The 56020-nt window shown below is 69.2% G+C and carries 53 protein-coding genes and 1 tRNA gene (1 of these 54 cut by a window edge); 15 read left to right on the top strand and 39 right to left on the bottom strand.

Going from position 1 to position 56020, the window contains the following annotated elements; genetic code table 11:
- Nucleotides 1-271: the 5' portion of a DUF3040 domain-containing protein gene (locus ACI2JZ_RS00270; protein WP_247631943.1), read on the bottom strand. The gene continues 107 nt to the left of window position 1, outside the view; only the first 271 of its 378 coding nucleotides appear in the window; its start codon is at nt 269-271; the stop codon falls past the left edge of the window.
- Nucleotides 272-356: 85 nt separating this feature from the next.
- Here ACI2JZ_RS00270 and ACI2JZ_RS00265 point away from each other — a divergent pair, with 85 nt between their 5' ends.
- A complete protein-coding gene (locus ACI2JZ_RS00265; RefSeq protein WP_404596176.1) occupies nt 357-1457 on the top strand; it encodes a polyprenyl synthetase family protein in 1101 nt (366 codons plus the stop codon).
- A gap of 17 nt (nt 1458-1474) precedes the next feature.
- On the opposite strand, the gene ACI2JZ_RS00260 is transcribed toward ACI2JZ_RS00265, so the two are convergent.
- On the bottom strand, nt 1475-1825 hold the full coding sequence (locus tag ACI2JZ_RS00260; RefSeq protein ID WP_247622076.1) for an Rv2175c family DNA-binding protein: 351 nt from the start codon (nt 1823-1825) through the stop codon (nt 1475-1477).
- Nucleotides 1826-1958: 133 nt separating this feature from the next.
- Here ACI2JZ_RS00260 and ACI2JZ_RS00255 point away from each other — a divergent pair, with 133 nt between their 5' ends.
- The gene (locus ACI2JZ_RS00255; protein WP_404596175.1) at nt 1959-2993 is read left to right on the top strand and encodes a LysM peptidoglycan-binding domain-containing protein; all 1035 of its coding nucleotides are present in this window, start codon (nt 1959-1961) and stop codon (nt 2991-2993) included.
- A gap of 79 nt (nt 2994-3072) precedes the next feature.
- Nucleotides 3073-5016: a Stk1 family PASTA domain-containing Ser/Thr kinase gene (gene pknB / locus ACI2JZ_RS00250; protein ID WP_404596174.1), complete on the top strand. Its 1944-nt coding sequence runs from the start codon at nt 3073-3075 to the stop codon at nt 5014-5016.
- A 104-nt stretch (nt 5017-5120) separates the two neighbouring features.
- Here the strand turns inward: pknB and ACI2JZ_RS00245 are convergent, their stop codons facing one another.
- Together ACI2JZ_RS00245 and ACI2JZ_RS00240 are read right to left on the bottom strand one after the other, a co-directional pair.
- Complete coding sequence (locus tag ACI2JZ_RS00245) at nt 5121-6461, bottom strand: class II 3-deoxy-7-phosphoheptulonate synthase (protein ID WP_247622073.1); 1341 nt, start codon at nt 6459-6461, stop codon at nt 5121-5123.
- Nucleotides 6462-6498: 37 nt separating this feature from the next.
- The gene (locus ACI2JZ_RS00240; RefSeq protein ID WP_247622072.1) at nt 6499-7197 is read right to left on the bottom strand and encodes a 1-acyl-sn-glycerol-3-phosphate acyltransferase; all 699 of its coding nucleotides are present in this window, start codon (nt 7195-7197) and stop codon (nt 6499-6501) included.
- Nucleotides 7198-7347: 150 nt separating this feature from the next.
- Here ACI2JZ_RS00240 and ACI2JZ_RS00235 point away from each other — a divergent pair, with 150 nt between their 5' ends.
- The gene (locus tag ACI2JZ_RS00235) at nt 7348-9180 is read left to right on the top strand and encodes a long-chain fatty acid--CoA ligase (protein ID WP_247622071.1); all 1833 of its coding nucleotides are present in this window, start codon (nt 7348-7350) and stop codon (nt 9178-9180) included.
- Between the two features lie 90 nt (nt 9181-9270).
- Here the strand turns inward: ACI2JZ_RS00235 and def are convergent, their stop codons facing one another.
- The 3 genes from def to ACI2JZ_RS00220 form a co-directional block, all read right to left on the bottom strand.
- A complete protein-coding gene (gene def / locus ACI2JZ_RS00230; RefSeq protein ID WP_247631937.1) occupies nt 9271-9762 on the bottom strand; it encodes a peptide deformylase in 492 nt (163 codons plus the stop codon).
- Complete coding sequence (locus ACI2JZ_RS00225) at nt 9759-11174, bottom strand: MinD/ParA family protein (protein ID WP_404596173.1); 1416 nt, start codon at nt 11172-11174, stop codon at nt 9759-9761. The genes def and ACI2JZ_RS00225 overlap by 4 nt, the downstream gene beginning before the upstream one ends.
- A gap of 66 nt (nt 11175-11240) precedes the next feature.
- Nucleotides 11241-14648 carry a pyruvate carboxylase gene (locus ACI2JZ_RS00220; protein WP_404596172.1) on the bottom strand — a complete coding sequence of 1136 codons (3408 nt, stop codon included), beginning with the start codon at nt 14646-14648 and terminating at the stop codon, nt 11241-11243.
- Between the two features lie 93 nt (nt 14649-14741).
- Here ACI2JZ_RS00220 and ACI2JZ_RS00215 point away from each other — a divergent pair, with 93 nt between their 5' ends.
- Nucleotides 14742-15554 carry a ParA family protein gene (locus ACI2JZ_RS00215; protein WP_247622067.1) on the top strand — a complete coding sequence of 271 codons (813 nt, stop codon included), beginning with the start codon at nt 14742-14744 and terminating at the stop codon, nt 15552-15554.
- Nucleotides 15555-15624: 70 nt separating this feature from the next.
- Here the strand turns inward: ACI2JZ_RS00215 and ACI2JZ_RS00210 are convergent, their stop codons facing one another.
- The 3 genes from ACI2JZ_RS00210 to ACI2JZ_RS00200 all read right to left on the bottom strand — a co-directional run bounded on the left by ACI2JZ_RS00210 (nt 15625) and on the right by ACI2JZ_RS00200 (nt 17435).
- Nucleotides 15625-16170, bottom strand: a complete 546-nt coding sequence (locus ACI2JZ_RS00210; protein ID WP_247622066.1) for a MerR family transcriptional regulator — start codon at nt 16168-16170, stop codon at nt 15625-15627.
- Between the two features lie 99 nt (nt 16171-16269).
- Entirely contained in the window at nt 16270-16950 is a 681-nt protein-coding gene (locus ACI2JZ_RS00205; RefSeq protein WP_247622065.1) for a MerR family transcriptional regulator, read from the bottom strand.
- On the bottom strand, nt 16950-17435 hold the full coding sequence (locus ACI2JZ_RS00200) for an FHA domain-containing protein (RefSeq protein ID WP_247622064.1): 486 nt from the start codon (nt 17433-17435) through the stop codon (nt 16950-16952). Before ACI2JZ_RS00200 ends, ACI2JZ_RS00205 begins: the two co-directional genes overlap by 1 nt.
- A 112-nt stretch (nt 17436-17547) precedes the next feature.
- Here ACI2JZ_RS00200 and ACI2JZ_RS00195 point away from each other — a divergent pair, with 112 nt between their 5' ends.
- Together ACI2JZ_RS00195 and lpdA are read left to right on the top strand one after the other, a co-directional pair.
- Nucleotides 17548-18213: a copper resistance protein CopC gene (locus tag ACI2JZ_RS00195; RefSeq protein WP_404596171.1), complete on the top strand. Its 666-nt coding sequence runs from the start codon at nt 17548-17550 to the stop codon at nt 18211-18213.
- A gap of 9 nt (nt 18214-18222) precedes the next feature.
- Nucleotides 18223-19620 carry a dihydrolipoyl dehydrogenase gene (gene lpdA, locus ACI2JZ_RS00190; RefSeq protein ID WP_404596170.1) on the top strand — a complete coding sequence of 466 codons (1398 nt, stop codon included), beginning with the start codon at nt 18223-18225 and terminating at the stop codon, nt 19618-19620.
- A gap of 87 nt (nt 19621-19707) precedes the next feature.
- On the opposite strand, the gene ACI2JZ_RS00185 is transcribed toward lpdA, so the two are convergent.
- The 5 genes from ACI2JZ_RS00185 to ACI2JZ_RS00165 all read right to left on the bottom strand — a co-directional run bounded on the left by ACI2JZ_RS00185 (nt 19708) and on the right by ACI2JZ_RS00165 (nt 22996).
- The gene (locus ACI2JZ_RS00185) at nt 19708-20424 is read right to left on the bottom strand and encodes a methyltransferase domain-containing protein (protein WP_404596169.1); all 717 of its coding nucleotides are present in this window, start codon (nt 20422-20424) and stop codon (nt 19708-19710) included.
- Entirely contained in the window at nt 20414-21580 is a 1167-nt protein-coding gene (locus ACI2JZ_RS00180) for a type III polyketide synthase (protein WP_404596168.1), read from the bottom strand. Before ACI2JZ_RS00180 ends, ACI2JZ_RS00185 begins: the two co-directional genes overlap by 11 nt.
- Before the next feature lie 70 nt (nt 21581-21650).
- Complete coding sequence (locus tag ACI2JZ_RS00175) at nt 21651-22265, bottom strand: CYTH domain-containing protein (RefSeq protein ID WP_404596167.1); 615 nt, start codon at nt 22263-22265, stop codon at nt 21651-21653.
- Nucleotides 22258-22470, bottom strand: coding sequence for a response regulator (locus ACI2JZ_RS00170; RefSeq protein WP_247622058.1), 213 nt, complete (start codon nt 22468-22470; stop codon nt 22258-22260). The genes ACI2JZ_RS00175 and ACI2JZ_RS00170 overlap by 8 nt, the downstream gene beginning before the upstream one ends.
- A 55-nt stretch (nt 22471-22525) precedes the next feature.
- Entirely contained in the window at nt 22526-22996 is a 471-nt protein-coding gene (locus ACI2JZ_RS00165; protein WP_404596166.1) for a prepilin peptidase, read from the bottom strand.
- A 154-nt stretch (nt 22997-23150) separates the two neighbouring features.
- Here ACI2JZ_RS00165 and ACI2JZ_RS00160 point away from each other — a divergent pair, with 154 nt between their 5' ends.
- From ACI2JZ_RS00160 to ACI2JZ_RS00150, 3 genes are read left to right on the top strand one after another with little or no spacing between them, the layout of a single operon-like run.
- Nucleotides 23151-23915: a hypothetical protein gene (locus ACI2JZ_RS00160; protein WP_247622056.1), complete on the top strand. Its 765-nt coding sequence runs from the start codon at nt 23151-23153 to the stop codon at nt 23913-23915.
- A complete protein-coding gene (locus ACI2JZ_RS00155) occupies nt 23912-25450 on the top strand; it encodes a DNA polymerase Y family protein (protein ID WP_404596165.1) in 1539 nt (512 codons plus the stop codon). The genes ACI2JZ_RS00160 and ACI2JZ_RS00155 overlap by 4 nt, the downstream gene beginning before the upstream one ends.
- On the top strand, nt 25450-28905 hold the full coding sequence (locus ACI2JZ_RS00150; RefSeq protein WP_404596164.1) for an error-prone DNA polymerase: 3456 nt from the start codon (nt 25450-25452) through the stop codon (nt 28903-28905). Before ACI2JZ_RS00155 ends, ACI2JZ_RS00150 begins: the two co-directional genes overlap by 1 nt.
- 27 nt (nt 28906-28932) lie before the next feature.
- Here the strand turns inward: ACI2JZ_RS00150 and ACI2JZ_RS00145 are convergent, their stop codons facing one another.
- Together ACI2JZ_RS00145 and ACI2JZ_RS00140 are read right to left on the bottom strand one after the other, a co-directional pair.
- Nucleotides 28933-29322: a hypothetical protein gene (locus tag ACI2JZ_RS00145; RefSeq protein ID WP_404596163.1), complete on the bottom strand. Its 390-nt coding sequence runs from the start codon at nt 29320-29322 to the stop codon at nt 28933-28935.
- Nucleotides 29323-29595: 273 nt separating this feature from the next.
- Nucleotides 29596-31305, bottom strand: a complete 1710-nt coding sequence (locus ACI2JZ_RS00140; protein WP_404596162.1) for a long-chain-fatty-acid--CoA ligase — start codon at nt 31303-31305, stop codon at nt 29596-29598.
- Between the two features lie 51 nt (nt 31306-31356).
- Here ACI2JZ_RS00140 and ACI2JZ_RS00135 point away from each other — a divergent pair, with 51 nt between their 5' ends.
- Complete coding sequence (locus tag ACI2JZ_RS00135) at nt 31357-31689, top strand: hypothetical protein (RefSeq protein ID WP_404596160.1); 333 nt, start codon at nt 31357-31359, stop codon at nt 31687-31689.
- Here ACI2JZ_RS00135 and ACI2JZ_RS00130 read toward each other — a convergent pair.
- Nucleotides 31668-31744: transfer RNA gene (locus ACI2JZ_RS00130), tRNA-Pro, on the bottom strand. The genes ACI2JZ_RS00135 and ACI2JZ_RS00130 overlap by 22 nt on opposite strands.
- A gap of 107 nt (nt 31745-31851) precedes the next feature.
- Between ACI2JZ_RS00130 and ACI2JZ_RS00125 the strand changes: the two genes are divergently transcribed.
- The 4 genes from ACI2JZ_RS00125 (at nt 31852) to ACI2JZ_RS00110 (ending at nt 34051) form a co-directional block, all read left to right on the top strand.
- Nucleotides 31852-32436, top strand: coding sequence for a GNAT family N-acetyltransferase (locus ACI2JZ_RS00125; protein WP_404596159.1), 585 nt, complete (start codon nt 31852-31854; stop codon nt 32434-32436).
- A 37-nt stretch (nt 32437-32473) separates the two neighbouring features.
- Nucleotides 32474-32929: a hypothetical protein gene (locus ACI2JZ_RS00120; protein ID WP_404596157.1), complete on the top strand. Its 456-nt coding sequence runs from the start codon at nt 32474-32476 to the stop codon at nt 32927-32929.
- Between the two features lie 67 nt (nt 32930-32996).
- A complete protein-coding gene (locus ACI2JZ_RS00115) occupies nt 32997-33668 on the top strand; it encodes a lysoplasmalogenase family protein (RefSeq protein ID WP_404596156.1) in 672 nt (223 codons plus the stop codon).
- The gene (locus ACI2JZ_RS00110; protein WP_247622045.1) at nt 33665-34051 is read left to right on the top strand and encodes an RNA-binding S4 domain-containing protein; all 387 of its coding nucleotides are present in this window, start codon (nt 33665-33667) and stop codon (nt 34049-34051) included. Before ACI2JZ_RS00115 ends, ACI2JZ_RS00110 begins: the two co-directional genes overlap by 4 nt.
- 35 nt (nt 34052-34086) lie before the next feature.
- On the opposite strand, the gene ACI2JZ_RS00105 is transcribed toward ACI2JZ_RS00110, so the two are convergent.
- The 21 genes from ACI2JZ_RS00105 to ACI2JZ_RS00005 all read right to left on the bottom strand — a co-directional run.
- Nucleotides 34087-34980 (bottom strand): NUDIX hydrolase, encoded by an 894-nt coding sequence (locus ACI2JZ_RS00105; RefSeq protein ID WP_247622044.1) that lies wholly within the window; start codon nt 34978-34980, stop codon nt 34087-34089.
- 151 nt (nt 34981-35131) lie between these two features.
- Complete coding sequence (gene der / locus ACI2JZ_RS00100; protein WP_247624674.1) at nt 35132-36604, bottom strand: ribosome biogenesis GTPase Der; 1473 nt, start codon at nt 36602-36604, stop codon at nt 35132-35134.
- A gap of 40 nt (nt 36605-36644) precedes the next feature.
- A complete protein-coding gene (gene cmk, locus ACI2JZ_RS00095; protein WP_247622043.1) occupies nt 36645-37361 on the bottom strand; it encodes a (d)CMP kinase in 717 nt (238 codons plus the stop codon).
- Complete coding sequence (locus tag ACI2JZ_RS00090) at nt 37354-38499, bottom strand: prephenate dehydrogenase (RefSeq protein WP_372491576.1); 1146 nt, start codon at nt 38497-38499, stop codon at nt 37354-37356. Before ACI2JZ_RS00090 ends, cmk begins: the two co-directional genes overlap by 8 nt.
- 23 nt (nt 38500-38522) lie before the next feature.
- Complete coding sequence (locus ACI2JZ_RS00085) at nt 38523-39311, bottom strand: pseudouridine synthase (protein WP_247622042.1); 789 nt, start codon at nt 39309-39311, stop codon at nt 38523-38525.
- Nucleotides 39308-39943 carry an SMC-Scp complex subunit ScpB gene (gene scpB / locus ACI2JZ_RS00080; RefSeq protein ID WP_404596155.1) on the bottom strand — a complete coding sequence of 212 codons (636 nt, stop codon included), beginning with the start codon at nt 39941-39943 and terminating at the stop codon, nt 39308-39310. The genes ACI2JZ_RS00085 and scpB overlap by 4 nt, the downstream gene beginning before the upstream one ends.
- Nucleotides 39933-40841 carry a segregation and condensation protein A gene (locus tag ACI2JZ_RS00075; protein WP_404596154.1) on the bottom strand — a complete coding sequence of 303 codons (909 nt, stop codon included), beginning with the start codon at nt 40839-40841 and terminating at the stop codon, nt 39933-39935. The genes scpB and ACI2JZ_RS00075 overlap by 11 nt, the downstream gene beginning before the upstream one ends.
- Nucleotides 40825-41658, bottom strand: a complete 834-nt coding sequence (locus tag ACI2JZ_RS00070) for a ParA family protein (RefSeq protein WP_247624672.1) — start codon at nt 41656-41658, stop codon at nt 40825-40827. The genes ACI2JZ_RS00075 and ACI2JZ_RS00070 overlap by 17 nt, the downstream gene beginning before the upstream one ends.
- 108 nt (nt 41659-41766) lie before the next feature.
- Nucleotides 41767-43143 carry an ABC transporter permease gene (locus tag ACI2JZ_RS00065; RefSeq protein WP_372491545.1) on the bottom strand — a complete coding sequence of 459 codons (1377 nt, stop codon included), beginning with the start codon at nt 43141-43143 and terminating at the stop codon, nt 41767-41769.
- The gene (locus ACI2JZ_RS00060) at nt 43140-43820 is read right to left on the bottom strand and encodes an ABC transporter ATP-binding protein (RefSeq protein WP_336640070.1); all 681 of its coding nucleotides are present in this window, start codon (nt 43818-43820) and stop codon (nt 43140-43142) included. Before ACI2JZ_RS00060 ends, ACI2JZ_RS00065 begins: the two co-directional genes overlap by 4 nt.
- Nucleotides 43817-45472, bottom strand: a complete 1656-nt coding sequence (locus tag ACI2JZ_RS00055; RefSeq protein WP_404596153.1) for a hypothetical protein — start codon at nt 45470-45472, stop codon at nt 43817-43819. Before ACI2JZ_RS00055 ends, ACI2JZ_RS00060 begins: the two co-directional genes overlap by 4 nt.
- Entirely contained in the window at nt 45472-46488 is a 1017-nt protein-coding gene (locus ACI2JZ_RS00050) for a hypothetical protein (protein ID WP_247631913.1), read from the bottom strand. Before ACI2JZ_RS00050 ends, ACI2JZ_RS00055 begins: the two co-directional genes overlap by 1 nt.
- Before the next feature lie 161 nt (nt 46489-46649).
- Complete coding sequence (xerD, locus tag ACI2JZ_RS00045; RefSeq protein ID WP_404596152.1) at nt 46650-47552, bottom strand: site-specific tyrosine recombinase XerD; 903 nt, start codon at nt 47550-47552, stop codon at nt 46650-46652.
- A gap of 2 nt (nt 47553-47554) precedes the next feature.
- Complete coding sequence (locus tag ACI2JZ_RS00040; protein ID WP_404596151.1) at nt 47555-48145, bottom strand: NUDIX domain-containing protein; 591 nt, start codon at nt 48143-48145, stop codon at nt 47555-47557.
- Nucleotides 48138-49838 (bottom strand): CTP synthase, encoded by a 1701-nt coding sequence (locus tag ACI2JZ_RS00035; RefSeq protein WP_247622034.1) that lies wholly within the window; start codon nt 49836-49838, stop codon nt 48138-48140. Before ACI2JZ_RS00035 ends, ACI2JZ_RS00040 begins: the two co-directional genes overlap by 8 nt.
- A gap of 26 nt (nt 49839-49864) precedes the next feature.
- Nucleotides 49865-51547 carry a DNA repair protein RecN gene (gene recN / locus ACI2JZ_RS00030; RefSeq protein ID WP_404596150.1) on the bottom strand — a complete coding sequence of 561 codons (1683 nt, stop codon included), beginning with the start codon at nt 51545-51547 and terminating at the stop codon, nt 49865-49867.
- Nucleotides 51544-52458 (bottom strand): NAD kinase, encoded by a 915-nt coding sequence (locus tag ACI2JZ_RS00025; protein ID WP_247622032.1) that lies wholly within the window; start codon nt 52456-52458, stop codon nt 51544-51546. Before ACI2JZ_RS00025 ends, recN begins: the two co-directional genes overlap by 4 nt.
- Nucleotides 52455-53252 (bottom strand): TlyA family RNA methyltransferase, encoded by a 798-nt coding sequence (locus ACI2JZ_RS00020; protein WP_247622031.1) that lies wholly within the window; start codon nt 53250-53252, stop codon nt 52455-52457. Before ACI2JZ_RS00020 ends, ACI2JZ_RS00025 begins: the two co-directional genes overlap by 4 nt.
- Nucleotides 53249-53422: a hypothetical protein gene (locus ACI2JZ_RS00015; RefSeq protein ID WP_247622030.1), complete on the bottom strand. Its 174-nt coding sequence runs from the start codon at nt 53420-53422 to the stop codon at nt 53249-53251. Before ACI2JZ_RS00015 ends, ACI2JZ_RS00020 begins: the two co-directional genes overlap by 4 nt.
- Before the next feature lie 75 nt (nt 53423-53497).
- Nucleotides 53498-54535: an HAD-IIA family hydrolase gene (locus ACI2JZ_RS00010; protein WP_404596149.1), complete on the bottom strand. Its 1038-nt coding sequence runs from the start codon at nt 54533-54535 to the stop codon at nt 53498-53500.
- On the bottom strand, nt 54536-56020 hold a 1485-nt coding region (locus ACI2JZ_RS00005; protein WP_404596148.1), incomplete at its 5' end, for a primosomal protein.

The following is a 56020-nucleotide window of genomic DNA, read 5'->3' as shown; positions in this document are numbered from 1 at the left end:
CGGAGCGGCGCACGGGGGTGACGGCCAGCATGACGCCGGCGAGCATGGCGGCGAACCCGACCACGCCGATGACGATTCCCCAGACGTCGCCCACGATCACGCCGGCGACCAGACCGCCGACGCCCGCGAGCACCAGGAGAGCCCCGTAGACGAGGTTCCGATAGCTCAGTGCGCGATCGCCCGAAGGCGCGCTCACGACGTCGGCGTCGTTGTGGAGGAGATGGCGTTCCATCTCGTCGAGCAGACGCTGCTCCTGTTCGGAGAGTGGCATTTCGTCCCCCTCGGGTATCGTGCGTTCCATTCTACGCGCGCCCGACGCTCGGAGGCTAGCCGTTCGCCCCCTCATTGCTTTACGTATGCTGGGAGTCGTGTCCTCCCCCGCCCAGATCGTCGAAGCCGTCGCCTCCCGCCTGGAGCAGTTCGTCGAGAGGATGCGCACCGAGTCGACCGAGTACGGCCCCGATGCCGTCGCTCTCATCGACGCTGCGGCCGACACGCTCGTGGGCGGAAAGCGGTTGCGCGCCCGGTTCTGCCACGCGGGATGGCAGGCGGTCGCGCGTGCGGCCGATCGTCACGCGACCGAAGGCGAAGCGCTCTGGAACACGTGCGCGGCGCTCGAGATCTTCCAGTCGGCAGCGCTCGTGCACGACGACATCATCGACAACTCCGACACGCGTCGGGGCCGACCGGCCGCGCATCGTGCCCTGGAGAGCGCGCATCGCTCGGCCGGGTGGAGCGGAGACGCCGAGGCGTTCGGGCGCGCGAGCGCGGTGCTGCTCGGCGACCTGCTCGTGGCGTGGAGCGACGACCTCGTCGAGTCCGCCATCACCGATCACGCTCACGCCGCAGACGTGCGGCGCGAGTACGCCCGCATGCGCAGGGACGTGACGGTCGGGCAGTATCTCGACATCGCCGAGGAATCCGCGTGGAGGGTGAACGACGACGCGGAGCACGCGCACCGCGCACTCCGCGTGGCCTCCCTGAAGTCGGCCAGATACAGCATCGAGCAGCCGCTCGTCCTCGGCGCATCGCTCGCTGGAGCGGATGCATCACAGCTGACGGCCCTGCGGAGCTTCGGCCACCCCGTCGGCATGGCCTTCCAGTTGCGCGACGACGTGCTCGGCGTCTTCGGCGACGAATCGGTCACCGGCAAGCCCGCGGGAGACGATCTGCGCGAGGGCAAGCGCACCGTGCTGATCGCCCTCACCCGCGAAGCCCTCGACCGCCCCGCCCGCGGGGTCGTCGACGAGATGCTCGGCGACCCGGAGCTCGAGCCTCGGCAGGTCGAGTACCTCCAGGCGACCATCCGAGACACCGGCGCGCTCGATCGTGTCGAAGCCATGATCGCGGACTACGCCCGCGAGGCCGACCGCGCTCTGGTCGGGGCGCGCCTCGACAACGCCGCCGTCAGCGGCCTCCGCGATCTCGCTCGGGCAGCCACCGTTCGTACCGCCTGAGCGGTTGCGCAGAGCCCTCAGGCGAGGGTGCGGGCGATTCGGCGGACTTCGCTCTTGTGGCCGGCGAGCAGCGCCGCGATCGGCGAGCGCCCCATCGATTCCTCCTCGGCGAGGAGCCAGTCGATCAGCTCGTCATCGGTGAACCCGGCATCCTGCAGCACGATGATCGTTCCACGCAGTGAACTGAGCGGACGCCCGTCGACGATGAAGAGCGACGGAACGGCGAACACGCCCGTGCGACGCGAACCGACGAGGTGGTGTTCGTCGATGAGGCGACGCACCTTGCCGAGCGGCTCGTCGAGCACCTCGACGAGATCGGGCAGCGTCAGCCACTCCAGGGCGGGGGTTCCATCAACGTTCTCAGACACCCAGCAACTATCTCATCTCAAAGCCGCACGTGCATTCCGAGATGCCTTCTTTCACAGATGTCACTTCTTTCACTCCTGTTGACTTCCGTTTACTTCCGTGTCAGCGTGGCAGGGTTCGAAAAGGGGGCCCCTCGTGACACCGAACACCTCTTCCCGTCGCCAGCGGTACGCGACGCTCGGCCTACCGGCCGCCGTCCTGGGCGCACTCGCCGGCGTGCTGGTCGCCGCCCCCGCCGGAGCCGATGTGGCCGTCGACGCCTCGTCCACCGCTCGCCTCAACGGTGTTCCGCACCGCATCGCACCGACGGAAGCCCCGCCGACCGACTACGTCGTCGCCCCCGGCGATACGATCTTCGCCATCGCTCAGCGCTTCGGCCTGCGCACCGCGGACGTGCTCGCGTGGAACGGGCTCGACGCGAGCTCCGTGATCCTCCCCGGACAGGAGTTGCGGCTCGATGCCCCACAGGCAGCTGCGAGCACACCCGCGCCCACTGCTCCTCCCGCATCCGCTCCCGCGACGTACACGGTCGCCGCCGGAGACACCCTCTTCGCCATCGCCCAGCGCCACGGCATCCCGCTCGACGCTCTTCTCACCGCGAACGGGCTCGACAGATCCTCGATCATCTACCCCGGTCAGAGCCTCTCCGCATCCGTCCCGGCAGCGGCCCCTGCACCTGCTGCGGCTCCCGCACCTGCTGCGGCTCCCGCACCTGCTGCGGCCCCCGCGCCCGTCGACGCCGCACCCGCGCAGAAGTCCGCTGACCTCTCCCCCGAGCAGGCGGCGAACGCCGCACTGATCATCCGCATCGGGCGCGAACTCGGCGTCTCCGATCACGGCATCGCGATCGCACTGGCGACGGGGATGGTCGAGTCCGACCTGCGCAACCTCGACTGGGGAGACCGCGATTCGCTCGGGATCTTCCAGCAGCGACCGAGCACCGGCTGGGGCACGCCCGAGCAGATCCGGGATGCGGAGCGCAGCACGCGCGTCTTCTACGGCGGTCCGAGCGATCCGAACGGTCGGACGACCCGAGGGCTTCTCGACGTTCCCGGCTGGGAGTCGATGGCGTTCACGGACGCCGCCCAGGCCGTGCAGATCTCGGCCTTCCCGCTCCGCTACGGACAGTGGGAGACAGCGGCCCACCGTTGGCTCGCCCTGTATCAGTGACCGCGCGTTCTGAAATCGGGTTGCCCTCAGGGGTGAGGCGCTCCCCGGCCTTTCAGGCAGTTCTCCATAGAATTCTGACGTGACGTCCAACCAGCAAGCCGACCCCCTCATCGGGCGGCTTGTCGACGGCCGATACCGCGTGCGTGCGCGCATCGCCCGCGGCGGCATGGCCACCGTCTACGTCGCGACCGATCTGCGCCTCGAGCGCCGCATCGCTCTCAAGGTGATGCACGCGCACCTCAGCGACGATTCGGCGTTCCAGAGCCGGTTCATCCAGGAAGCCCGGTCCGCCGCTCGGTTGGCCGATCCGCACGTCGTGAACGTGTTCGATCAGGGGCAGGACGGCGAGCTCGCCTACCTCGTGATGGAGTACCTTCCGGGCATCACGCTGCGCGAACTCCTCCGCGAGCAGAAGCGTCTGACGATCACGCAGACGATCACGATCATGGATGCCGTGCTGTCCGGGCTGTCCGCCGCGCACCGGGCGAACATCGTCCACCGCGACGTGAAGCCCGAGAACGTGCTCCTCGCCGAGGACGGTCGTATCAAGATCGGCGACTTCGGTCTCGCCCGTGCGACCACCGCCAACACGGCGACGGGTCAGCAACTGCTGGGCACGATCGCGTATCTCGCTCCCGAACTCGTCACCCGAGGCACCGCCGACGCGCGAAGCGACATCTACGCCCTCGGCATCATGCTGTACGAGATGCTGGTCGGTGAGCAGCCGTACAAGGGCGAGCAGCCGATGCAGATCGCCTTCCAGCATGCGACCGAGTCGGTTCCGCGCCCCAGCGCCCGCAACCCCGGCGTGCCCGAGCAACTCGACGAACTGGTGCTGTGGGCGACCGAGAAGTCCCCCGACGAACGCCCCGACGACGCGAAGCAGATGCTCGACCGCCTGCGCGAGATCGAGCGCGAGCTCGGCGTCTCCCCCGCCGCGGCGACCACCTCGCCTCCGGTGCGATCCGCGAGCGACTCCGGGGATCTCACCAAGGTCATGCCCGCGACGGTGGCCGTCACCGATCCCGTCGCCCCCGTGCCGCAGACCGTCGACAACGCCACGCTCCTGCGGCGGCGCGCATCGCGACGGCGCGCACGCGGCGCGTTCCTCCTCACTCTCGTCCTGCTGCTCGCGGTGCTCGCCGGCGGCGTCGGCTGGTGGTTCGGCTCCGGACCCGGCTCGCTCGTGGCTGTTCCCGGCGTCGCGGGTATGACGTACGACGAGGCGGCGGACGCACTCACCGCCGACGGCTTCTCCCCTCGACAGGAGGACCGCTTCTCGCTCGACGTCGAGCCGGGTACGGTGATCGAGACAGATCCCGGTGAGGGTCAGCGCCTCGACAAGGGAGCGGTCGTGTCGGTGATCGTGTCCGCCGGACCGACTCCGCACACGGTCGAGACTCTCAACGGGCGGGCGGAGGAGGATGCGCGCGATTATCTCGCGAGCATCAACGTGAACGTCGCGGAGACGACCGTCGTGCTCTTCTCCGACGCCGCCGAGGGCACCGTCATCAACGCTTTCGCCACACCGCGTGCCGGCGGCGAGGCCTACGCCTGCGCTGAGGGCTGCGACCTCTTCGAGGCCGACACGATCGAGCTCTACATCTCGGCGGGCGCCTTCCCCGATGTCTCGGGGATGTCCGTCAGCGAAGCGAGTTCGACCCTGACCGAGCGTGGCCTGATCGTGGGCGAGTCGTCGTACGTCTTCAGCTCGGACGTCGACAAGGACATCGTGATCGGCGTCTCGGACCGCGCCGAAGAGGGCAACTGGCGCCCCGGTGACGCCGTCCAGCTGATCGTCTCGAAGGGGCCGGAGCTGTTCCCGGTTCCCGATGTGACGGGGATGACCCGTGATGAGGCCGCGCAGACCCTTCGGAATGCTGGGTTCGAACCCACATGGAACGTCATCTGGAATGCGTTCCCGAATGACTTCACGGAGGTGTCGGGGACGGACCCCGCACCCGAGTCCGAACGCCGGAAGGGTGCTCAGGTCACTCTGCAGATCAAGAGCAGCGGTTTCTAGATCCCCGGCCTCGGCATCCGCCGTTCCCTGGACCAAGGCACACGACGACGAAGGCCGCACCACCGGAATCCGGGGTGCGGCCTTCGTCGGTCGAAGATGCGGTGTCAGCGCTTCTCGAGCTCCTCGGCGACGAGGAACGCCAGCTCGAGGGACTGCATGTGGTTCAGGCGCGGGTCGCAGAGGCTCTCGTACCGGGTCGCCAGTGCGGCCTCGTCGATGTGCTCGGATCCGCCGAGGCACTCGGTCACGTCGTCGCCCGTGAGCTCGACGTGGATGCCGCCGGGGAACGTGCCGACGGCGCGGTGCGCCTCGAAGAACCCGCGCACCTCGTCGACCACGTCGTCGAAACGACGCGTCTTGTATCCGGTCGGCGTCGTGATGCCGTTTCCGTGCATCGGGTCCGTGACCCACAGCGGGGTCGCGCCCGAGTCGCGCACGGCCTCGAGGAGAGGCGGAAGCGCGTCACGGATCTTTCCGGCACCCATGCGCGTGATGAAGGTGAGGCGTCCCGGCTCACGGTTCGGGTCGAGCTTGTCGATGAGCTCGAGAGCCGTTTCGGGCGTCGTCGTCGGCCCCAGCTTCACCCCGATGGGGTTGCGGATCTTCGAGAAGTAATCGACGTGCGCACCGTCGAGGTCACGCGTGCGCTCCCCGATCCAGAGGAAGTGCGCCGACGTGTTGTACGGCGTGTCGGTTCGCGAGTCGATGCGCGTCATCGGGCGCTCGTAGTCCATGAGCAGACCCTCGTGGCCCGTGAAGAACTCCACGCGCTTGAGCTCGTCGAAGTCGGCGCCGGCCGCCTCCATGAACTTGATCGCGCGATCGATCTCGGCCGCCATGCGCTCGTAACGCTGGTTCGCCGGGTTCTGCGCGAAGCCCTTGTTCCACGAGTGCACCTCACGCAGGTCGGCGAACCCGCCCTGCGTGAACGCGCGGATGAGGTTCAGCGTCGATGCCGCCGTGTGGTACCCCTGCAACAGGCGTCCCGGGTCGGCCTGGCGCGAGCCCTCGGTGAAGTCGTAGCCGTTGACGATGTCGCCCCGGTACGCCGGCAGCGTGACGTCGCCCCGGGTCTCGGAGTCGCTCGAGCGGGGCTTGGCGAACTGCCCGGCCATACGGCCCATCTTGACGATGGGCATCGAGGCGCCGTACGTGAGCACGACGGCCATCTGCAGCACCGTCTTGATGCGGTTGCGGATCTGCTCGGCGGTCGCACCGGCGAACGTCTCGGCGCAGTCACCGCCCTGGAGCAGGAAGGCGCGGCCGGAAGCCGCGCGGGCGAGACGGTCGCGGAGGTTGTCGACCTCGCCGGCGAAAACCAGCGGCGGCAGGGCCGCGATCTGTCGAGAGACCTCGGCGACGCGCTCGGCGTCGGGCCACTGCGGCTGCTGCTTGATCGGGAGCGAGCGCCACGCGTCCAGGGCGTCGATATCGTGCGGGAGCATCCTCCCAGCCTAGTGGTCGTGCGGCGCGTCGTCGGCGTCAGGAGCGTCGTGTGACGCGGACCGGAAGACGGTCCTTCACGGTCGATGCGTAGACGTCCTCGTACTTCTGCTCCCCGAGCCGCTGCAGCGCGACCATGATCTCGTCGGTGACGGAACGGAGGATGTACCGATCGTTCTCCATACCCGCGTAGCGCGAGAAATCGAGCGGCTCGCCGATCACGATACCGACGCGCACGATCCGTGGCAGTCTCTGCCCGATCGGCATCGCCGTATCGGTGTCGACCATGATCACGGGCACGACGGGAACCTTCGCCTCCAGCGCCATCCGCGCGATGCCGGTGCGTCCGCGGTAGAGCGTTCCGTCGGGGCTGCGCGTGCCCTCGGGATAGATGCCGAGCAGGTCTCCCCCGCCGAGCACCTGGAGACCCGTGTTCAGCGACGCCTCGGACGCCTTGCCACCCGACCGGTCGATCGGGATCTGTCCGGTGGCGCTCATGAAGAACTTGGTCGCCCATCCCTTGAGACCGCGCCCGGTGAAGTAGTCGCTCTTCGCGAGGAACGACATCTTCCGGTCGATGACCAGGGGCAGGAAGATCGAGTCGGCGAAGGAGAGGTGGTTGCTGGCGAGGATCGCCGCACCGCTCGCGGGCACGTTCTTGCGGCCCACGATCCAGGGACGGAAGATCGCCTTGACCACGGGGCCGATCACGACGTACTTCATCAGCCAGTAGAACACCGTCGTGAGTCTAGCGCCGTGATCGCTCTCCGCCGGAAACTTCCCAGGAACAAGCCTCGGGAAGCGACCCAGTTCCACCAGGTGTGCGACCCGGTGTCATGCCCTAGACTCGGGAGGAACCCGTACCCGACCGGTACCGAAGGAGCTGCCGTGGTCCAGTTTGAAGTTCCCGCCGTCGTCCCCGCCGACCCCGACGCGAACGTCGCCGACCTCCTGGTCGAACGCGTCCGCGCCACTCCCGACCGCGCTCTGTTCGCCGTCCCCGACCGGGACGGATGGCGCGACATCTCCGCCGCCGACTTCCAGACCGCCGTGATCGCGCTGGCGAAGGGCTTCGCCGCCGCCGGCATCCAGCCCGGCGAGAAGGTCGGCTTCCTCGCCCGCACTACGTACGAGTGGACGCTCGTCGACTTCGCCCTCTTCTACGCCGGCGCCGTGATGGTGCCGATCTACGAGACGAGCTCGCCGTCGCAGATCCAGTGGATCCTCGAGGACTCCGGAGCGATCGCCCTGATCGTCGAGTCGCCCGAGCACTTCGCCCGCGTCGACGAGGTGCGCGGCGACCTCCCGCTCATCCGCGAGGTCTGGCAGCTGCACCTCGGTGCCATCGACACCCTCACCGCCCAGGGCGCGTCGGTCGAGGATGCCGAGATCGAACGTCGCCGGTCGCTCGCCGTGGGTTCCGACATCGCGACCCTCATCTACACCTCGGGCTCGACGGGTCGCCCCAAGGGTTGCGTCCTCACCCACTCCAACTTCGTCGAGCTCTCGCGCAACTCCGCCAAGGCGCTGGACGAGGTCGTGCAGGTGCCGGGCGCCTCGACCCTCCTCTTCATCACCACCGCTCACGTGTTCGCGCGATTCATCTCGATCCTCGACATCCACGCCGGCGTCCGCACCGGCCACCAGCCCGACACCCGCCAGCTCCTTCCGGCGCTCGGGTCGTTCAAGCCGACCTTCCTGCTCGCGGTCCCCCGCGTGTTCGAGAAGGTCTACAACTCCGCCGAGCAGAAGGCCGAGGCCGGCGGCAAGGGCAAGATCTTCCGCGCGGCCGCCGATGTGGCGATCGAGCACTCCAAGCTCGTCGAAGAGGGCAAGAAGATCCCGTTCGGCACGAAGCTCAAGTTCGCCCTGTTCAACAAGCTCGTCTACAGCAAGCTGCGCGAGGCGATGGGTGGCAACGTCGCCTACGCCGTCTCGGGCTCCGCCCCGCTCGGACCGCGCCTCGGGCACTTCTTCCACAGCCTCGGCGTCGTCATCCTCGAGGGCTACGGCCTCACCGAGACGACCGCCCCCGCGACCGTGAACCTCGCGGACAAGTCGAAGATCGGCACGGTCGGCCCGGCGCTCCCCGGCGTGGGCGTCCGCCTGGCCGACGACGGCGAGATCGAGGTGCGTGGGATCAACGTGTTCAAGGAGTACTGGAACAACCCGGAGGCGACGGCCGAGGCGTTCAGCGAGGGCGGCTGGTTCCGTACCGGCGACATCGGCAGCTTCGACTCCGAGGGCTTCCTCACCATCACGGGTCGCAAGAAGGAGATCATCGTCACCGCCGGCGGCAAGAACGTCGCCCCGGCGGCCCTCGAGGACCCGATCCGCGCGAACCCGATCATCGGTCAGGTCGTCGTCGTCGGCGACCAGAAGCCGTTCATCTCGGCGCTCGTCACACTCGACTCGGAGATGCTGCCGACGTGGCTCGCCAACAACGGCCTCGCCGCCGACATGACGCTCGCGGATGCCGCGAAGAACGATGCCGTGCGCGCCGAGATCCAGCGAGCGGTCGATGCCGCCAACGCCCGTGTCTCCCGTGCGGAGTCGATCCGCAAGTTCACCGTGCTCGAGTCGGAGTGGACCGAGGCATCCGGCCACCTCACTCCGAAGCTCTCGATCAAGCGGAACGTGATCATGAACGACTTCGCGGACGAGATCTCGGCGATCTACGACGAGCCGGTGTCGACGACGAACGTCGCGATCGGCGGCTGAGCTCTCCCCGAGATCACCCCTCCGGAACAGGAGAGCCCTCTGCGCACGTCGCGCAGAGGGCTTTCTCGTTCGGAGAAGGAGGTCTCCGCGTCAGAACCAGTCGCTCTCGCGCACCTGGCGCATCGCCGTTCGCCGCGTCTCGGGATCGAGACGCGAGAGGTAGAGCTTGCCGTCGAGGTGGTCGGTCTCGTGCTGCAGAGCCTGCGCGAGCAGCCCCTCTCCTTCGAGCACGACCGGCGCGCCGTCGAGATCGATGCCCTCGACGCGAGCCCAGGGGTACCGCAGCGCGTCGTGCCAGAGGCCCGGCACCGACAGGCACCCCTCCCCCGTGGGCACGGGCTCTCCGCGCACCTCGGTGAGGACGGGGTTGATCACGTAGCCGATGTCGCCGTCGATGTTGTAGCTGAACGCCCGCAACGCGACACCGATCTGCGGCGCCGCGACGCCCGCGCGCCCGGGCAGTTCCACGGTCTCGACGAGGTCGGTCACGAGAGCGCGGACACCGTCGTCGATCTCGCCGATCGGTGCGCACACGGTGCGCAGCACGGGATCGCCGAAGATCCGGATCTCACGGACGGTCATGCGGATGCCTCCGTCCGCAGTCCTTCGACCAGCAGCGCGGCGAGCTGACGCGCCGCGAGACGCGTCTCGGGCTGCAGGTTCGCGAACACGATGGCGCCGCCGGCGGCGAGCTGCGCGTCGTAGGGCATCTGCACCACGCTGCGGACGCGGGAGGCGAAGTGCGCCTCCAGCTCGTTCACCCGCACGAGCGGCGTGCCGGGCGTGGAGTGGTTGAGCACGACGATCGCCTCGTGCGCGCGATCCTCGAACCCGTTCGTCTCCAACCAGGTCAGGGTCTCGGACGCCAAACGCGCCTCGTCGACGCTGAGACCCGAGACGATGACGATGCGGTCGGCGAGATCGAGCGTGGCCGCCATCACCGAGTGCACGATGCCCGTTCCGGTATCGGTGAGAACCAACGAATAGTAGTGCGCGGCCAGATCCGCCACGTCGCGGTAGTCGGTGTCGCTGAACGCTTCGGCGATGCGCGGATCGGTGTCAGAGGCGAGCACGTCGAGCCGCGTCGCATCGCGTGCGACGACCGCCGAGATGTCGTGGTACCCGGTCACCTGATCGTGGATGCGCACGAGATCGCGCACCGACTTCGTGTGCTGCGGACGCACGATCCGATCGGCGAGCGTTCCCCGGTCGGGATTCGCGTCGATCGCGATGACACGGTCGTCACGAGCATCCGCCAGCGCCATGCCCAGCAGAGCCGTGATCGCGGTCTTCCCCACCCCGCCCTTGCGGGAGAGCACCGGGACGAACCGGGCTCCGCCGGGCAGCGGAGCGGCGATCCGAGCGGAGAGCGCCTTGCGCTCGCGCGCGCGACGCCCGTCGCCGATGTTGATCCGTCGGCCGGAGATCGAGTACAGCAGGTGGCTCCAGGCGCCCTCGGGTTCGGGCTTCGTCACGCGATGCGGATCGAGCAGCCGGTCGGTCGTGAGCAGATCGGCGGATTCGCGATTCGCGCCGCTCAGATCGCCGAGACGCTTGGAGGTCAGCGTCACCTCCGGCGGAGCGGTGCGCGGTGCGACGGACTTCTTCGGGCTCTCCACGGGAGCGGTCTCCTTCACGGGGGTGGGAGCAGGCACCACGACGGGCGCGGACTCGGGCACGGGCTCGGGAACGGGCTCGGCCTCGGGAACAGGCTCGGCCTCGGCGACGACCTCCTCGACGGCGGCGGCGATCGGTGCGGAGGACACCGCGATGACGGCATCCTCCAGCACGATGTCGGCGATGACGGCCTCGTCGACCTCGCCGTCGATGACCTCTTCATCGGCGAGATCGTCATCGTGCTCCTGCGGCATGACGACGCTCACCTGGGCGGTTCCGCCGAGGATGCCGATGCCGGTCGTCGCGACGGACGCGGCGTCGTCGAGCACCCCCATCGCGTCGTCCTCGCGGGGATCAGGGGTGTTCTTCGGGGTCACTGTCTCGCTCCAAGCATGCGCAGGCGAGGGCGCGCCACATCGTGCGCTGCCCCCGCCCGGACAAGGTTAGTGCGCGGGACGGATGACGACCAAAAGATCGCCGGCGTCGACCTGCTGCGTCGACGAGATCGCGTGGCGCTCGACGACGCCGTCGACGGGTGCCGTGATCGCGGCCTCCATCTTCATCGCCTCGATCGACGCGACGGGCTCACCGGCTCGGACCGTGGCCCCGATCTCGGCCTTCAGGGTGACGACTCCCGAGAACGGAGCGGCGACCTGACCGGGAACGGAGGTGTCGGCCTTCTCGACATCGTGGGCGTCGACGGAGATCGCGCGATCCCGCACGAAGACCGGTCGGAGCTGGCCGTTGAGAGTCGTCATCACGGTGCGGATGCCGCGGTCATCGGCGTCGCCGATCGCCTCGAGCCCGACGTACAGTTGCACGCCACGGTCGATCTCGACCAGATGCTCCTGCCCCGCCACGAGGCCGTACAGGTAGTCGCTGGTGTCGAGCACCGACAGATCGCCGAAGAGCTCGCGCATCTGGCTGAACTCCTGCATCGGCGCCGGGAAGAGCAGGGTGTTCAGTCGCGCCCGCCGCGTCGCGCTGTCGCCCGCGAGGGCCGACTCGTCGTCGGCCGTGAGGTCGGTCAACCCGACGCGGACCGTGCGTCCCGCGAGCACCTTCGATCGGAACGGCTCCGGCCATCCGCCCGGCAGGTCGCCGAGCTCTCCGGCCATGAAGCCGACGACCGAGTCCGGCACGTCGTACTTCTCGGGGTTCGCCTCGAAATCGGCCGGGTCGGCCTTCACCGCGGCGAGGTGCAGGGCGAGATCGCCGACCACCTTCGACGAGGGCGTGACCTTCGGCACGCGACCGAGGATCCGGTCGGCGGCGGCGTACATGTCCTCGATCAGCTCGAAGTCGTCGGCGAGGCCGAGCGCTTTGGCCTGCTGACGCAGATTCGAGAGCTGGCCGCCCGGGATCTCGTGGTGGTACACGCGCCCCGTGGGCCCCGGGAGACCCGACTCGAACGGCGCGTACTGATGCCGTACGGCTTCCCAGTACGGCTCGAGATCCGAGACGCCCGCGAGATCGATGCCGCTGTCGCGGTCGGTGTGTGCGAGCGCGGCGACCAGCGCCGACAGCGAGGGCTGGCTCGTCGTGCCCGACAGCGGCGCGGATGCGGCATCCACCGCGTCCACACCGGCCGCGCTGGCGGCCAGGAGCGTGGCGAGTTGCCCGCCCGGGGTGTCGTGCGTGTGCAGGTGCACCGGGAGGTCGAAGCGCTCGCGTAGCGCGGAGACGAGTTTCGCGGCGGCCGCCGGACGCAGCAGGCCCGCCATGTCCTTGATGGCGATGATGTGCGCCCCGGCATCGACGATCTTCTCGGCGAGGCCGAGGTAGTAGTCGAGCGTGTAGAGGTCCTCGGCCGGATTCAACAGGTCGCCGGTGTAGCAGAGCGCGACCTCCGCGACCGCCGTCCCGGTGCGCCGGACCGCCGCGATCGCCGGACGCATCTGCTCGACATCGTTGAGGGCGTCGAAGATGCGGAAGATGTCGACACCGCTCGCGGCGGCCTCGGCCACGAAGGCATCGGTGACGGCCGTCGGGTACGGCGTGTAGCCGACCGTGTTCCGCCCGCGGAGAAGCATCTGGATCGCCACGTTCGGGAGTTCCGCGCGCAGCTTGTCGAGGCGCGCCCAGGGGTCCTCGCCCAGGAACCGGAGCGCGACGTCATAGGTCGCCCCGCCCCATGCCTCGACCGAGAGCAGGCCCGGTGTCAGTCGAGCGACGTAGGGAGCGGCCGCGACGAGGTCCTTCGTGCGCACTCGCGTGGCGAGCAGCGACTGATGCGCATCGCGGAAGGTGGTCTCGGTGATCGCCAGCGCGCTCTGCGCGCGCAGTTCGGCCGCGAACCCTTCCGGTCCGAGTTCGAGGAGGCGCTGACGCGAGCCGGGCACCGGCTCGGCGGCGAGGTCGATCGCCGGCAGCTTCGTGCGGGGATCGACGGCCCCCGGGTGCGCACCGTTCGGCTTGTTGACGGTGACGTCGACCAGCCAGTTGAGGATCTTGGTGCCGCGGTCCTTCGACACCCGTCCGCGCAGCAGTTCGGGACGCTCGTCGATGAACGAGGTGCTGAGGTCACCGGCGACGAAGGCGTCGTCGTCGAGCAGCGCCTGCAGGAACGGGATGTTCGTCGAGACGCCGCGGATGCGGAACTCCGCCAGCGCACGACGCGCACGGGCGACCGCCGCGGGGAAGTCGCGCCCGCGGCAGGTCAGCTTCGACAGCATCGAATCGAAGTGGGGGCTGATCTGCGCTCCCTGGTGCACCGTTCCACCGTCGAGACGGATGCCGGCGCCGCCGGGCGATCGGTACGTCGTGATCTTCCCCGTGTCCGGGCGGAAGCCCTGCGTGGGATCCTCGGTCGTGATCCGGCACTGGAGGGCCGCACCCCGCAGCTGCAGGTTCTGCTGCTGCAGGCCGAGCTCCGCCAGCGTCTGACCGGAGGCGATGCGCATCTGGCTCTGGACGAGGTCGACATCGGTGACCTCTTCGGTGACCGTGTGCTCGACCTGGATCCGCGGGTTCATCTCGATGAAGACGACCTCACCCGCCCGCTCCCCGGCGGTCTCGAGCAGGAACTCGACCGTGCCGGCGTTCTCGTACCCGATCGACCGCGCGAAGGCGACGGCGTATCCGTGCAGGGCGGTGCGGATGCCGTCGTCGAGGTTCGGCGCCGGGGCGATCTCGACGACCTTCTGATGACGGCGCTGCACCGAGCAGTCGCGCTCGAAGAGGTGCACCGTCTCACCGGTCTTGTCGGCGAGGATCTGCACCTCGATGTGACGGGGACGCACCACGGCCTGCTCGAGGAACATCCGCGGGTCGCCGAAGGCGCTGTCCGCTTCGCGCATCGCCTCGGCGAGTGCGGGGGCGAGCTCGGCGGCGCTCTCGACGCGACGCATTCCGCGCCCTCCACCGCCGGCCACGGCCTTCGCGAAGAGGGGGAAACCGATGTCGGCGGCCTGCGACACCAGCGCCTCGACGTCGGCGGATGCCTCGGTCGAGCGCAGCACGGGCACACCGGCCTCGACGGCGTGGCGCTTGGCTTCGACCTTGTTGCCGGCCATCTCGAGCACGGCGGCGGGCGGACCGATGAACACGATGCCGTTGGCGGCGGCCTTCTCGGCCAGCTCCGGGTTCTCGGACAGGAAGCCGTAGCCGGGGTAGATCGCGTCGGCGCCGGACTCGAGCGCGACGCGGATGATCTCGTCGACGTTCAGGTACGCGCGCACCGGATGCCCGCGCTCGCCGATCTCGTAGGCCTCGTCCGCCTTGAGGCGGTGCACGGAGCCCCGATCCTCATGCGGGAAGACCGCGACGGTCCTGGCTCCGACTTCGTAGGCCGCGCGGAAGGCACGGATCGCGATCTCGCCGCGGTTGGCCACAAGGATCTTCTGGAACATGCACACCTCTGGGAGCTCGATGTGCGCGTGGATGCGCGCACATGGGGCGGGGCTGAGTGTCCCCCCAGACTAGGGCAAGGTAACGTGGAGTCCGTGCACGTACTCAGCGTCAGCTCTCTCAAGGGAGGCGTCGGCAAGACGACCGTGACCCTCGGCCTGGCCTCAGCGGCCTTCGCCCGGGGCGTCCGTACTCTCGTCGTCGACCTCGACCCGCAGTCCGATGTGTCCACCGGCATGGACATCCAGGTGGCAGGACGACTCAACATCGCCGACGTCCTGGCGAACCCGAAGGAGAAGGTCGTCCGCCAGGCGATCACCTCCAGCGGCTGGGCGAAGGTGCACCCCGGCACGATCGACGTGCTCATCGGCAGCCCGTCGGCGATCAACTTCGACGGCCCGCACCCCAGCGTGCGCGACGTGTGGAAGCTCGAAGAGGCCCTCGCGGCCGTCGAGGCCGACTACGACCTCGTTCTCATCGACTGCGCGCCGTCGCTCAACGCCCTCACGCGTACGGCCTGGGCCGCGAGCGACCGCGTGATGGTCGTCACCGAGCCCGGCCTGTTCTCGGTGGCCGCGGCCGACCGCGCCCTGCGCGCGATCGAGGAGATCCGCCGCGGACTCTCCCCCCGTCTGCAGCCGTTGGGCATCGTCGTGAACCGCGTGCGCCCGCAGTCGATCGAGCACCAGTTCCGCATCAAGGAACTGCGCGACATGTTCGGACCGCTCGTCCTCTCCCCCCAGCTCCCCGAGCGCACGTCGCTCCAGCAGGCGCAGGGCGCCGCCAAGCCGCTGCACATCTGGCCGGGCGACTCGGCGCAGGAACTCGCCGCCGACTTCGACCAGCTCCTCGATCGCATCATCCGAACGGGGCGCATCCCGGTCCCCGAGACCGGACAGCAGGCGTAACGCCTCGCAGACATGAGAAACGGCCATCCTCGACGAGGGTGGCCGTTCTTGTGTCCGGTCGGACGGTGGGTCAGGCGGAGCGCTTCGAGCGGCGGCTGGCCAGCTCGTCGACGGGGTCCGGAGCCGTGGGGTCGAACTCCACCAGGGTGGACTCGACCTCGCGGAGCACCTTACCCACGGCGATACCGAACACGCCCTGGCCGCGGCTGACGAGGTCGATGACCTCGTCGTTCGAGGTGCAGAGGTACACCGAGGCACCGTCGCTCATGAGCGTGGTGCCGGCGAGATCGCGGATGCCGGCGCGACGCAGCTCTTCGACCGCGGTGCGGATCTGCTGCAGCGAGATACCGGTGTCGAGAAGGCTCTTCACGAGCTTGAGGACGAGGATGTCGCGGAAACCGTAGAGACGCTGCGAACCCGACCCGCTGGCGCCGCGGACGGTCGGAACGACCAGTTCCGTGCGCGCCCAGTAGTCGAGCTGGCGGTAGGTGATGCCGGCGGCACGAGCGGCGACCGCTCCGCGGTATCCGACCTCGTCGTCCATCGCCGGGAGACCGTCGGTGAAGAGGAGTTCGGGCACGAACCGCGGGTCGCCTGTGAGCTCATCCGCATTCATTTCAAATCCTCCCTGGAACGGTTACCTCCACGCTAGAGCAGCACCCCCGGGGCGGCAACGACATCCGCGACACCGCGAAGGTGTGTCGCAATCAGTTCGTTACGAAAGGACGCGCGTGAGCGCTTCCTTGACGAAGAGCCCGCGGACCTCGTCGATCTTCGACGCCAGTTCCGGCGCCAATTCGCTCGCCTTGGCGCGCGATGCGGCGTCGGTCCGCCGCAGCAGCGCGGAGAGCGCGGACTCGATGAGAGCGACCTCGCGGTCCGCCCCCTGACGCAGTGCGCGCAAGTGCCGCGGCTCGATGCCGTGACGGTCGAGGGCGACCAATCCGCGCAGCAGAGCGACCGTGGCTTCGGGGTATGTCTCCTGCGCGGTGATGACACCGGTGCTGATCGCGTCGTTCAGCAGCTGAGGGCCCGCACCCGCCGCGGAGAGCAGCTCGGTACGGCGGTAGCGGCGCGGCGTCGGGGTGATCGACGGCGGAGGCGTAAGGGCAGCGGACTCCGTGCTCGCCTCGTCCAGCTGCTCGCGGATCACGCTCAGCGGAAGGTAGTGATCGCGCTGGAGCGTGAGACCGAGACGCAGGCGCTCGATGTCGGCCTGCGAGAACTTGCGGTAGCCCGACTCCGTGCGCGAGGGGGTGACGATGCCCTGCACCTCGAGGAACCGCAGCTTGCTGGAGGTGAGATCGGGGAAATCGGGCGTCAGACGTGCGAGGACCTGACCGATGCTCAGAAGACCCGCGGACGCAGATCGTTCGCGGGCCGGGGAAGCCGCCATCAGGCGTTGGCCGCTGCGCGGTCGACCGGGGAGGCGAAGAAGTTCAGCCGGAACTTGCCGACGCGCACCTCTGCTCCGTCGACCAGGGGGCTGCGGTCGAACCGCTCGCCGTTGACGTACGTGCCGTTCAGCGACCGCTGATCGATGATCTCGAACGCCGCGCCGTTCCGAGTGACCTCGGCGTGCCGACGTGAGACCGTCACGTCGTCGAAGAAGATGTCGGCCTCGGGGTGACGCCCGATCGTGGTCACGTCGGTGTCGAGGAGGTAGCGTGCACCCGCCAGCGCGCCGGAGCGCACCAGCAACAACGCGGATCCGGAGGGAAGCGCGGCGATCGCCGACTGCTCGACCTCGGTCAGTTCCACGCCGAAGGGAACGAACGACAGGTCGGAATCGTGCCCGAACGTCTGCGTCACGTCGTGCTTCTGCTCGCCGGATCGGTGAATCGCCGCTTCTGCGGCCGGTCGGCTCTCGCTGTCTGTCACTTTGCCCTCCTGATCGTCCAGACTATCGGATGCCGAGGCCCCCGCGGGAGCCGCATCCACAGTCGATTCCCACATTCAGGCATCGCACACCGGATATTCCTAGGGTGGTGGGGTGCAGACCACCATCCTCCGGCGCTCGACCGCGCCCTTCGCTCTCGCCGCGGCCCTTCTCGCCGCCTTCCTCGTGCTCTTCGCGCCCCTGTCGGCTTCGGCCCACGACGACCTGATCTCCTCGTCTCCGGCGGCGGACTCGACGGTTGATGTGCTCCCTCCGGAGATCGTCCTGACGTTCAGCGCTGATTTGATCAGCGGCGGGAACGGAACTGAAGTGCGGGTTCTCGACGCGAACGAGAATCTGGTCTCGAACGGAGACCCCATGGTCGAAGGAGCGACCGTAACCCAGCCGTTGCTCGCCGAGGCCGACTCCGGCCTGTACCGCGTGCAGTGGCGGGTGGTCTCCAGCGACGGGCATCCAACGTCGAAGGAGTTCACCTTCACGGTCACCAACAGCACCATGCCGACCGCCGATCCGACGCCGACCGCGACGGAGTCGGCTTCCGCACCCTTCGCGTCCCCGACCGCGACCGCAACGCCCACCGCGACGCCGACCCTCACGGCCGAGGACCCCGCGGACGCCGCATCCTCACCGGCCTGGATCTGGATCCTCGTCGTCCTCGGCATCCTGGTGATCGCCGCGGGGATCACGCTCGCCGTCATCCTCGCCCGGCGTCGCCGCAGCGCCTCACCGGCCGGTTCCGACGACTCCGCGGCGCGATAGGCTTAACGCATGCCTCATTACGACGTCGTCATCCTCGGTGCAGGTCCTGGTGGATACGTCGCTGCGGTTCGCAGCGCGCAGCTCGGCCTGTCCACCGCCATCATCGAGGAGAAGTACTGGGGTGGTGTCTGCCTCAACGTCGGCTGCATCCCCTCCAAGGCCCTCCTGAAGAACGCGGAGATCGCCCACACCCTGAAGCACAAGGCCGATTTCTTCGGCATCTCGGGCGAGTTCTCGCTCGACTACGGCAAGGCGTTCGAACGCAGCCGTGTCGTGGCCGACGGCCGCGTCAAGGGCATCCACTTCCTGATGAAGAAGAACAAGGTCACCGAGTACGACGGCCGCGGCACGTTCACCGGCCCGAAGGCCATCTCGGTCGCCAAGTCCGACGGCACGACCGAAGAGGTCACCTTCGACAACGTCATCATCGCGACCGGTTCGACGGTGCGCCTGCTCCCCGGCGTCACGCTCAGCGAGAACGTGGTCACCTACGAAGAGCAGATCATGAGCCGCGAGCTCCCCGAATCGATCGTCATCGTCGGTGCCGGCGCGATCGGCATGGAGTTCGCCTACGTCATGACGAACTACGGCGTGAAGGTCACGATCATCGAGTTCCTCGACCGTGCCCTCCCCAACGAGGACGCCGACGTCTCGAAGGAGATCGCCAAGCAGTACAAGAACTACGGCGTCGACATCCTCACCTCGACCAAGGTCGAGACGGTCGTCGACAACGGTTCGTCCGTCACGGTCACCTACACCGGCAAGGACGGCCAGTCCGGCTCGATCGAGGCCTCGAAGGTGCTCATGTCGATCGGCTTCGCCCCGCGCGTCGAAGGCTTCGGCCTCGAGAAGACCGGTGTCGAGCTCACCGAGCGCGGCGCGATCGCGATCGACGACCACATGCGCACCAACGTCGAGGGCATCTACGCCATCGGCGACGTGACCGCCAAGTTGCAGCTCGCCCACGTGGCCGAGGCGCAGGGTGTCGTCGCCGCCGAGACCATCGGCAACGCCGAGACCATGACCCTCGGCGACTACCGCATGATGCCGCGCGCGACGTTCTGCTCGCCGCAGGTGGCGTCGTTCGGCCTCACCGAGCAGCAGGCGAAGGACGAGGGGCGCGACATCAAGGTCGTCAGCTTCCCGTTCATGGCCAACGGCAAGGCGCACGGCCTCGGTGAGCCGGTCGGCTTCGTCAAGCTCATCGCCGACGCCGAGCACCTCGAACTCATCGGCGCCCACATGATCGGCCCCGATGTCTCGGAGCTGCTGCCCGAGCTGACGCTGGCCCAGAAGTGGGACCTCACCGCGCTCGAGCTGGCGCGCAATGTGCACACGCACCCGACGCTGTCGGAGGCACTGCAGGAGGGCTTCCACGGCCTCGCAGGACACATGATCAACTTCTGATCACCCGCGCCTCTCGAAGGCGCCGTCACGAAGGCCCGGTCCGCGCTCGCGCGACCGGGCCTTCGTGCGTATGGCGGCCGTGCATGCTCAGCCGAGCGGATGCTCCCACCGCAGTTCGAGCCGAGCCGGCAGCGCCGATCGCACGCGCCACCCCTCGGTGGTCACCGCGTCGAGCTCAGCCGCGGTGTAGGAGCGGCGGATGCTGCGCAGGCCGTCGATCCGGATGAACGAGTCCGCGAGGAGGTTCTTCGCGAACAGCGCCGTGCCCGCGGCGTAGAGCGCATAGGCGGCGCGTCCCCGCGCGATGTCCTGATGTGCGACGACGCCACCCGGCTCCACCAGCTTCTCGCTGTCGCGGAGGAGAGCCGTGAGTTCGGCGGAGTCGAGGTGGTGGAGTAGATGATTCGAGACGACGATATCGAACCGCTCTCCGGCATCCGCCAGCGTCGCGCTGTCTGCGCACCGGTAGTCGACCCCGGCCGTGCCGTCATGGGCGCGTGCCCAGTCGATCGCCCGCTCGTCCGGGTCGAGCGCCGTGATCCGAGCCGACAGCCCGTCTCGTCGCAGGCGTCCCGCCAGATACCGGCAGAGGTCTCCCCCGCCCGCCCCGATGTCGAGGATCCGCACCTCGCCTCGTCGTGCGCGCGGTCGTACGTGCCGCCGATAGAGCAGCCCCGGTCGCGACACCAACGCGTTGACGACCGCGAAGCGCCGATACGTGCGCTCGAGCATCCGCAGATCGGCTTCGGGGTCGTCCATGAGTTCTCGCAGGCCGACCGCCCGCTCCCGGAGGTCAGGCGCCATGACCGCGCGGCGTCTCGACCGTCATCAGCGCGCTCTCCGCGGTGAGCCCCGGGCCGAAGGCCATCGCCGCGACACGATCTCCGCGCTGCGCGCCCTCCTCCTCGAGGATGCGCTTGAGTACGAACAGGATGGTGGCGCTCGACATGTTGCCGTTCTCGCGCAGCACGGCGCGCGCCGGATGCAGCTGTGCGTCGCTCAGATGGAGACGCTCCTGGATCCGGTCGAGGATGCTGCGTCCCCCGGGATGGATCGCCCAGTGCGCGACCCGCTCGCCGATCGCGCCCTCCTCGAACGCGATCGACATGTCGTGCTCCCCGACGTACAGCGGGCGCAGCGCTCCGAGAATGGTCTCGCCGATGATCTGCGGCACAGCGGTCGAGAGGATCATCTCGAAGCCCTCGTCACCGATCGTCCAGGCCATGTCCTTCTCGCCCTCCGGCGCGATGGCGGTGTGGAAACGGTCGAGACTCAGCGCCGGCACCTTCGACGGCAGCTGGCGGGCCGTGACGATACCGGCCGCCCCTCCGTCGGCGAACAGCGAGGTCGCGACGATCGTGTCGGGGTCGTCGGAAGACCGCAGATGCAGGGTGCAGAGCTCGACACTCACGACGAGGACGACGGCATCCGGATCCGCCGTGCAGAACTGGCTCGCCGCGCGCAGGGCCGGCATGGCGGCGTAGCAGCCCATGAAACCGAAATGGAAGCGCTGCACGCTGTCGGCCAGTCCGAGGGCGCGCACGATCTCGTACTCGGGTCCCGGGGCATGGAAGCCCGTGCACGAGACGGTGATCACGTGCGTCACATCGGATGCCTGAAGGTCGGGATCCTCCTCGATCGACCGCTGCGCGACCTCCACGAACAGCCTCGTCGACTCGCGCACGTAGATGTCGTTGCGCGCCCGGGTGCCCGGCGCGAGCAACTGGCGCGTCGCCGGGGCGAAGAACACGGGCTCGTCCGTCTCGTGCAGCGGCGAGAACTCCTCGATCACGGTGTGTCGGGTGTCGATGCCCGAGCCGTCGAAGGATGCCGTGACGATCCGCTGCGCGAGCCGCCCGAGACCGGGCTGCTGCGCGAAGACGTCTCTCACCGCGTCCTGCGCGATGACGGTGTCGGGAACGATCGTCTGCAGCGAGCGCAGGACGGCGGGACGGCTCATGGTGTCACTCAAGCACGCGGCCTGTTCCCGGGGGAAGGGGGTTGTGCCGTGTCGCGACCTCTGCGAAGGCTCAGAAGCCGAGTGCGCGGGCGAGCTTCGATCCGGAAGAGGCGTCGCGCCCGCCGGCCGTGCGCACCGCGGCCTCGACCGCGGAGAAGAAAGCCTCGCGCCCGTCGGCGTCCGCGGGCGCGGCCGGCCCCAGCTCCATCTCCCACTCGCGCCACGCGCGCTCGACCCCCTGACGGAGGTCGGTGGCGCGGACCCTGTCGTCGACGAACTCGGCGATCACGCCGTCGGGTCCGGTGAGGAGATACGCGGTCCGGTCATTGCGGATGCGCGCCAGGGGCGTCAACGGGTCGGTGGCCCAACGGGCGACCGTGGCGGCGACGGCATCCGGGATGCCCTCGCCGTCTCCGAGCGGCCATCCCAGCTCGAGCCGGCCGTCGCCCTCGCGCGGACCCTTGACGTGCCAGCCCGCATCGGGACCGCCGGTGCGTCGACGCAGCGCCACTCCGGAGCGCGACAGCGTCCCGTCGGCCGTATCGAAGTACTGGGCGTCGAGGTCGCGGGACTCACCGTCCGTGACGGTGTCGACTCCGGGGATCGCGTCCCAGCGAGGGAGCGGCGTCGCATCGTCGACGTCGAACTTGCGCTCGACCTCGACGGTGCGAGACGGCTCAGTCATCGTTGGACGTGAGGTCCTCGAGGGACTCGTCGTACCAGTAGTCGATCTCGGTGGGGCCGTCGTCGGAGCCGGTGTTCTGCGGCTCGCCGCGACGGTTGTACACCACCTGCGTCTCGCTGTAGGGGACGATCAGCTTGTCGTCCGCGTCGCCGAGGGGAATGATCTGCCCGTCCAGCGGGCCGCCGTGAAGTCGTGCGAGTGCCATGCCCTCACCCTATCGCCGCGCTCCGACCTTCGGGCGGAGAACCGGCGGGTCCGGGTCAGACGGCGAGGACACCGAGCACCGCACCCACGATCATCCAGGGACCGAAGGCGATGCGCGTGGTGCGATCGGCCCGCCGGAGCGCCATGAGCCCCAGGGAGTACAGCGCGCCGAGCACGAAAGCGGATGCCGCGCCCACCGCGAGGGCCGTCCATCCGTGCCAGGCCAGCACCAGGCCGATCACGGCCGCGAGCTTCACGTCGCCGCCTCCCATGCCCGAGCGACTCAGCAGACGCAGCAGTGCGTAGAAGCCGCCGAGCACGATCATGCCCAGGAGCGCGCGGATCGACGGCGCCCGGTCGCCGGTCGCGAGTGCATCGACGAGTGCGAGCAGCAGGAGTCCCGCGAGGGTCGGGAGCACGATGCGATCGGGCAGGCGGTGGGTGCGCGCGTCGATGACGAGCAGCCACCCGCCGATGCCGAGCAGCATGAGGTGGACGAGCCCGACGAGGGCGAAGCGCGTATCCATCCCGGAAGGCTAGGAGATTCCGGTTCCGTCCCGCGGGGCGCTGTGGATAACCTCGGCCTGCCGTCCGGACGCCCGTTCGCGCAATGTCCGATGTACGAATTAGTATCGACTCCATCACTTGATTAATTCGAATATTTGTTCGAGGATGGAAACCATGGGGATCGGGCTCGATGCGGTGACCGCGCTCTCTCCGAACAGCGATGCGCGTGCGGGAGAGGTGCTTCGTCTGCGCCGCGAGATCAGTCGGATGCAGCGTCGCCGCAGCGACCAGGCGGTGCTCCCGCTCGACCCCGCTCTCTCCTCCATCCTCCCCGACGAAGGCCTCCTCGCAGGCACCGCGTACACGCTCTCCCCCTCACCGAGCCTCGTCCTCGCTCTGTTGAGCGCGGCATCGCAGAAGGGGCACTGGTGCGCCGTCGTCGGTATGCCGACGCTCGGCGTCGAGGCGGCCGCGGGCTTCGGAATCGATCTCGACCGGCTGATCCTGGTGCCCGATCCCGGCGATCGCTGGTTCGCCGCGACCTCCGCCCTCGCCGAAGTCGTGCCGCTGATCGCCGTGCACCCCGGAACACGATTGCGCGACGCCGACGTCTCCCGCCTGAGCGCCCGGCTGCGCGATCGTGGCTCCACGTTGCTCGTCACCGGCGTCTGGCCGCAGAGCGAGGGGTCCATCCGCGTGCACGACCCGCAGTGGAACGGCCTCGGCGCGGGCTGGGGGCTGCTGTCCGACCGCACGGTGACCGTGACCGCGCAGACCCGCCGACGTCCGCTCGCTTCCAGCGTTCGCGTGCGACTGCCCGGGCGTGACGGTGCGCTCGAGTCCGTGACGACCGAGCTCGCCGCGCTCCCCTCTCTGCCTGCGCGCACGCAGAGCCCTGCGCCGGCGCCCGAGCTCCTCCGTTGGGCGGAGGCCGGATGAGCGCCCCTCTCCGCGTCCTGGTGCTGTGGTTCCCCGACTGGCCGCTGCGCGCCGCACTGGGCGACGCGCTCCCGCACCCGCCGACGGCCCTGATGCAGGCGAACATCGTCGTCGCCTGCACCGCTTCCGCCCGCGAGCACGGAGTGCGGGTCGGGCAGCGCCGTCGCGAGGCGCAGGGGCGCCTCTCCTCCCTGCGCGTGCTCCCCCACGACCCCGACCGCGACGAGCGTGCTTTCCTCCCCGTACTGCAGCTCATCGAGGAGCACGCCCCCGGCGTCACACTGCTGCGACCAGGACTCGCGGTGCTCCGCGCTCGCGGGATCTCCCGCTATCACGGCGGAGAGGAGGCTGCCGCGGCCTGGCTCGTGACGCAGCTCACCGAGGCCGGGTTCCCCGAGGTGCGCATCGGCGTCGGCGACGGCCCCTTCACCGCCGAGACCGCCGCCCGCGGGCCGCAGCGCTGCACCGTCGTGCCGCCGGGTGAGGCTCGGGAGTTCCTCGCGCCGTTCCCCGTGCAGGTGCTGCGCGACGAGCAGATCACCGGCCTCCTCCTCCGCCTCGGGGTCCGCACCCTCGGAGAGTTCGCTGCCCTCAGCCCCGTCGACGTGCGCGATCGCTTCGGCGAGCGCGGCGCCCGTCTCCGGGCGCTGGCCGCGGGCGCGGACTCGCAGCGCCTCGTGCCCCGCCCTCCCGACCCCGAACTGATGCGGAGCGTGGAGTTCGAGACCCCATTGGGTGGCGCGGATCAGGTGGCCTTCGCCGTGCGGCAGACGGCCGATGCGGTGATGCTCGCGCTGGGCGAGGCATCCGTCGTCTGCACCGAGGTGCGCATCGACCTGACCGACGACAACGGGCAGGTGTTCTCCCGACCGTGGCTGCACCCCTCGTGCTTCGACGCCTCCGACCTGGTCGACCGGGTGCGCTGGCAGCTGGAGGCGCTGGCGGCGCAGACCGCGAAGGATCCCGTCGACGAGGCACGGGCGTTCGGCGGGATCTCGGCGGTGCGGATCGTGCCGGTCGCGGTCGATGACGCCGCTCACCACCAGCCGGGGCTCTTCGGCTCCGGCACGGACGAACGCCTGCACCACGCCGTGTCTCGCGTGCAGACCATGCTGGGGCACGAGGGCGTGGTCACCGCCGCGCTCGCCGGCGGACGGTGGCTCGCCGACCGCCAGGTGCTCACTCCCTGGGGTGAGCGCGCGGTCGCTCCGCGCGACCCCGCATCCCCCTGGCCCGGGAGCCTGCCCGATCCGTTTCCCGCCGAGGTCTTCCGCCCGCCCCGTCCCCTCGGGGTCACCGGAGCCGACGGTGCCGCGATCCGCATCGATGAACGCGGCGCACTCTCCTCCGACCCCGCGTTCATCGACGGCACCGCCGTGCACGCGTGGGCAGGACCCTGGCCCGTTCACGAGCGTCGCTGGGCCTCGGGCGGAGGTAAGAAGGGGCATCGCTTCCAGGTCATCGATGACCGGGATCGCGCCTGGCTGGTGTTCTGCGCCGGTGGGCGCTGGTGGGCCGAGGGGCGGTACCGCTGATGGGCTTCCACAACCCGCCGCTGAAGTGGGGCGAGCTGGCTCGCACTCTGAGCGGCGAGCCACCGCCCGCGAGCGCCGAGCCCTCCGGGGCGCGGGCCGACCCTGGCCCGGTGAGCAGGCGACGCAAGAGTATCCCGCCGTCGTCCGTGCCGCGCCCCGATGACGCCGTGCCCTACGCAGAGTTGCACGCCCACTCCTCGTACTCGTTCCTCGACGGCGCGTCCTCCCCCGAGGCGCTCCTGATCGAGGCCGAGCGCCTCGGACTCAGCGCCCTCGCGCTCACCGACCACGACGGCTTCTACGGTGCCGCGCGCTTCGCCGAGGTCGCCGAGCTCATGGACGTTCGGCTGCAGACCGTCTTCGGAGCAGAACTGTCGCTCGATCTCCCGGCCCCGCAGCGCGGCATGCCCGATCCGGCCGGCGAGCACCTGCTCGTCCTCGCCCGCGGGATGGAGGGCTACCACCGGCTCTCCGGAGTCATCACCGCCGCGCAGCTGCGGGGCGGGGAGAAGGGGCGCCCCGTCTACGATCTCGACGAGCTCGCGGCGAGCGCCGGAGGCCACTGGACCATCCTGACCGGATGCCGCAAAGGTGCGGTGCGTCAGGGGCTCGAACGCGGTGACGCCCGGGAGCCGTTGCAGCACCTCGTCGACCTCTTCGGCCCAGAGCACGTCGCCGTCGAGCTCTTCGACCACGGAGATCCGCTCGACACCCGTCGCAACGACGTGCTCGCGGAGTTGGCGGGACGGATGCACCTCCCCGTCGTCGCGACGAACAATGTGCACTACGCCGTCCCCCAGCAGGCGCCGCTCGCCGAGGCCGTCGCCGCGGTCCGGGCGGTGCGCAGCATGGATGAGCTCGATGGATGGCTCCCCGCGCACGGGGGCGCGCATCTGCGCAGCGGCGCCGAGATGACGGCGCGCTTCCGGCGGTACCCCGGAGCCATCTCCTCGGGTCTCGAGCTGGCCGCGGCATCCGCCTTCCCCCTGCGTCTCGCCCGCCCCGCCCTTCCCCGGCAGAGGGTCCCCGAGGGGCACACCCCGATGAGCTGGCTGCGCCGACTCGTCTGGGACGCCGTGCCCTCGAAGTACCCCCGTATCGACGACGCCGGGCGGAGTCGGATCGAACGCGAACTGAACGTGATCGAGGAGAAGGATTTTCCCGGCTACTTCCTCATCGTTCACGGCATCGTCGCCGAGGCCCGTCGCCGAGGCATCCTCTGCCAGGGGCGCGGGTCGGCCGCGGCGAGCGCGGTCTGCTACCTGTTGGGGATCACCGCCGTCGACCCCATCCTGTACGGGCTGCCCTTCGAGAGGTTCCTCGCGACGACCCGTCAGGAGGAGCCCGACATCGACGTCGACTTCGACTCACGACGCCGGGAGGAGATCATCCAGTGGGTGTACGCCGAGTACGGCCGGGAGCGCGCCGCACAGGTGGCGAACGTGATCCAGTACCGGCCGAAGAACGCCGTGCGCGACATGGCCAGGGCGCTCGGGCACTCCCCCGGACAGCAGGACTCGTGGTCGCGGCAGGTCGACGGCTGGGGTGCCGGGCTGGAGCCCGCAGAAGGGCACGACATCCCCGAGAACGTTCTCGCCTACGCCGGTGAGCTGATGAAGGCGCCGCGCCACCTCGGCATCCATTCGGGCGGGATGGTGCTCACGGCACGTCCGGTCGGCGAGGTCGTTCCGGTCGAGCACGCACGCATGGAGAACAGGACCGTCATCCAATGGGACAAGGACGACGCGGCGTTCATGGGCCTGGTGAAGTTCGACCTGCTGGGTCTCGGGATGCTGGCGGCCCTGCAGCACTGCTTCGACCTGATCCACGAGGCGACGGGCGAGCTCTGGACGCTCGAAACCCTGCCCAAGGAGGAGCCCGGCGTCTACGACATGCTCTGCCGCGCCGACTCGATCGGTGTCTTCCAGGTGGAGTCCCGGGCGCAGATCGGGTTGCTGCCCCGCTTGCAACCACGGAGCTTCTACGACCTCGCGATCCAGATCGCCCTCATCCGTCCGGGCCCCATCCAGGGCGGGGCGGTGCACCCGTTCGTGCAGCGCAAGATGGCGAAGGACAGGGTCGACGAGGAGAACAGGGAACGCGCGGCCCGAGGTGAGGCGCCCGTCGACTTCCCGATCCCCTATCCGCACGCGGATCTCGAGCCGATCCTGAAGCGCACCTTGGGCATCCCGATCTTCCAGGAACAGCTGATCCAGATGGCGACCGCGGTCGGCGACTGCACGGCCGACGAGGCCGACCTGCTCCGTCGGGCGATGGGATCCAAGCGCGGCCTGGAGAAGATCGAGAAGGTGCGCGAGAAGCTCTATGCGGGCATGGCACGACGCGGACTCGATGAGGCGGCATCCGATCGCATCTACGCGCAGATCCAGGCGTTCGCGAACTTCGGCTTCGCGGAGTCGCACTCCCTGTCGTTCGCCCTCCTGGTCTACGCCAGCTCTTGGCTGAAGCTGCACTATCCCGCTGCCTTCCTCGCCGGCCTCCTGCGTTCGCAGCCCATGGGGTTCTACTCCGCGGCGACGCTGACGGCGGATGCCCGTCGGCACGGCGTGGAGGTGCGGCGCCCCGATCTGCAGGTCTCCGGGGCCACCGAGACGCTCGAACCGCTCACCGGAGCAGAGGGCCGGATGCCGACGGGCCGCGACTCCTGCCGCGTCATGCCCCAGCCACCGACGCTGCGCTTCGACCGCGATGCCCCGGACGAATCCGAGGCCCACCGTCGCGATGGCGGCTACGCCGTGCGGATGGGGCTCAGCGGGGTGCGTGGGATCGGGGTGCCGATGGCCGAGCGGATCGTCGCGGAGCGCGAGGCGCACGGCCCGTATCGCGATCTGAACGATCTCGTGCGGCGCACGGATGCCACGGCCGCGCAGCTCGAGGCGCTCGCGACCGCCGGGGCGTTCGCCTGCCTCGGTCTGGAACGCCGTGAGGCCATCTGGCTCGCGGGGGCGGCGGCCGATGACCGCTCCCGCTTCCTGCCGGGGACGAGCGTGTCGGTGCAGCCTCCCCTGTTCGCCGATCAGAGCAGCTACGAACGCCTCTCCGCCGATCTGTGGGCCACCGGGGTCTCGACCGACGACCACCCGATGCTGCACTTCCGCGCGGCGTTGGGCGAGCGCGGCGTGCTCACCTCCGCCGATCTGCGCACCCACGAGACGGGCCGCCGTGTCGAGGTCGCCGGCCTCGTCACCCACCGCCAGCGACCGGCGACTGCGGCGGGCGTGACCTTCGTGAATCTCGAAGACGAGACGGGACTCGTCAACATCATCTGCTCGGCGGGCGTCTGGAACCGCTACCGCCGGGTCGCTCGGGACTCCCCCGCACTGATCATCCGGGGAATCCTCGAACGATCCGAGGAAGGGGTCATCAATGTGCTCGCGGATGCCTTCGACGATCTGCGCACCGGCCTCTCCCACCGCTCGCGGGACTTCCGATGAGTACCCGTGTGCCGGAGGGTCGCCCACTCACCAGAAGCGCTCGGACTCCTCGACGGGCGGCGGGCGATCGGATCCGCCCCAGCGGTCGGCTTCGGCTTTGGCGGCGTCGGCTGCGGCATCCGCCTCACGCAGCGCGACCTTCGCGCCGACCGGACCCGGTCCGCGGACATCCAGACGCAGCTCCGTGCGTGAGCCGGTCGACGACACGCCGATCGTGCAATCCAGCACCCTGCCCAGCCAACGCACCTCATCGACGCCGGCAGCCTCTTCGACGAGCCGGTAGCGGATGTTCGTCTCGAGATCGCGAACGGCGATCGCGAGCGTCTCGCCACTGAGCGGATCGAGCTGCTCGGTCACCTCGACGCGGTGGCCCTGCGCGATGGCGATCTGCCCCGGAAACACGATCGATCTGTCCATGACTCCACCTTAGGAAGCATCCGCTCGAGGCGATAGGGACCCCGGAAAATCACGACTTTCAAAAAAGTTTGTCCCCCAAATGGCGGACAAGACAATTTCGGGATATTCTGATATGCGTAGCGGGGGCTACAGGGGCTGAGGACTGGGGAATCAGCCCCAAGAGAGAGCAGCGAGTTTTCATCGCCGCCTCCCCACCGTCCGGGAGGACGGTGAAGCCCTCTCGAGAAGACCTGCGTGGGGCAGACGACTCGAGAGGGCTCATCCCCCGTCGCGCTAGATCTCCTCCTGGAGCATCCGCTGACGGACGTCCTTCCGGAGAACCTTCCCGATCAGCGACCGGGGCAGATCGTCCATCGGCACGATCCGTCGCGGAACCTTGTAGGCCGCGAGGCGGGTGCGGCAGTAGTCGCGGAGCGCCTCCATCTCGATCACCGCCGAGGCGTGCAGCACGACCGCGGCCGCCACCATCTCGGCACCATCGCCGCGCGGGAGAGCCACGACCGCGGCATCCTCCACGTCCGGGTGCGACCGCAGCGCCTCCTCCACCTCGCTGGGCGAGACGTTGAAGCCTCCGGTGATGATGAGCTCTTTACGGCGATCGACCACCGTCACGAAGCCGTCCTCCGACACGGTGACGATGTCTCCGGTGCGCACCCAGCCTCCCGGCAAAAGGGTCTCGGCCGTCTCCTCCGGGCGTCCCCAATAGCCCGAGAACACCTGCGGCCCGTGGATGAGCAACTCGCCCGGATCGCCGGCTGCCACATCGGTCTGCGGATCGTCGGGATCGACCACGCGGATGGTCGTGCTCGGGAACGGGACGCCGACGGTTCCGGGACGCCGCGACGGGCCGACGGGGTTGCCGAGGGCGACGGGCGAGGTCTCGGTCATCCCGTAGCCCTCCACGAGAAGGCCGCCGGTGACCTCCTCCCAGCGTGCGACCGTCGACACGGGCAGGCTCATCGCCCCCGAGATGGCGAATCGCACGGTCGAGAGATCGAGGCCGTCGCGGGATGCCGCGCGCGTCAGACGGTCGTAGATCGGCGGCACCGCGGGCAGGAACGTGGGCGGCGACTTACGAACCGCCGTCGAGACGAGGCCGACGTCGAACGTGGGGAACAGCACGAGCTTGGCTCCGATGCCCATCGCGAACGTCAGGCAGAGCGTCATCCCGTAGGCGTGGAACAGCGGCAGCACTCCGTAGACCGTCTCCTCGCCCTCGCGGAGGCCGGGCAGCCAGGCACGACCCTGCATCGCGTTCGCGCGGAGGTTGCGATGGGTGAGCATCGCTCCCTTGGGCTCGCCGGTGGTTCCGCTGGTGTACTGCAGCAGGGCGATGTCGTCGAGTTCGGGGCCGGGTGCGCGCCGCGGCAGTGGCCGGGAGCGCTCGACGCTCTCCCACTCGCGGATGCCGCGACCGCGCGGTGCTTTGGCGGTCAGAGCCGCGCGCGCGTCGCGCGCTCGTCGGACCGGCAGACGCAGCGCCAGGCGCTGCGCGGCCGGCATCGCCCGCGTCAGATCGACGGTGAGGATGTGCGCCGGGCGCACGTCGGACGGGAACGCCGCAACGATGTCGGCGACCTTGTTCCACACGATGGCGAACGTCGCACCGTGATCCTCGAACTGATGGCGCAGCTCGCGCGGCGTGTAGAGCGGGTTGTGCTCGACGACGATCGCGCCGAGTCGCAGCGCCGCGTAGAAGGCGACGACGTGCTGAGGGCAGTTCGGGAGGACGAGAGCGACCCGGTCTCCCTTTCGCACGCCGAGGCTCCGGAGACCGGCGGCCGCGCGCCTGACCCGCTCGTCGAGATCGGCGTAGCTGGTCCGTGCGCCGAAGAACTCGAGCGCCGTGCGCTTGGCGTGCTTCTTGGCGCTCTGCCGGAGCATCTCGGGGAGGGTCTGGGTGACCTCGTCGATCTCGTGCGGAACGCCGTCGGCGTAGGCATTCAGCCAGGGCTTGGCGTCGGAAAGTGATTCGTGGTCCATCCGGTCCTCCTCGGCACGGGCGCCGTGCTGCCCAGTCTAGAAGCGGGAGGAATGGGGATCCTGAGTGAGTGTGAGTTCGAACGCCCTGCGAGCTCAGCGGACCTTCTTGAAGTCCTTGCCGCCGTCGATCCATCGTGTGTGTGCACGAAGACCGTGGAACACGCCCTGGCGGATGACGAGATAGAGCAGCAGGAGCCCGACGACGGTGCCGAGCACCCAGAGCGTGATGTACAGGACAAAGAGAAGGTTGAACTGAGTTTCGAGATCCCCAGGCCGACACTAGCGCGCCTCGACCGTCGAAAGCAGATCGAGGAGAAAGCCCCGGAGGACTGCAGATCTCTGCGGTTCTCCGGGGCTTTCTTTGGTCGGGCTGACAGGATTTGAACCTGCGACCCCTTGACCCCCAGTCAAGTGCGCTACCAAGCTGCGCCACAGCCCGTTGTTCTGCACTCTCGCGCAGGCAACTCATCTATCTTAGCCTGACGCCGAGGCCTCCGCGAACCACTGGCGTTGCGAGTGTCGGATGCCCGGCGTAGCGTGCCGCCCATGACCACGATCACGACCGAGTTGGCCACCAGCGCCCGGTGGGACGACGTGCAGCGCGCGCTGACCGGAGGCGGTGACGGCGCCAGCTGTCAGTGCATCTGGCCGATGCTGCGCAACAAGGATTGGAACGAGACGACGACGCCCGAGCGCACGACGATGCTCCGCGAGGAGATCGACGCGGGGCCGCCTCCGGGACTGATCGCCTACGTCGACGGCGAGGCCGCCGGATGGATCCGCATCGGCCCGCGAACCGTGCAGCGCCGCCTGGAGCACACCCGCGCGATCGCCGCCGCCACCGAAGAGCCGTTCGACGATGACTCGGTCTGGGCCGTGACCTGCTTCGTCGTGCGACGCGAGCACCGGGGACAGGGCCTCAACGGCGCCCTGCTGCGCGCGGCCGTCGACTATGCCCGCGAGGCGGGGGCCCGCGTGATCGAGGGGTACCCCGTCGACACCGGCGGCACGAAGCAGCACGCGAACGAACTGTTCCACGGCATGCTCACGACGTTCCTCGCCGAGGGGTTCCGCCCGCGCGGCGAGCTGAAGACCGGGCGTCCACTCGTGACACTCGACCTCTCGAAATGAACCCCGACGTACCTGCGTCGACCGATAGCGTGGAGCCATGAGCGACGAGCATCCGATCATCGACGACGCCGAGCTCGGCACCTTCACCCGCGCGACGACCGAACTCACCGACGGCACGGTGCTCACGCACGACTGGTACGGCGGATCGCTCGTCCGGGACGACTCCTCGATCGAGCTCATGCTCGAGGGGACGTCGGCGGAGGAATCCCGCGCACGACTCCCCCGCCTCCGCGCCGTCGTCGCCGACATCGACTCGATTCAGCGCCGCGCATCCGATGCGGTGGTCACGGCCTTCAGTCAGGGCGACCCCGAACCGTTCGACCTCGACGAAGCGGCATCCGACCTGGCGCTCGAAGCGATCGAGGCGTCGGCCGACGGCACGATCGTGCTCCACCTGACCGACACCTGCGGCACGCACTTCCCCGAGGGCTACTGGCCCGCCGCCCATCTCGGCGATGACGACACCATCACGCACGTCACCGTCGAGTCCTGACCTATCGAGTCCTGACCTATCGAGTCCTGACCCGTCCGCCGGCCCGCCGCGACTCTACGATGGGGGGATGCACCGACGCGTCCTCTCCCCCGCGCTGGTCTGGGCCTTCACGCCCTACGCCATCGTCTCGGTCGTGCACGTCATCCTTCTGGCCATCGACAGCCCGGCGGCGGGACCGACGAAGATCCTGCTGATGCCGCTACTGGCCGTCCCGCTGATCGTCTTCGCGCGGCGGATCGGATCCCCGCAGGCCACGTGGCTCCTGGCTGCGGCGCTCGTCTTCTCGTGGCTGGGCGACAGCGCGGGCGCCTTCTTCCCCGCGCTTCCCGAGCTGCCGCTGATGCTCGGCTTCTTCGGTCTTGCTCACCTGGCCTACATCGCGCTCTTCCTTCGGCTCCTTGCCCAGAGGCCGCTGCCGCGGTGGACGCTGGTCTACGCCGTCTGGTGGATCGCGATGCTGACGATTCTCGGACCGCACACCGACGGACTCCTCCTCGCTCTGGCGATCTACGGCCTCGTCCTCGCGGGGACCGCGGCCAGCTCGGCACGCAGCACCTCGACAATCGCGGTCGGCGGCGCCTTCTTCCTCGCGAGCGACACGGTCCTCGCCTTCCGCCTCTTCCTCCCCGAGGTCGTCTCCCCCTGGGGCAGCCCCGTCGTGATGCTGACCTACACGCTCGGGCAGGGCCTCCTCATCGCCGGCGCGATCGCCGCTCTCACCCGCAGGAGCACTCCATGAGCACCACCGCACGTGTCGACAGCTGGCTCTGGGCGGTACGCGTCTACAAGACCCGCTCCGCTGCGACCACGGCATGCCGCGCGGGGCATGTGCGCGTCAACGGCGACAAGGTCAAGGCGGCGCAGGCTCTCAAGATCGGCGATGAAGTGCGCATCCGCATCGCCGGATTCGACCGCATCCTCTTCGTGCGGCAACTCCTCGTCAAGCGCGTCGGAGCACCCCTCGCCGCCGTCGCCTACGACGACCGAACCCCCGAGCGCGAGCCCCAGGCGGCGCTCGGCCTCCGCGACCGTGGGGCCGGACGCCCCACCAAACGCGAACGCCGGGAGATCGATCGCCTGCACGCGCGGTCCGAGCGCGGATCGGACGATTTCCTCCGCTGACGTCCGCTCCGGGAACACCGCAGCGGCGGACTCGTTCAGAGCCGCTCGAGCAGCCATCCCGCCGAGCGCACCTGCGCCGGCTCGGTCCGCCGGATGCGGTCGGCGAGCTCGCGGTCGCTCGTGACCCCGAAGACGTTCGCTCCGGAACCGACGCGCTTCTCGACCTCGGCGACGATGGCGTCGTCACCGGCGGCATCCGCGCGCACGATCGAGACTCCGTGCGGATGCGCGTCGAGCGCCCGCGCCTGGCCCTCGACCACGAGCGACACCTCCGGGAACCACTCGGTTCCGCCGATGCCCAGCTCGGGCGCTGCGATTGCGACGCCGTCCAGCCGCCCGGCAAGTCGCTCGGCGGCGCCAGCACGATCCTTCCACCAACCGTCGGGAACCGACCCGACCACGTTGGCCGCATCGACGACGAGGGCCACGCGCTCTTCGAGAAGGCGGCGCAGCTCCGGCCAGGCGCGGGCGAAGCCGGGATGCAGCGGCCGGGACTCCACGTCGTCGATGGCCACCCACTCGAGCGCGACGCTCTCCGGGTCGCTGATCACAGGCTCGAAGGGTGTCTGCACATCGGCGACCACGGTCGTGTACGACCAGATCTCGAGATCGAGCACGCTGGTGAACCTCGGGCGGACGGCGCCCTCGGGCACTCCCGCTTCTTCCCGTGCCTCGCGCAACGCGCCGACGATCGAGCTCTCGCCCTCGTGCAGCGCGCCGCCCGGCAGGCCCCAGGTGCCGCCGAAATGGCTCCAGGCGACGCGGTGCTGCAGCAGCACCCCGCGTTCGGCATCCACGGCCAGCAGCCCGGCAGCGCCGAAACGCCCCCAGTACCGCTCCCCCGAGTCGGCGACGACCCAGGCATCCCCGGGGTCGCGCGGCCCCTCCGGGCGGCGCGGCTCATCGAAAGCAGGGGGAACGATCGTCACCCCTCCACCCTGTCACAGCCGCCGCGTCCGGGCATCGAATCGGTCACAGAGAGAAAACAGCGCTCGCCCGACGGAGCCCGCCGCAGAAGCCCCTGACATGCGAAAGCGGGCGCACCCGGGAGGGAATGCGCCCGCTTCACGAGAACGAGGATCAGCGCTGGCGCTTCTCGCGCACACGCATGTTGATGACGATCGGCGTTCCCTCGAAGGAGTACAGCTCACGCAGGCGGCGCTGGATGAAGCGGCGGTAGCCCGGGTCGAGGAATCCCGTCGTGAACAGCACGAACGTCGGCGGACGCGTCGACGCCTGCGTCCCGAAGAGGATGCGCGGCTGCTTGCCACCGCGCAACGGGTGCGGGTGCTCGGCCACGAGCTCGGCGAGGAAGGCGTTGAACTTACCGGTGGGGATTCGGCGATCCCAGTTCTCCAGCGACGTCTCGAGCGCGGGCACGAGCTTGTCGAGGTGACGGCCGGTCTTCGCCGAGATGTTCACGCGCGGAGCCCAGGCGACGTGCGCGAGGTCCTGCTCGATCTCGCGCTCGAGGTAACGACGACGATCGGCGTTCTCGAGGTCGTCGTCATTGAGACGGTCCCACTTGTTGAACGCCAGCACGAGCGCGCGGCCCGACTCGAGCACGAGGTCGATGATGCGCACGTCCTGCTCGCTGATCGTCTCCGAGACGTCGAGCACGACCACGGCGACCTCGGCCTTCTCGAGAGCGGCCGAAGTACGAAGCGACGCATAGAAGTCGGCACCCTGCGCCATGTGCACTCGACGACGGATGCCGGCGGTGTCGACCAGCGTCCACAGCTTTCCGCCCAGCTCGACGATCTCGTCGACCGGGTCGCGGGTGGTGCCGGCGAGGTCGTTGACCACGACGCGCTCCTCGCCCGCGGCCTTGTTGAGCAGCGACGACTTGCCGACGTTCGGACGGCCGAGGATCGCGACACGACGCGGTCCGCCGATCTCGGCCTTCGCGACGGCGGAGACCTCCGGCAGCTTCTTGAGCACCTCGTCGAGCAGATCCGCGACGCCACGTCCATGGATGGCCGAGACCGGGTGCGGCTCGCCGAGACCGAGGTTCCAGAGGGCTGCGGCCTCGGGCTCCTGGCGCGCGTCGTCGATCTTGTTGGCGACGAGGAAGACCGGCTTGCCGCTCTTGCGCAGCAGCTTCACGACGTGCTCATCGGTCGAGGTGGCACCGACCATCGCGTCGACGACGAACAGCACGACGTCGGACAGATCGATCGCGACCTCGGCCTGCGCGGCGACGGAGCGATCGATGCCGCGGGCATCCGGCTCCCACCCACCGGTGTCGACGAGGGTGAAGCGGCGATCCGCCCACTCCGCCTTGTAGGTGACGCGGTCGCGGGTGACGCCGGGGGTGTCCTCGACGACGGCCTCGCGGCGGCCGAGGATGCGGTTCACGAGCTGCGACTTGCCGACGTTCGGGCGCCCGACGATCGCGACGACGGGCAGCGCGGGCAGGAACTGGATCCCGTCCTCGCCCAGCTCGACACCGGCGAGGAGTGCGGCATCCTCGTCGTCGAGCTCGTAGTCGGCGAGGCCGGCGCGCAGCGTCTCGGCGCGCTGTTCGGCGAGGTGCTCGTCGAGCTCCTCCATCTTCTCGGCGAGACGGTCAGGGCCGCCTTCGTATTCTTCGTCAGCCACGGTGTGCTCCTCGGAGTCGTTCGATCACCGTGAGGACGGCATCGATGGTCTGGGGGAAATCGAGCTCCGTCGAGTCGACGACCTCGACGCCGTCCGCGGCGTTGAGGAAGTCGACGACGGCGCTGTCGGAGGCGTCGCGCTTGTGCAAAGCAGCGGCGACGGCATCCGCGTTCTCGCCGGCGAGTTCACCGGCTCGGCGTGCGGCCCGCACTTCGGGGGCCGCGGTCAGCAGGATGCGGACGGGTGCGTCGGGGGCGACGACCGTCGTGATGTCGCGGCCCTCGACGACGACGGCCGGATACGGCGCCTCGGCGACGAGGGAGCGGAAGAGATCGTTGACCTGGGCCCGCACGGCGGGCACGCGGGCGACACCGCTCACGGCGCCCGACACCCTTGGTTCGCGGATCGCATCGGTGATGTCGACGTCGCCGACGCGCACGGTGCGGTCGTCGGGGTCGAGCCCGAGACGCACGGGGAAATCGGATGCCGCGGCGAGCACCGCGTCGGCATCCGCCGTGTCAGCGCCCCGATCGAGCACGTGCCACGCGAGCGCCCGGTAGGCGGATCCGGTGTCGAGGTAGCCGAAGCCGAGGCGCCGCGCGACCGCCTTCGACACGCTCGACTTTCCGGAACCCGCGGGACCGTCGATCGCGATGAAGTCCACGGCCGAGGTGTCGGCGGCGGACCGGTCGAGAGAAGTGTCAGTCATTGGTGTTCCCCGCAATCCGCCATCCACGTTCCTGAAGCCCCGAGATCGCGCCGTGCAGCGAGGCCGGTTCGACGCTGATCTCGGCGAGGCCGAACTGCGCGCCCGGCGAGTGCTCGAGACGCAGGTCCTCGACGTTGACGCCGAGCTCTCCGAGCTCACCGAACAGACGGCCGAGCTGACCGGGGGTGTCATCGATCATCACGACGAGCGATTCGAAGCGCCGGTTCTGGCCGTGCTTGCCGGGAAGCCGGTCGACGCCATCGTTGCCGTGACGGATCGTCTCCGCGACGACACGACGGGCACCCGCGGCACCCGGGTCGCGCAGCGCGTCCGACACCTCACGCAGGTCTGCGGCCAGAGAATCGAGGATCTCGACGACGGGCCCGGCGTTCGCGCCGAGGATCTGCACCCACAGCTCCGGAGCGGATGCCGCGATGCGCGTCGTGTCGCGCACGCCCTGCCCGGACAGACGGAGGGAGCCCTCGTCGGCCTCGGCCAGGCGCCCGGCGAGCAGGCTCGCGACGACCTGCGGAACGTGCGAGGTGAGAGCGACCGACCGATCGTGCTCCTCGGGGGTCATCTCCAACGGCATGGCGCCGACGTCGAGGGCGAGCGCCTCCACAAGAGCGAGGTCGGCGGCGGCGGTGTCACCGTCACGGCACACGACCCAGGGGCGCCCGATGAACAGGTCGGCGCGCGCGGAGATCGCTCCCCCGCGCTCGCGCCCGGCGAGCGGATGCGAACCGATGTAGCGAGCGAGATCGACACCGCGTTCCTGAAGCTCGCGGAACGGCTCGAGCTTCACGCTCGCGACGTCGGTGACGACGGCATCCGGGTACTGCGCGAGCTCGGCCTGGACGACGTCGGCCGTCACGTCCGGCGGCACGGCGACCACGATGAGGCGGGGACGATCGTCCTCTGCAGCGAGGCGGCCGGCGCCGTAGTCGACGGCGAGACGCAGCTGCGCGGGCGACGAGTCCGTCAGGACGACGTCGATGCCCTTCGCCCGAAGCGCGTGTCCGACGCTCGCCCCGAGGAGTCCGGCGCCCACGACACGAACAGTCCCCGACAGACGCGGGGCGACCGCCGATCGTTCGGATCCCGGACGACGAGCAGCGTCGACGGACGTCGATCGCACGCTGGACGCACTGGACGTGTCGGTCACTCGTTCTCCTGTTGCTCGCCTGGCGCCGAGGCGACACCGGAATCACGGCGCGACAGAGTGAGCAGCGCGCCGAGTTCGATTTTACCCAGTTCGCGGGACTTTCCTGCCGGGAGCGTTCCCAGGTGGAGCGGCCCGAACTGACGACGCACCAGTTCGGTGACCGGGTGGCCCACCGCGGCCATCATGCGACGCACGATGCGGTTGCGGCCGGAGTGCAGCGTGAGCTCGACGAGACTCGATCCGCGCGAGGTGTCGAGGAGGCGGGCCTTGTCGGCGCGGATGTGCCCGTCCTCGAGGTCGAACCCGGCCGTCAGCTTCGCGATGGTCTGCGCCGTGACGGTGCCCTCGACCTTGGCGATGTACACCTTGGTGACACCGAACGACGGGTGGGCGAGCACGTGCGCGAGCTCCCCGTCGTTCGTGAGGATCAGCAGACCGCTGGTCTCCGCGTCCAGGCGTCCGACGTTGTAGAGGCGCTCCTCGTACTGGTCGGTGAACCGACGCAGGTCGGGACGACCGCTCTCGTCGCGCATGCTGCTGACGACGCCGGTGGGCTTGTTGAGCATGACGTAGCGCTTCGAGACGTCGAGCTGGATCGCCGTGCCGTCGACGTCGACCAGATCTGTCTCGGGGTCGATGCGGCGTCCGAGCTCGCTCACGACCTCGCCGTTCACGCGGATGCGACCCGCGACGATGTACTCCTCGACGACACGACGGGAGGCCACACCGGCCGCGGCCAGCACCTTCTGCAGGCGGACGCCCTGCGGCGCTTCGGAATCGGTCATCGGATGGTCCCTTCGTCGAACCCATCGGCACCGTCGTCGAGCAGCGGAGAGATGGGGGGCAACTCGTCGAGCGAGTTGATTCCGAGATGCTGGAGCAGCGCCTCGGTCGTGCCGTAGTTGATGGCGCCGGTCTCGGAATCGGCGAACAGTTCGGTGATCAGGCCACGGGCGAGCAGCGTGCGCACGACCGAGTCGACGTTCACCGCGCGGATCGATGCCACTTGGCTGCGGGTGACGGGCTGCTTGTAGGCGATCACGGCGAGGGTCTCGAGCGCGGCCTGCGACAGTCGCGCCGGCGCCTGCCCGCCGACGAACTCGGCGATCAGGTCATCATGGTCCTCGCGCACGTAGAGGCGCCAGCCCCCACCGACCTCGCGCAACTCGAAGCCGCGCCGGGGCCCCTGTCCGCGGCCGTCGTAGTCGTCGACCAGTGTCTCGAGCGACTGCCGAACGGCCGGCACGGGCGACCCGACCGCGGCGGCGAGGGCCACGAGTCCGATCGGCTCGTCGATGATGAGCAGGATCGCCTCGATGCGCTCCGTCAGGGGCGTCGACGGCGTCTGCTCGGTCTCGGTGTCACTCACGGTCTCGGGGCGGCTCACGGTCTCGGCGGCGGTCAGGTCATCGGTCATAGTCGGCCCCCAGGCTCGCGAGTGTCTCGTCCGACCAGGAGTCGGCGGCCCAGCGCAGCGTGAGCTCGCCGAGCGGTTCCAGTTGTTCGAAGGAGAGTGCCGCGTGCCGATACAGCTCGAGCACCGAGATGAACCGGGCGACCACAATGCCGGGTTCGCTGACCCCCGCCACCAGCTCGCGGAAGCTCAGCGACTCGGTGCCGCGGAGGAGCGTCACGACGATCGCCGCCTGCTCTCGGATGCTCACCAGCGGCGCATGCAGATGATCGAGGCCGACGTGCGGGATCTCCTTCGGCGCGAATGCGAGGAGCGCGAGCGCGGCGAAGTCGTCGGCGGTGAGCGACCACACGAGCTCGGGCGTCTTGCGACGGTGCTTCTCGTCGAGCCGCACCGCGCGCACGTGCCGACGGTCCTCCCGCTGGAGGCAGCGCGAGAACCAGGCCGACACCTCCTTGAAGGCGCGGTACTGCAACAGACGTGCGAAGAGCAGGTCGCGCGCCTCGAGCAACGCCACGGCCTCGGCATCCACCAGTTCGCCCTGCGGCAGCAGCCCCGCCACCTTCATGTCGAGGAGCGTCGCCGCGACCACGAGGAACTCGGAGGCCTGGTCGAGTTCCTCGTCGCCGTCGAGGTCGCGCAGATAGGCGATGAACTCGTTCGTCACCGCGCTCAGCGAGACCTCGGTGATGTCCATCTCGTGCTTGGAGATGAGGTTCAGGAGCAGGTCGAACGGTCCATCGAAGTTCGACAGCGAGACGCGGAAACCGGGATCGGATGCCGACGGCTGCTCGATGAGAGCGGCGTCGGTTTCGGGCGCGAGTGAAGCGCCTTCCGGCGCAGGGGCGGTGCCGTCGGGCGCGAGGGTGGCGTCGTACTCGGAATCAGGCGACGGCGCCACGGGCGACCAGCTCCCGCGCCAGTCGCAGATACGCCTGTGCGGCGGCGTGCTCCGGCGCGAACTCGGTGATGGGGACGCCCGACACCGATGCATCGGGGAACTTCACGGTGCGACCGATCACGGTCTCGAGCACGTCGTCGCCGAACGCCTCGACGACGCGTTCGAGCACCTCGCGCGAGTGCAGCGTGCGCGGGTCGTACATCGTCGCGAGCAGGCCGTCCATCGTGATCGAGGGGTTGAGCCGATCGCGCACCTTGTCGATCGTCTCGATCAGGAGCGCGACACCGCGCAGCGCGAAGAACTCGCACTCGAGTGGGATGATCACGCCATGCGCCGCGGTGAGAGCGTTCACCGTCAGCAGGCCGAGCGACGGCTGGCAGTCGATGAGGATGACGTCGTACTCCCCCGCGACCTGGCGGAGCACCCGGGCGAGGATCGTCTCGCGGGCGACCTCGTTCACGAGGTGCACCTCGGCGGCGGACAGATCGATGTTCGCGGGCAGGACGTCGAGGTTCTCGACGCTGGAGTGAACGATCGCGTCGTTCGCGTCGCGCTTGGTGTCGAGAAGCAGGTCGTAGATCGTCGGCACGTCGTGCGTCTGGATGCCCAGGCCTGCGGAGAGGGCGCCCTGCGGGTCGAAGTCGACGGCGAGCACCTTACGCCCGTATTCGGCGAGTGCTGCGGCGAGGTTGATGGTCGTCGTCGTCTTACCGACGCCACCCTTCTGGTTGCACAGCGCGATGATCCTCGCCGGACCGTGGGAGCTCAACGGTTCGGGCGTGTCGAACCCGTGATAGGGCCGACCGGTGGGTCCCATGGGTGTCTCGTCGACCTTCTTGGCCGTCGCCCTGGACTTCGCCGCTTTCTCCGCCACCGGTTCTCCTGCTCCTTCGTGCTTGCTCGATTCTAGCGGTCGCCCTCTCCCTCACACGCCGCGCAACGCGGCGACCGGCTCGATGCGTGCGGCGCGCCGTGCTGGATACCAGCCCGATCCCCATCCCACCAGCGCCCCCAGGAAGATCCCGGCGACGGCGATCAGCGGGTCGGTGACCGGCGACCACCCCTGAACGGCCGCGACCACGATCACCGCGACGACCCCGAGGGCGGAGCCGATGATCCCCCCGATGAAGCCGATCACGATCGACTCGACCATGAACTGCCCGCCGATCTGGCGGCGCGTCGCGCCCAGCGCCCGACGGAGACCGATCTCACCGATGCGCTCCATGACCGAGAGCAGGGTGACGTTCGCGATCCCGAGCCCACCGGCGAGGAGCGCGATGATCCCGAGGATGAGGAAGACGACGTTCACATCGGCCTGCACGTTCTGGCTGAGGTCGGAGGATGCCGCCGGCGCGCGTGCGTCCAGTGATTCCGGGTCGTCGGGCTGGAGCGCGAGCACCGACTGCTCGGCGACCTGAGGCCCCGCACCGACGACGATGTGGATCGCCAGTTCCGACGGCGCGGCCAATCCGAAGTCCGCGCGTGCCGCTCCCTGCGGGATGATCACCCCGTCGACGAACTCGGAGCGCCTCTCCATCCCATCGATGATGCCGATGACGGAATACGACACGCCGGCGATGAAGATCGACGGCTGGGAATCGACACGATTGATCCCCATCCGCTCCGCGGCGCGCTGGCCGAGAACCGCCACGCGATCACCCCGCTCGTCGTGACCGTCGTCGAAGAAGCGTCCCGTCACGAGTTCCCCGTCGACGGCATCCGGCAGGTCCTGGGTCGTCGCGAACAGCTTCGGCGAGGCCGTGATCGGGGCCGAGGGATCGTTCACCGGCACGGCCGTGATCGTCTCGCCGTCGGCGAGTTCGACGTCGGCGATGAGAGCCGCGCTGTCGACACCGGCGAGGAGTTTCACGCGCTCCGGGGCGTCCCAGGGCAGTCGTCCGGCAGCGACGGTCGTGTTCTCCCGGCCGGACTGCGCCTTCGCCGGCGTGACGACGACCTGGGTCGCTGCGACTCCGTCGAACTGCGCGGCGATCTGCGCCGCCGCCGTCTGGGCGAACCCGAGCGTCGCGACCAGCGAAGCGATGCCGAGCACGGTTCCGAGGATCGTCATCACCAGACGGGCGGGCCTCGATCCGATATCGGCCGTCGCCTCGGCGACCAGGTCCTGGAACGTGAACCGATCGGCATGCTTCACCGACGGCAGGAGCGCCGTCGCCGCGTTCTCGGGCGCCGCGTTCTCGGGGGCTGCACTCTCCGATGCGGAGTTCTCGGCTGTCGTGCCCTCGGCCGGAACGTTCGTCGACCCGGCATCTCTGCGTCGACGCCGGAGCAGGCGCATCACAGCTCGCTCAATCGGCCGTCGGAGATGCGGATGCTCCGCCCGGCGCGGCGCGCGACCGCATCGTCATGCGTGATGACGATGAGAGTGAGCCCGTCCGCGTTGAGCTCCTCGAAGAGTTCCATGACCTCGCCGGAAGTGCGCTGGTCGAGGTTGCCCGTCGGCTCATCGGCCAGCAGCAGCTGGGGTCCGCTGACGACCGCGCGCGCAACGGCGACGCGCTGCCGCTCGCCGCCGGACAGCGAGTTCGGGAAGAAGTCGATGCGGTGTCCGAGGCCCACCCGGGAGAGCGCCTCGCGCGCCCGGTCCTCGCGTTCGCGCCGCGGCACACCGCTGTAGAGCATGGGCATGAGCACGTTGTCGAGCACGCTGCGTCGAGGAAGCAGATGGAACGATTGGAAGACGAAGCCGATGAATCGGGCTCGCACCGCCGCACGCTCGTCGTCCGACAGGTCTCCCGTGAGCGATCCTGCCAGCCGATACTCCCCGACGCTGGGCCGGTCGAGCAGCCCGAGCAGGTTGAGCATGGTCGACTTGCCGGATCCGCTGGGTCCGACGATCGAGATGTAGTCGCCCGCCGCCACACTCAGCGTGGCCGCTTTCAACGCCTGGACCTCGGGCGGCCCGGGGAACGAACGCGTCACGTCACGGAGCTCGACCAGCGGCGGCGCGGCCGTCACCGGCCCACCACCACGAGATCGCCCTCGTCGAGTTCACCGTCGACCGGGGTCACCTCGACGGCCCCCTTGGCCGCCAGACCGGGCTCGACGACGACGAGGCGTGTCGTGGCGTCCTCGCCCTCTCGGGGATCGGACTCGACCACCTCGACGCGCGACTCACCCCCGGGGCCGGCGGTGAGTGCCGCGAGCGGCACCGAGAGAACGTCGCCATCCGTAGCTCCGACCGCGATCTTGACCCGGACGTTGCTTCCCTGGAGCTGGCTGATCTGCTCGGGCGTGAGCGGGTCCGGTTCGAGGATCACCGACCACCGAGCACTGCTGTCCTTGCCCTCCTTGAGCGTCGCGATCACTGCACGGTGCTCGGTACCGTCCGGCAGCTCGAACGCCGCCTCGGCTCCCGCCTCCAGCAGACGGGCATCGGCCTCGGCTGCAGCCCCGGTGAGACGAACGGTCGCGCCCGACACGGTCATCGCTGCGCCTTCGACGATCGAGCCGCGCTGCACGTTCACCGCGTCCACACGACGCGGAAGTTCGGTGAGGTAAAGCACCTCGCTGGCAGGCAGGAAGGGAAGCGCCTTCTGACGCGCCTCCTCGAGCGCCTCGTTGGCCGAGGTCACCGCGGCGCGCGCGCTCTCCAGAGCGGATGCTTCACTGCTCGTGTCCCGCGGCGCCCAGATCGCATCCCGTTCGAGGTTCGCCGTGTGCAGGGCGCGCTCCGCGGCAGGGACTCCTTCGCCGGCGGCACGCGCGGCGTCGAGCGCTTCCACGGCCGTCTGCACCGCGACGTCCGCCTGGAAGGCTTCGACCGGGGTCGGGCCCGCTCCCGCGGCGGTCAGCGCCTTCTCGGCGTCAGCGACTCCGGACTGCGCGGAACGGACGGCCTCTTCGGCGGACCGCACGCCATCGGCGGTCCCCTCCTCGGATTCCGGCACCGGGTACCCGGCCTGCGCGTAGAGCTGCGCGATCCCCTCGGCGGTGGCCTGGTCGAACATGTTGGAATTCACGTCGCCGGCGCCGATGCCGACGCTCGCGAGCGCCTGCTTCAGCTGCAGAACATCCGGACCCGAGACGCCGAAACGCAGGGTGCGATACGCCGGAAGTTCTCCGGGCAGGACGATCACCGGGCGTCCGACGATCTCGAGCGCGACCGACAGCGGTTCGAGCGTGGCACCCACCTCCGGCGTCTTCCCGGTGACGACGGCGCCGCCGGTGAGCGTCGAGGTATCGATCTTGACGTCGACGGCATCCGCGTATCCGACGTCCGCCCGCAGGGTGACGTCGTTGCTCAACGGACCGAACTCCACCGGAGCGGTCACGAGACCGGGCTCGGGCGCATCCGCACTCGACGCATCGGGCGAGAGCAGGAAACGCCCGACCAGCAGCCCGGCCACCAGGCAGACCACCGCGCCGAGCGCCACGATCCAGAGGGTGCGGTTGCCGCGGAGCACGCGGCCCCACCCGCTCACCCGCGACGTGTCCGTCGTTCCCGCGGCGTCATCGGCGGTGCCATCCGCGGAATCCGCGCTCGCACCGTCGGGGCTGTCGATCAGGTCGGTGAACGTCGTCGTCTCCGCCGTGGCAGAGTTCTCCCCCGCCCCGGCGTCGCTTCCCTCTGCGGGGATCTGGGTCGTCGGGGTCTCGTCGTCGCGCATCACTTGCTCTGCTCGGCGGCGGCCTTGAAGGCGTCGAGGTCGGCCTTGTTCGCGGCGATGAACTTCTCCTCCAGCGCGAACTGGATCTCCATCGACTTCTTCGTGAACGACGTCTTCTCGCGGCACTCGAGATCGACGAGGGCGAGGGCGATCTCCCGCTCACCCAGTTCCTTCATCTCGGGGCTCTCGCTCGGGTCGACGAAATCGGGCGAGTCGAGGTCGACCTGCTCGGAGCCGTCACCGTAGGCCGCGTCGTACAGCGCGTTCTGGTCGTCGATGATCGACTGACCGGCATCCATCTGCTTCTCGAATCCGGGCTCGCCCTTGTCGGCCATGCAAGAGGCCCACTCCGCGTTCAGATCGGCGAGCTCGGGTGCGTCCTGCGACGTCGTCCACAGCTCTTCCATGTTGGCGCGCAGCTCGGCGAACTCCTCGGCCTGCCACGGGTCATCGCCCTCGAGCTCGTGCTGCGCCCAGCCCTGGCATCCGGCCGTCTCCCAGTTGTACTCGTAGCTGCCGTCCTCCGACATCTCGGACTCCTCCTGCGGCGGGCCGTACAGCACCTCGTAGAACGCCGTCTGCTCGGACTCCGAGAGCGACGAGACGTAGTCCGCGTTCGGGTCGACGTACTCCTGGTCGGTGGGGCCCTCGTCCTGCTGCTCGGCGAACGGGCTGTTGACGTAGCCGTAGCCGTACTTCTCGACCCATTCCCGCTTGTCCGGCTCCCACTCGCCGCCGTCGCTGGTCATCACGCCGCCGCTGCTGGTGTTCGGGACGTACTCGAATCCCTCCTCCGACATGCACTCCGAGATCAGTTCCTCGACCTTGACCTGCTGCTCGTCGAACTTCTTCTGCTGCTCCTCGGGCGAGAGGTCGCTGCCCCAGGCCGCGGCGAGGTACTCGTTCAGGGGCGAGTCCTCGTAGGACAGCTCGTCGGAGGACGCGCCTCCGCAGCCCGAGAGGACGAGCACCATGGCGGTCGCCGCGAGCGCGGCGAGAGGAACGGTGGAACGCATGTCAAGACTCCTTTGTGCGACCGACGATGGCCGGAAGTATCCACAGTAGAGAGTGAGGCGAGATTCTCGCGTCCGCCGAAAGGATGACATGACGCTTTTCTGCTCTCCGTGCATCGCACGTTGGAGCGGCCTCGGGGCGCCGCTGCGAGGTGTGCTCCGCGTCAGCGGGCGCGCGGGTGCGAGGTCGCGTAGATGTCGCGGAGGGTGTCGACAGAGACGTGCGTGTAGATCTGGGTGGTCGCCACGGAGGCGTGCCCGAGGAGTTCCTGCACGACGCGCACATCCGCTCCGCCCTGGAGGAGGTGCGTGGCGAACGAGTGGCGCAGCGTGTGCGGCGAGACCTCGGCGGTGATCTGCGCACGCTCGGCGGCCGAACGGATCACCAGCCAGGCGCTCTGCCGCGAGAGCGGCGCCCCCCGCGCTCCGAGGAAGAGGCGCGCCGATGCCCGCCCCTTCGCGGCGAGACCCGGACGCACCCGAGTGAGATACGCGTCGACGGCGTCGCGGGCGAACGACCCGATGGGAACGATGCGCTCCTTCGACCCCTTGCCGCGCAGACGCAGCACATCGCCGTGGGCGAGATCATCGACGTCGAGTCCGACCGCCTCCGACACGCGCGCACCGGTCGCGTAGAGCAGCTCGAGAAGCGCACGGTCGCGGATGCCGATCGGCTCCTCCGACGGGGGCGCCTGGAGCAACCTCTCGACCTGGTCGATCGTCAGCGCTTTCGGCAGTCTCCGGGGGGCTTTCGGCGGTCGCAGGCGCCCACTCGGATCGTCCTGTTCGATACCCTCGCGGGCAAGGTACCGGTGCCATCCGCGCACGGACGACTGCAGTCGCGCGAGGCTGGTCGCGGCAGGCGGCGGCACCTCCGAGGAGCGCTCCTCGATGAACCGGCCGATCACCTGGGCCGTGACCTCGGAGGTGTCCGTGACACCTTGCTCCGACAACCAGGCGATGTATCCGTCAAGGTCCCGCCGGTACGCGGAGACCGTGTGGTTGCTCAAGCCGCGCTCGATCGTGACGTGACGCAGATAAGAGTCGAGGGCGCGCGCGAGCAGCATCCTCAGCCCCGGTCGCGCAGCCTCAGCGTCGCCGCCATCACGCCCAGGCTCAGGATGCCGTTGCGCATGCGCCCGGCGAGCACCGCGTCGACGGCATCCGCCAGAGGAACCCACTCGACTCGGATGTCGGCCTCTTCGTCTTCTCTCGCGTGCGGAGTCTCGGCATCCGAGAGTCCCGTCGCGAGGAAGATGTGGATGAGCTCGTCGTTTCCGCCTGGAGTCGTCCACGAGGAGACGAGCGGCACCCACTGGGAAGCGGTGAGGTCGGCCTCTTCGGCGAGCTCTCGGCGAGCCGCTTCCAGCGGCTCCTCCCCCGGCACGTCGAGGAGCCCGGCGGGCAGCTCCCAGTCACGGTGACGGATCGGATGCCGGTACTGCTGGATGAGCAGCACGCGCTCGTCGTCGTCGAGCGCGAGGATCGCCACCGCACCGGTGTGAGCGACGTACTGGCGACGGATCTCACCGTCGCCGTAACGCACCCGGTCGTCGCGGACGTCCCACACGGCGCCCTCGAACGCGAGGTCGCTCTGCAGGACCTCGGGTTCGAAGGGCTCGTCGTGGAGATCGCCCGCGTCGACCTGAGTCTCAGGCATCGGCGGCCGCGTCGACATCGAACAGCTCGCTCGCGCGGTGGCGATCGATGGCTGCGCCGACGAGACCGCGGAACAGCGGGTGCGGGTCGGTCGGGCGCGAACGCAGCTCGGGGTGAGCCTGGGTGGCGATGTAGTACGGGTGCACGTCGCGCGGCAGCTCGACGTACTCGACCAGGTCGAGTTCGGGGTTCAGACCCGAGAAGACCAGGCCGGCGTCGGACAGACGACCACGGTAGGCGTTGTTCACTTCGTAGCGGTGACGGTGACGCTCGGATGCCTGCGGCGCGCCGTACACCTCGCGTGCGAGCGACCCCTCGGCGAGAGCCGCCTGGTAGAGGCCCAGACGCATCGTGCCGCCCAGGTCGCCGCCGTCGAGGATCTCGACCTGCTCCGCCATCGTCGCGATGACCGGCTCGGAGGTCTCGGGGTCGAACTCGCTCGAGGACGCGCCCTCGATGCCGGCGACGTGGCGAGCGTACTCGATGACCATGCACTGCAGTCCGAGGCACAGGCCCAGGGTCGGGATGCCCTGCTCACGGGCGAAACGCAGGGCGCCGAGCTTGCCCTCGATGCCGCGGATGCCGAAGCCGCCGGGAACGCAGATACCGTCCAGTTGCGACAGCTGCTCCTGCGCACCCTCGGGCGTCTCGCAGAGATCGGAAGGGATCCAGCGGATGTTGACCTTCGTCTCCTGCGCGAAGCCGCCCGCCTTCAGCGCCTCGGTGACCGAGAGGTACGCGTCGGGCAGGTCGATGTACTTGCCCACGAGCCCGATCGTGACCTCGTGCTTGGGGTTGTGGACCGCGTGCAGCACCTTGTTCCAGCGCGTCCAGTCGACATCGGCCGCTTTGGCGTCGAGTCCGAGGCGGCGCACGATGTAGGAGTCGAGGCCCTGGTCGTTGAGCGTGGACGGGATGTCGTAGATGCTCGGCAGGTCGACGGTGTTGATGACACCCTCGACGTCGACGTCGCACATGAGGGCGATCTTGTTGCGGTTGCTCTCGCTCACCGGGCGGTCGCTGCGGAGCACGAGCGCGTCGGGCTGGATGCCGACCTGGCGGAGGGCCGCGACCGAGTGCTGGGTCGGCTTGGTCTTCTGCTCACCCGAGGCTCCCATGAACGGGACCAGGGAGACGTGCACGAAGAAGACGCTGTCGCGACCGAGTTCGTGGCGAAGCTGGCGGGCCGCCTCGAGGAAGGGCTGCGACTCGATGTCACCCACGGTGCCGCCGACCTCGGTGATGATGACGTCGGGGCGCGGGTCCTCCGACGCCTGCAGGCGCATGCGGCGCTTGATCTCGTCGGTGATGTGCGGGATGACCTGGACGGTGTCGCCGAGGTACTCCCCCCGGCGCTCACGGGCGATGACCTGCGAGTAGATCTGGCCGGTCGTGACGTTCGCGGCCTGCGACAGGTTGATGTCGAGGAAACGCTCGTAGTGGCCGATGTCGAGGTCGGTCTCGGCGCCGTCGTCGGTGACGAAGACCTCGCCGTGCTGGAACGGGTTCATCGTTCCCGGATCGACATTGAGATACGGGTCGAGCTTCTGCATCACGACGCGCATTCCGCGAGCCGTGAGCAGGTTTCCCAGGCTCGCTGCGGTGAGCCCCTTACCCAAAGACGAAACGACACCGCCCGTCACAAAAATGTGCTTGGTGGTGTCGTTGTTGGGTCCCGCAGAAGAAGAGTTCATCACGGGCTTCTATCCTAACAGTTCGTTCAGCGACCGAGGCTGAGTAGTTCACGGGCGTGGGTCAGTGCGGCGTCGGAATCGGCGAGTCCGGAGAGCAGACGAGCCATCTCCGCCTCTCGATCCGCACCGTCGAGCCGCCTCACATTCGAGGCGGTGACTGCTCCGTCGTTGGACTTCACGACGGACAGGTGGTTCGTGGCGAACGCGGCGACCTGCGCGAGGTGCGTCACCGCGATCACCTGCGACTTCTCTGCAAGCCGGGCGAGTCGCCGCCCGACCTCGATCGCCGCTGCGCCGCCGATGCCGGCATCGACCTCGTCGAAGACGAAGGTCGGCACGGGATCGGTCGCGGCGATGACGACCTCGATCGCCAGCATCACGCGGGAGAGCTCTCCTCCCGAGGCACCCTTGGCGACGGAGCGCGGTTCGGCGCCGGGATGCGGGGCGAGCAGGATGGCGACGTCGTCACGACCATGGGTGCTCTCGGATCCCGTCGATACCGTGACGGAGAGACGCGCATCCGGCATCGCCAGCGCATGCAACTCTTCGGTCACTGCGGCGCCCAGACGTTCGGCCGCCTCGGTGCGCGCGGCGGTCAGACGATCCGCTGCGGCATCGAGCTCCTCACGGGCGGCGTCGCGTTCGGCGAGCAGCCGCTCGAGGCGGTCGTCATCGTCGTCGAGCTCGGCGAGCCGGGCCGAGCCCGTCTGCCACACCTCGAGCGCCTCATCGAGGGAGCCGTGCGCACGGATCAGGGTGCCGAGGGCGGCACGCCGCTCTTCGACGGCCGCGAGCTCGTGCGGACCGGACTCGTCGAGGTCGGCCAGGTACGCGGAGAGGAGACCGGCGACATCGGTCAGGCGGTAACCGATGTCGGCGAGGCTCTCGGAGATCGCCGCCAGCTTGGCATCGGTCACCCGCTCGAGCACGCGTCGTGCCTCGGCCACCAGAGCAGAGGCGTCGGGCTCCCCCTCTTCGTTCGAGAGCGCCCCATGAGCGACGGATGCCGCGAGCCGGAGTTCTTCGGAATTCGCGAGGCGCTCCGCCCGTTCGGCGAGTTCCTCGTCTTCCCCCGCCTCGGGCGCCGTCGCCTCGATCAGGGCGAGCGCCTCCCTCAACCGGGTCGCCTCGTCGGCGCGGCGGTCGCGATTCTCGCTGATGTCGGAGATCTCGGCATCCAACGCCCGCCAACGCTCGAACGCAATGACGTAGGTCTGGAGTGCGGATGCGATCGGCGCTCCACCGAAGCGGTCGAGGGCGTCGCGTTGAGCGGCCGCGGATCGCAGCCGCAGCTGCTCGGACTGGCCGTGGACCACGACGAGCTCGTCGGCGAGTGCCGAGAGCACGCCCGCCGGGGCCGCTCGTCCGCCGACGCTCGCGCGGCTGCGCCCCTCGGCGCTCAGCGTGCGCGACACGTAGAGCTCGGAACGACCTGCGCCGGCCGGCTCGAGTTCGCCACCGGCATCCGACACGATCTCCGAGACCGGTCCGGTCTCGGGCACGATCCATACGCCGGCGACGGATGCCTGGGCGGCCCCGGCGCGCACCGCGCCGGAATCAGCGCGCTGACCGAGCAGCAGCCCGAGGCCGGTGACGACCATGGTCTTTCCCGCACCGGTCTCGCCGGTGATCGCCGTGAAGCCGGGACCCAGCGGCAGCACGGCATCATCGATGACGCCGAGTCCCTGCATCCGCATCTCTTCGATCACGACGGCACCTCCTGCCCTCTCCATCCTTCGACCGGGAGCTGGAACTTGCGCACCAGGCGGTCCGTGAACGCGGTCGGGTGCAGACGAGCGAGTCGCACGGGCCGCGACGAGCGGCGCGCGACCACGCGTGCCCCCGGGGGAAGCTCGTGGGATCGGCGTCCGTCGCACCAAAGGATGCCGGAGCCGTCCGTACGCTCGAGCATCTCGATCGCGACGGCGGCGTCGGGGCTGACGACGAGAGGCTTGGCGAACAGCGCGTGCGCCGAGAGCGGCACGACGGCGATCGCTTCCACACTCGGCCAGATCACGGGACCGCCGGCCGAGAAGTTGTACGCGGTCGAGCCCGTGGGCGTGGAGATCACCATGCCGTCGCAGCCGAAGCTCGACAGGGGGCGCCCGTCGATCTCGAGCACGACCTCGATCATGCGCTCCCGGCTCGCCTTCTCGACCGTCGCCTCATTCAGCGCCCAGGTCTCGTAGACGACCGCGCCATCCGCATCCTTGACGCGCACCGAGAGGGCCAGACGCTCTTCGACCTCGTAATCGCGAGCGATCACGCGCCGCACGGCGTCGTCCATATCGTCACGGTCGATCTCGGCGAGGAAGCCCACGTGGCCCATGTTGATGCCGAGGACCGGCGCCCCGGTCTCTCGCACGAGCTCGGCCGCCCGCAGTATCGTGCCGTCCCCGCCGAGCACGATCGCGAGCTCGAGAGTTCCGGGATCGACGGTGGTGCCCAGCTCGGCGACGTCGGCGAAGAACGCGTCGACCGCGGCGAGCTCGGAGCGGTCGTCCGACGCCAGCACAGGTCGCGCGCCCGCACCGCGCAGGGATTCGATCACCCGCCGTGCAGCCGCGACCGTGTCGGCGCGACCGGCGTGGGCGACGACCAGGATGCTGCGCTCGTTCATCGTCCTCCTGCCAAAGCGTTGATGCGATCCAACCATTCTGTCGGATTGCTACCGCGCCCCGGCGCGAGATGGACGAGGTATTCGGAGTTGCCGTGTGTTCCGAGAATCGGGGAGGGAAGGATGCCCAGCATCCCAAGCCCAGCGTCCCACGCGCTCCACACGGTTCGCGCCACGGCATCGGCGCGGGTCGCCGGATCGGTGACGAGTCCACCGCGCACCGCGGTGCGGCCCACTTCGAACTGCGGCTTCACCAGGAGGACGATGTCTGCCGTCGGGGCTGCGACTCCCGCGACGGCCGGGAGCACGAGCTCGAGGGAGATGAACGAGAGATCACCGACGATGACATCGGGCAGCGCCTGTTCCCCGGTCGCCTCCGCGAGATTCCCGGGGGTCATGTGGCGGACGTTGTACCCCTCGACCGGGACGACACCGGCGTCCGCCGCGATCGACGGCGCGAGCTGTCCGTGACCGACGTCGACCGCGAGGACTCGACGAGCACCGCGCTCACGGAGCACCTGGGTGAAGCCGCCGGTGGATGCCCCCATGTCAAGGGCGAGACGCCCATCGACGCCGACATCGAAGCCGTCGAGCGCGGCGATCAGCTTGTGCGCGGCCCGACCGACATAGTGATCGGCGCCTGCGATCGAGATCTCGGAGGAGTCCGTCACCGCGGTGGACGCTTTGACGACGGGCGTGCCGTCGACCGACACGAGTCCTTCGGCGATCAGAGTGGCGGCGTGCGTGCGCGAACGAGCGAGTCCCCGCGCGGCGAGGGCGGCATCGAGGCGCGTCATCGTGTCGGCGTCTCCCGGGGGTCGAGTTTCGCCCCGCTCTCGAGGCGTCGGGCGAGGTCGTCGTGCAGCGCCGAGTAGGCGTCGGCGCGCGCAGGCAACGGCTGTCCTTCGATCAGACGCAGCCGGCTCCACAGACCGTCGGTCGGGGTGCTCGTCTTATCTTCGCTCACGGATTCCACTGTACGCGGCGCCTCGGACAGCGGCGGTCGCCACGGCGCAGGCGACGAACCGGGCTCCGGTTGCGATCAGGGACGGTGGAACGGATCGTCGTAGAGGTGCTCGGGCACCCTCAGGACGAACACCGGGGTTCCGGACGCCCAGATCGCTGCTGCTCCCGCCCGGAGCAGATCGATCTGCTCCCCCTCGTCGGCGACGATCTCGACATCGGCGCCGTGCACGCGCACCGCGGCCCCGTTCACGTGGAAGACGCCGTCGCGCTCGACGGTCGCAGGGTACGGCTGGTGCAGCTCCCGAAGGTCGCTCACGATGAACGTCGGGCGCGATCCCTCTGGGGCCGCCAGAACATGCTTCGGACGGTCGATGCCGGTCAACACGAGCACGGAGTCGATGCCGACGCGATTGGCTCCCATGATGTCGGTGTCGAGTCGATCGCCGATGAAGAGCGCCTTCTTCGCGTCGAAACGCGCGATGGCCTCGTCGAAGATCGGCGTCTCGGGCTTTCCGGCCACGGTCGCGAGCCGACCGACCGCCGTGTGCACTGCCGAGACGAGCGTGCCGTTGCCCGGGGCGACGCCCCTCTCACGCGGGATCGTCCAGTCGGTGTTGGTGGCGATCCAGGGGATGCCACCCTCGTCCTCCGGCAGCTGCAAGGCGAAGGATGCTTCGGCGAGATCCGTCCAGGCCACCTCGGGTGCGAAGCCCTGGACGACGGCCTGCGGAGAGTCCTGCGCGCTGCGTGTGACGGTGTATCCGGCTTTCTGCAGCTCGTCGACGAGGCCGTCTCCCCCGACGACCAGAATCGTGGCGGGAGCGGGGACGATATCGGCCAGAAGCCGCATCGCCGCCTGAGGGCTGGTGACCACGTCGTGCGGCGCGACCTCGAGACCGAGGCTGGTCAGGTGGGCAGCGACCGACGCATCCGTGCGGGACGCGTTGTTGGTGATGTACCCGAGACGCACACGACGTGCCGCATCGTTCAAACTGTCGACGGCGTACGGAAGGGCTCCGGGACCGGCGTAGACCACACCATCGAGGTCGGCCAGGACGGTGTCGACCCCGTCGAGCGGGGTCACTGCCGCGCGCTTCTTGGAGAACAGCGCCACTCAGGCCCCCGGCGTCTCGGAGTCGTCGTCGGACTCGCCGAGGAGCTCGCGCACCTCGTCGTCGACGGATGGCTCGGCGTCCACGGCATCCGACTCGGGAACCGAGTCTTCTGACGCTTCGGACTCCGAAGTCGCTTCGGCGGTGGTCTCGTCCTCCGTGTCGGCGTCTTCGGCGTCGTCATCGAAGTCGCCCTCGATGAGGCCGTCCTCGATGAAGATCTCCTCGTCGCCTGCCTCGTCGATACCGAGTGCTTCGGCGGCGACCTCCGCGCGGTGCGCCCAGAACGCCGCCTCGTCGTCACGACCGAGATCCTCGAGCACAGCGGCGCGGGCGGCGAAGAGTGCCGGGCTCCACTCGAAGGCGCGATCGGGGTCGAGTTCGGGAATCTCGAGTTCACCGAGAGCGAGCTCGAGGTCGCCCTGGTCGAGACGAGCACCCGACATCGCGATCGCCAGCGCGACCCGCACGGGAGTCGCCAGCGTGGAACGGTCGACGGAGCGTCCGGTCTCGAGCGCACGGTCGGGACGACCGATGCCGCGCTCGCTGTCGACCATGAGCGCGATCTGGTCGTCCTTTCCGGAGATGCGACGGAAGGTGCGAAGCTCGCGCAGTGCCAGGGCGAAGTCCCCGGTCGCGTAGGCCGTGATCCCAAGGGTTTCACGAACGATCGCGATACGTCCGGCGCTCCGCGATGCGGCAAGAGCGTGTTCGTGTGCCAGCGCGGGGTCTTCGTCGATGAGTCGCGACGCCATCGCGAGATGACGCGCGACGTGCTCGGCGTTCTCCTTGCTCAGCGTCTTGAGCTCATTGCGCGCGGCGCCGTTGAGATCGCGCGCGGTGACCTCTTCGGGAATCTGCGGCTCGTCGAAGCGAGGACGCTCGTTCGTCGCCTGCACAGGACGCTCACGCCCCGCTCCCCCGCGCTGCGGGTAAGAGCGGCCGGCACCGGTGCCTTCGCGGCGGGGCGCGCGGTCGCGGTCGTATCCGCCTTCGCGACGGGGGGCACCGCCGTCGCGGTTGTACCCGCCTTCGCGACGGGGGGCATCGCCCTCACGACGCGGAGCACCACCATCACGGTTGTACCCGCCCTCACGACGCGAGCCACCACCGTCGCGGTTGTATCCGCCCTCACGACGCGGAGCACCACCATCACGGTTGTATCCGCCCTCACGACGCGGAGCACCACCATCACGGTTGTACCCGCCCTCACGACGCGGAGCACCACCATCACGGTTGTAACCGCCCTCGCGACGGGGCGCGGAGCCACCGTCGCGGTTATAGCCGCCCTCACGACGCGGGCCACCACCATCACGGTTGTAGCCACCCTCGCGACGCGGAGCACCACCATCACGGTTGTAGCCACCCTCACGACGCGGAGCACCACCATCGCGGTTGTAACCGCCCTCGCGACGGGGCGCGGAGCCACCGTCGCGGTTGTATCCGCCCTCGCGACGCGGAGCAGAACCACCATCACGGTTGTAGCC

The sequence above is a fragment of the Microbacterium sp. NPDC087868 genome (genome assembly GCF_044900755.1).
GTDB classification, from domain to species: domain Bacteria; phylum Actinomycetota; class Actinomycetes; order Actinomycetales; family Microbacteriaceae; genus Microbacterium; species Microbacterium galbinum.
The sequence above is the reverse complement of the archived record's forward strand: the minus strand, read 5'-3'. Positions and strand labels throughout refer to the sequence as shown.

What these genes read in the sequence shown, in the direction of transcription:
- ACI2JZ_RS00040 (WP_404596151.1), bottom strand. Translation starts at nt 48,145, where the DNA reads ATGCCTGAGACTCAGGTCGACGCGGGCGATCTCCACGACGAGCCCTTC.
- ACI2JZ_RS00125 (WP_404596159.1), top strand. Translation starts at nt 31,852, where the DNA reads ATGACCACGATCACGACCGAGTTGGCCACCAGCGCCCGGTGGGACGAC.
- ACI2JZ_RS00220 (WP_404596172.1), bottom strand. Translation starts at nt 14,648, where the DNA reads ATGTTCCAGAAGATCCTTGTGGCCAACCGCGGCGAGATCGCGATCCGT.
- ACI2JZ_RS00085 (WP_247622042.1), bottom strand. Translation starts at nt 39,311, where the DNA reads ATGACCGATTCCGAAGCGCCGCAGGGCGTCCGCCTGCAGAAGGTGCTG.
- cmk (WP_247622043.1), bottom strand. Translation starts at nt 37,361, where the DNA reads ATGACTGACACTTCTCTCGACCGGTCCGCCGCCGACACCTCGGCCGTG.
- ACI2JZ_RS00070 (WP_247624672.1), bottom strand. Translation starts at nt 41,658, where the DNA reads ATGGGACCCACCGGTCGGCCCTATCACGGGTTCGACACGCCCGAACCG.
- ACI2JZ_RS00020 (WP_247622031.1), bottom strand. Translation starts at nt 53,252, where the DNA reads ATGACGCGCCTCGATGCCGCCCTCGCCGCGCGGGGACTCGCTCGTTCG.
- ACI2JZ_RS00055 (WP_404596153.1), bottom strand. Translation starts at nt 45,472, where the DNA reads ATGCGCGACGACGAGACCCCGACGACCCAGATCCCCGCAGAGGGAAGC.
- ACI2JZ_RS00160 (WP_247622056.1), top strand. Translation starts at nt 23,151, where the DNA reads ATGGGGATCGGGCTCGATGCGGTGACCGCGCTCTCTCCGAACAGCGAT.
- der (WP_247624674.1), bottom strand. Translation starts at nt 36,604, where the DNA reads ATGGAGGAGCTCGACGAGCACCTCGCCGAACAGCGCGCCGAGACGCTG.
- ACI2JZ_RS00110 (WP_247622045.1), top strand. Translation starts at nt 33,665, where the DNA reads ATGAGCACCACCGCACGTGTCGACAGCTGGCTCTGGGCGGTACGCGTC.
- ACI2JZ_RS00050 (WP_247631913.1), bottom strand. Translation starts at nt 46,488, where the DNA reads ATGCGTTCCACCGTTCCTCTCGCCGCGCTCGCGGCGACCGCCATGGTG.
- def (WP_247631937.1), bottom strand. Translation starts at nt 9,762, where the DNA reads ATGACCGTCCGTGAGATCCGGATCTTCGGCGATCCCGTGCTGCGCACC.
- lpdA (WP_404596170.1), top strand. Translation starts at nt 18,223, where the DNA reads ATGCCTCATTACGACGTCGTCATCCTCGGTGCAGGTCCTGGTGGATAC.
- ACI2JZ_RS00165 (WP_404596166.1), bottom strand. Translation starts at nt 22,996, where the DNA reads ATGGATACGCGCTTCGCCCTCGTCGGGCTCGTCCACCTCATGCTGCTC.
- ACI2JZ_RS00205 (WP_247622065.1), bottom strand. Translation starts at nt 16,950, where the DNA reads ATGGCGGCTTCCCCGGCCCGCGAACGATCTGCGTCCGCGGGTCTTCTG.
- ACI2JZ_RS00035 (WP_247622034.1), bottom strand. Translation starts at nt 49,838, where the DNA reads ATGAACTCTTCTTCTGCGGGACCCAACAACGACACCACCAAGCACATT.
- ACI2JZ_RS00150 (WP_404596164.1), top strand. Translation starts at nt 25,450, where the DNA reads ATGGGCTTCCACAACCCGCCGCTGAAGTGGGGCGAGCTGGCTCGCACT.
- ACI2JZ_RS00135 (WP_404596160.1), top strand. Translation starts at nt 31,357, where the DNA reads ATGGGGATCCTGAGTGAGTGTGAGTTCGAACGCCCTGCGAGCTCAGCG.
- ACI2JZ_RS00265 (WP_404596176.1), top strand. Translation starts at nt 357, where the DNA reads ATGCTGGGAGTCGTGTCCTCCCCCGCCCAGATCGTCGAAGCCGTCGCC.
- ACI2JZ_RS00115 (WP_404596156.1), top strand. Translation starts at nt 32,997, where the DNA reads ATGCACCGACGCGTCCTCTCCCCCGCGCTGGTCTGGGCCTTCACGCCC.
- ACI2JZ_RS00025 (WP_247622032.1), bottom strand. Translation starts at nt 52,458, where the DNA reads ATGAACGAGCGCAGCATCCTGGTCGTCGCCCACGCCGGTCGCGCCGAC.
- ACI2JZ_RS00245 (WP_247622073.1), bottom strand. Translation starts at nt 6,461, where the DNA reads ATGCTCCCGCACGATATCGACGCCCTGGACGCGTGGCGCTCGCTCCCG.
- ACI2JZ_RS00140 (WP_404596162.1), bottom strand. Translation starts at nt 31,305, where the DNA reads ATGGACCACGAATCACTTTCCGACGCCAAGCCCTGGCTGAATGCCTAC.
- ACI2JZ_RS00145 (WP_404596163.1), bottom strand. Translation starts at nt 29,322, where the DNA reads ATGGACAGATCGATCGTGTTTCCGGGGCAGATCGCCATCGCGCAGGGC.
- ACI2JZ_RS00180 (WP_404596168.1), bottom strand. Translation starts at nt 21,580, where the DNA reads ATGAGCCGTCCCGCCGTCCTGCGCTCGCTGCAGACGATCGTTCCCGAC.
- scpB (WP_404596155.1), bottom strand. Translation starts at nt 39,943, where the DNA reads ATGACCGATGACCTGACCGCCGCCGAGACCGTGAGCCGCCCCGAGACC.
- xerD (WP_404596152.1), bottom strand. Translation starts at nt 47,552, where the DNA reads ATGCTGCTCGCGCGCGCCCTCGACTCTTATCTGCGTCACGTCACGATC.
- ACI2JZ_RS00170 (WP_247622058.1), bottom strand. Translation starts at nt 22,470, where the DNA reads ATGGCACTCGCACGACTTCACGGCGGCCCGCTGGACGGGCAGATCATT.
- ACI2JZ_RS00120 (WP_404596157.1), top strand. Translation starts at nt 32,474, where the DNA reads ATGAGCGACGAGCATCCGATCATCGACGACGCCGAGCTCGGCACCTTC.
- ACI2JZ_RS00155 (WP_404596165.1), top strand. Translation starts at nt 23,912, where the DNA reads ATGAGCGCCCCTCTCCGCGTCCTGGTGCTGTGGTTCCCCGACTGGCCG.
- ACI2JZ_RS00185 (WP_404596169.1), bottom strand. Translation starts at nt 20,424, where the DNA reads ATGGCGCCTGACCTCCGGGAGCGGGCGGTCGGCCTGCGAGAACTCATG.
- ACI2JZ_RS00210 (WP_247622066.1), bottom strand. Translation starts at nt 16,170, where the DNA reads ATGAATGCGGATGAGCTCACAGGCGACCCGCGGTTCGTGCCCGAACTC.
- ACI2JZ_RS00175 (WP_404596167.1), bottom strand. Translation starts at nt 22,265, where the DNA reads ATGACTGAGCCGTCTCGCACCGTCGAGGTCGAGCGCAAGTTCGACGTC.